This window comes from uncultured Clostridium sp. (assembly GCF_900547735.1).
Taxonomy (GTDB): domain Bacteria; phylum Bacillota; class Clostridia; order Lachnospirales; family Lachnospiraceae; genus Otoolea.
The window spans coordinates 1-57,671 of sequence record NZ_URHZ01000025.1; the positions used below are offsets into that span (position 1 = coordinate 1).

A 57,671-nucleotide genomic window follows, 5' to 3' on the forward strand; every position below is an offset into this window, starting at 1 on the left:
ATTCCACAAGCGGGAGCGAGTCCCCGTAGGAATTTTTTCTCCTGGATTCCCCCTCGCGACAACCTACAAACCGGGACTGAAGACTCATCACACAATCCCTCCCCCGTCCGCCGTCTTACAGAACCGTCCTCACATCCCAACTAAAATTAAACCCTTTGACAAATCCCCCTTCCATGCTATAATAAAAAGGAAAATTGAACAGTCCAAACGCTATGAAGGGACCTGCAGCACGCACAACAATCCAGAGAGAGACGCATCGGGTGGAAGCGCCTTATTGGGAAGCCGCTGTTACCAGCCCGGAGCGGCCTTAATACGGCCCGGTGATTCCGTTATCATCCGATATGATGAAAAGTGTATCCGCTGTTTTTCATCATACTAAATGAGAGGTTAACCAGCCGGATTTCCGGCACGGTGATGGAAAGCGCAGTAGCGTTTCTCACCGCCAACCATATAAAAAGGGTGGAACCGCGAGCAGATATGCCCGCCCCTTGCAGCAGTTGTGCTGCAGGAGGGCTTTTTTTGATCGGGAACGCAGTTCCCGGGTCTGTAAAGGCGTCCTGAACGGAAAACGCCGGGCGGGACATTACCTTCAGAATCGTTAAACACATTCATACCATAAAGGAGACAAATTATGATCATCACATTAAAAGACGGTTCCCGGAAAGAATATTCCGAACCGAAATCCATCATTGACATTGCTTTCGACATCAGCGAAGGCCTTGCGCGCGCTGCCTGTGCCGGAGAGATTGACGGTAAAACCGCGGATCTCAGAACCGTTGTGGACAGCGACTGTACCTTAAATATCCTGACCGCAAAGGATCCGGAAGGACTTTCCGCCATCCGTCACACCTGTTCCCATGTCCTGGCTGAAGCCGTTAAGCGGATGCGTCCCCAGGCCAAACTGACCATCGGCCCGTCCATTGAAAATGGTTTTTACTACGATTTTGACACGGAACCATTTACAAGAGAAGATCTTGACAATCTGGAAAAAGAGATGAAAAAAATCATCAAACAGGGACAGAAACTCGAGAAATTCACGCTTGAAAAAGCTGCCGCCATCCGCCTTATGGAGGAGAGGGAGGAACCATACAAGGTGGAACTCATCGAGGCGCTTCCCGAGGGAGAAGAAATCTCATTCTACCGACAGGGCGACGATTTTACCGACCTCTGTGCCGGACCTCACCTGATGAGCACGAAACCAATCAAGGCATTCAAGCTTATCTCCTCCTCCATGGCTTACTGGAGAGGCGATTCCAGCAAGGCCCAGCTCCAGAGAATCTACGGAACCGCTTTTGCCACAAAAGAAGAGTTAAACGCCTACCTGGAACATCTGGAGGATATTAAAAAACGCGACCACAACAAACTGGGCCGTGAGATGCGTCTTTTCACCACGGTCGACGTCATCGGTCAGGGCCTTCCCCTGCTGATGCCGAAGGGCGTCAAAATCGTCCAGTCCCTGCAGCGCTGGGTCGAAGACCTGGAGGACAATGAGTGGGGTTACATCCGTACCAAAACTCCTCTGATGGCCAAATCCGATTTATATAAGATTTCCGGCCATTGGGATCACTATAAGGACGGCATGTTTGTCCTGGGAGACGAGGAAAAAGACAAGGAAGTCTTCGCACTCCGTCCAATGACCTGTCCGTTCCAGTATTACGTATACAAGAACGACCAGCACTCCTACCGCGAGCTGCCGCTGCGCTACAGCGAAACCTCCACCCTGTTTCGGAATGAGGACTCCGGCGAGATGCACGGCCTGACACGCGTCCGTCAGTTTACCATCTCCGAGGGCCATCTGATTATCCGTCCCGACCAGGTGGAGGAAGAACTGGCCGGCTGCCTGGATCTGGCCGTCCACTGTCTGACTACTCTGGGACTTCAGGATGACGTGACTTACCGTCTGTCCAAATGGGATCCCAACAACCGCGAAAAATATCTCGGGGATGAGGAGTACTGGGAAAAGACACAGGGCAAGATCCGTGACCTGCTGGTAGAAAAACAGGTTCCGTTTACAGAGGCCGACGGCGAAGCCGCATTCTACGGCCCGAAGATCGACATCCAGGCAAAGAACGTGTACGGCAAAGAGGACACGATGATCACAATCCAGTTAGACTGTGCCATTGCCGAGAATTTTGATATGTATTTCATCGACCAGAACGGTGAAAAGATACGCCCCTATGTCATCCACAGGACATCTATGGGTTGCTATGAAAGAACTCTGGCATGGCTTATCGAAAAATATGCCGGCAAGTTCCCGACCTGGCTCTGCCCCGAGCAGGTGAGGGTCCTTCCAATCTCAGACAAATATGAGTCATACGCGGAAGAAGTAGAGAAGGAATTAAAGAAAAACGGTATCTCCTGCACTCTGGATAGCCGCTCCGAAAAGATTGGCTATAAAATCCGCGAGACGAGACTTGACAAGGTTCCTTATATGCTGGTAGTCGGACAGCAGGAAGAGGCTGATAAGACGGTCTCCGTCAGAAGCCGTTTTGCAGGCGACGAGGGCGTAAAACCGCTCGGCGAATTCATTGAGCAGATTTGTAAGGAAATCCGGACAAAAGAGATTCGTGAAGAAGTGAGCGAGGCATAAAAATTCCTGTAAAAGAAGGAAAAAGCACGCTTCGCGAACTTTTCATTGCCACTCAGTGAAAGAAGGAGCACCGTTCCTGATATGAAATCAATGTGATTTCTCATCAGGAGCGGTGCTCCTTCTTCATTTACCTACTATCTTAATCTTCTGTTTTACCTTCTATTTTACCTTCTGTTTATCTCTTTTCGTGCCCTGCAAACATGGGATCGTCCTGCCAGAGTACAACTCTGCCTTCCCTGAGTGAGGCGGGAAGGTCGATGAGCCTCTGGTTTTTCGAACCTCTGAAACGGAGGGTGATATCGTACTCCTCCTCCACAAACCTGCCGTCTACCAGAATATCCAGGTATCCGAGCAATTCGTCCGTGGCCTCGCAGTGCGCTCTCCCGCCTTCCGTCAAATCCTTGTCCAGCGTATACCCGGTGTAGCACCAGATATCCTTTCCTGGGCAGGAGGACTTTACTTTCCTGATGAAAGGAAGAAGCGCCCGCTGGTTGGCCGGTTCCATCGGTTCGCCTCCAAGGAGGCTCAGTCCCGCAACATAGGCCGGTTTCAGGCTGTCTATAATTTTCTGCTGCGTCTCTTCCGTAAATGGTCCGCCAAAACCGAAATCCCAGGCCTCGCTGTTAAAGCATCCGGGACAGCGGTGGGTGCAGCCCGATACGAAAAGGCTGGTCCTCACACCGGTTCCGTTGGCGATATCACAGTATTTGATATTGGCATAGTTCATCGTTATCTCCTACAGATGAAGAACCCTGTCACGGATTTCTTCGGTACGTCCCTGGTTCCAGTACTGTGTTCCGATATATCCGCAGGTACGTCTGGCTACGTTCATCTTGGACTGATCGCGGTTCTTACAGCTCGGGCATTCCCAGACAAGCTTTCCGTCATCCTCCACGATACGTATCTCCCCGTCGTAGCCGCATTCCTGGCAGTAATCGGATTTCGTGTTCAGCTCTGCATACATAATGTTGTCGTAAATAAACTGCAGTACGCTGATGACGGCCTCCAGGTTATCCTGCATATCCGGCACTTCCACATAGCTGATGGCTCCGCCCGGTGAAAGCTTCTGGAACTGGCTCTCAAACTGCAGTTTTGTAAAGGCGTCGATCTCTTCGGATACATGGACATGGTAGCTGTTTGTGATATATCCCTTATCGGTAATTCCCTCTACGAGGCCGAAACGCTTCTGCAGGCATTTAGAGAATTTGTATGTGGTGGACTCAAGCGGAGTTCCGTATAAGCTGAAATCGATATTGTGTTCTGCTTTCCACTTTGCACACATATCGTTCATATGCTGCATCACCTTCATGGCAAACGGAGTCACATCCGGAGCGGTGTGGGATTTGCCGGTCATATATTTACAGCACTCATAGAGACCTGCATATCCGAGACTGATGGTGGAATACCCTCCGTAAAGAAGTTTATCAATTACCTCCCCCTTCTCAAGCCGGGCCAGAGCGCCGTGCTGCCATAGAATAGGAGCCGCATCGGACAGGGTTCCCTTAAGGCGGTTGTGTCTGCACATCAGCGCCTCATGGCAGAGCTCCAGACGTTCGTCAAAAAGCTCCCAGAATTTATCGAAGTCCCCTTCGCTTGAAAGTGCCAGATCCACCAGGTTGATTGTCACAACGCCCTGATTAAATCTGCCGTAATATTTTGCTTTTCCCGTCTCAGGATCCACATATGGGGTCAGAAAGCTTCTGCAGCCCATACAGGTATAGCAATGGCCGTCGCCATTCTTATCGACCTTGTTCTGGAGCATAATCTTCTCACTGATATAGTCGGGAACCATTCTCTTGGCCGTACATTTGGCCGCCAGCTTCGTCAAATAGAAATAAGGCGTTCCCTCTTTCAGGTTATCCTCCTCCAGCACGTAAATCAGCTTTGGAAATGCCGGTGTTACCCAGACGCCTTCCTCATTCTTTACGCCCTGGTAACGCTGAAGCAGCGTCTCTTCAATAATCAGCGCCAGATCTTCCTTCTCCTGCTGATTGCGCGCTTCGTTGAGATACATGAATACGGTGACAAACGGAGCCTGGCCGTTGGTGGTCATCAGGGTTACAACCTGATACTGGATCGTCTGTACGCCGCGGCTGATCTCCTCTTTCAGGCGCTTGTTCACCATCTCTTTAATCTGGGCGTCGGTAGCGCTGATCCCTAAGCTTGCCATCTCTTCCTGCACGCTCTGGCGGATTTTCCTGCGGCTCACGTCTACAAAGGGAGCCAAATGGGTCAGGCTGATGCTCTGGCCGCCGTACTGGCTGCTGGCCACCTGGGCAATAATCTGGGTAGCGATATTACAGGCCGTGGAAAAACTGTGCGGTTTATCGATTCCCGTACCGCTGATAACGGTGCCGTTCTGCAGCATGTCCTCTAAATTGACAAGATCGCAGTTGTGCATGTGCTGTGCAAAGTAGTCGGAATCGTGGAAATGGATGATTCCCTGCTCGTGGGCTTCCACCACTTCCTGCGGAAGCAGAAGGCGTGTGGTCAAATCCTTGCTGACCTCGCCTGCCATATAATCACGCTGCACGCTGTTCACGGTCGGGTTCTTGTTGGAATTCTCCTGCTTTACGTCCTCATTATTACATTCGATCAGGCTCAGAATCTTATCGTCCGTCGTGTTGCTGGTACGTTTCAAAGTTCTGATGTAACGGTATGTGATATACTTTCTCGCCACCTCAAAGGCCTGCTGCTCCATGATCTGGTTCTCGACGAGATCCTGGATCTCCTCCACACTCATCGTGTGCGGCCTTGTGCTGCATACCTGTTCTACCTGGTCGGCAATGGCGTCAATCTGCTCTTTGCTAAGCTGCTGGTTCGCCTGAACGACCTCATTGGCTTTGCTGACCGCCATCATAATCTTTGATATGTCAAAGACTGCTTCAGATCCGTTTCGTTTGATAATCTTCATACCCCAAACTTCCTCCTGTAACTCATTCTATATATGGTAGTATTGTGAGCCGGACCGCCGGTCCGGCATCCATTGGTTGTTTGACAATAAAAAGCCGGAAAACCGTGCTTTTCGTTGTTGCGGCGGTAGCCTTCACGCGGTGCGTTCCGGTATCGCTTGTGCTTTATTAGTATAAGCCAGGATGTAAATACTGTCAACATCAAAATACCATATATTAGTTCGTTTTTCTTTTCACACTACCATATGTTGTGTTTTATTACTGATTCTTTCAATGCCGTACCTTTGGTCCCGATGCTGGAAAATGCCTGAATTCAAAGGAATGTGAGGCATTTATGGTAAAAAATGCCCCGGATTTCTGCACCCCGCCATTATAAATTTTTGCCATAAATTACCATATATGGGGTATGGATATTTCTGCGCCCGAAAGCCGGACGCAGAACGGTTCTGCATCCGCGGATTTGGATGCAGAACCGCCTGGCCATAAACTATGTTCTTTTCGGTGGTCCGCCCGGTTATCAGTAACTCGGCTCAAACACGGCTTTATCCTCCAGTCCGGTATCAGAGGAGCCGTCCTTGTCATACACCAGGTCTTCCCCCTGGATGTCAAACACGTAGACTGCGTCGGTTCCCTGCCGTTTCATTACCACCCTGCCGTTCTCCAGCTCATAGTCTCCCATCGGAATAGAACTCATCAGGATTGAATATTCAAATACAAAACGGCCGTCCTCACCAAGCTCCACGAATGGTTTGAGAACCTCCTCCGAAGCCACGAATTTGTATTTGCCCGTCATGTTTCCCGGATTGGGCCGGAAAAAGCGGAGATATTCGCTGTAGATGTTATGGCCGCTCTCGGCCGGTGCTCCATCGACGGTGATCTTTACCGCATATGCGTCAAACGCCTTCAGAAACGTGTTGACAACGCCTCCCATATAGAAATACTCTCCCGAGGTTCCCATGCTGTTAAGCCTTTTGAGGAATGCTTCATTGAAATCGAGCTCCAGATAGATCATCCCCTCTTTTTCCGACACTTCCAATGAATTTACTTTCACGCCCTCCTCCAGGACGCCTGCTCCAATCAGCGCGTCCGCCAGGTTTTCGGCAGTTAATTCAGGAATCAGCGCCTCTTCCGTCACCATCATCTCCACCGTATCGTTGCCGCGGTATATCGTCACTTTCGTTCCGGCTTCATCCTGCGTTTCACTCATCTGTTTCTCTTCATCCGTCTCAATGGCTGCCCGGCTCTGTTCCACGGCGGCATCTCTGTCGGCCGGAACGCTGCTGCCAGGAATCTCTCCTTCTTCAATCTCAGAGCTCTTTCCCGGCAAATTCGTTTCTCCGCTCTTTCGTCCCGCCGAACACGCCGTCAAAGACAGGGCCAGCGCAGCCATGAGCATAATACCTGTAATACGTTTTGCCGAACTTGTTCTTTTTTTCATAATATCTCCTCCTGTGCTGCGGTAAAACGGGGTCTTTTGTTTTATTGTAGCACAGGAGAAGCCTGTTTTTGATAGAGATTCTATTACGTATTCTTACAATATTTTGTATTTCCCATCATACCGTCCGCCCATCTGCAGTCATCCCTGCCGGTCCGTCGGACATCCAATCAGGAAGCCGACGCAGCCGGATACAAAGTCCCGAAACTGGGCGACCGTGGCCGTCACGGAGGGTGTTGTCTCTATGGCCGCGCCCAATGCCCCGGCATTCCTAAGCAGAATCAGCGTTATAAGGCAGAACAGTCCGACGGCCGCCGCCATCAGAATCTGCAGGCGGCTTGCCTCGATATACGTTCCTTCTTTATCTTTAACAGCCGGTTCCTGACTTTCCCCGCTCCGGCTGTCCACACTCTGTTCCTCCATCCTCTCATCCTGCGGTTCCGCCGCAGAGGAACTGTGGTGTATAAAATTGGCGCTCAAAAAATATCCAAAAATAGCAGCAGCAGAGGTTCTGACGATCACGTCGATTTCGCTTCCCTGCGCCCAGCCGCCCGGATGCACCAGAAGGCTGTATGCGGACTGCAGAAGCAGAACCGCCATAAACACAATCAGGCATTTATCCACCAGGTGTATTCTGGCAAGCTCCGGCCGGATCCATTTACATTTGAAAATCCGTTTCATCTCTCATTCCCACGCCTTTCTGATTAACTGAGCCTTATAATCATCAGGGAAGCTCCCGCTCCCGTGGTGAGAAGCACAGCCACTCCGGCAACCAGGGCCGGATACATCTGAAGTGACACGGTGGAACCTGCCCCGAGATCGATTTCAATCTCATTGGAGAAGTTGGACAGAGTCACAATCGGTGAAATGGTGGAGGCGGCGTTATTGACGCTGTTGATCCGGAGTCTGGCGCCCATCAGGATTGCAAGCGAAGTATTAATGTGATAGGAAATCCTGTATCTTCCCGCCGTATTGACCGTAAAGACCGTGTTTCCGCTCCCCGCCGTAATATCTGAGGACATCAGCTGTGCATCGGGCAGCGCAATGTTTGTGCCGCCCAGTGCGATGGCAATTGAACCGCCGGTGGTATTGGCCGCAAACGCCGCCGTTGCCGTCGGGTTGGGACCGGGATCTCCGGCTGCCCCCGCGGCTCCGACACTGCCCGCGGGTCCTTCCGCTCCGGTTGCTCCACCCGGGCCGTTGGCTCCCGTAGGACCTGCCGGGCCATCCGCTCCGGTGGCCCCCGTGGCTCCCGCCGCTCCCGTATCACCGGTGGGACCGGTCACTCCCGTGGCTCCTATGGCTCCGGTTGCTCCCACTGCCCCGGTTGCTCCCGTAGATCCGGTCGGACCGATGGCTCCGGTCGGGCCGGTGGCCCCCGTAGCTCCCGTGATTCCCCGGATCCCCGTAGCCCCTGTCGGGCCGGTGGCGCCAATGGCTCCCTCCGCACCGGTGACTCCGCTCTGTCCTGCCGCACCGGTCGCCGAACCGGTTGGCCCGGTCGGCCCCGTAGGTCCCGTTGCGCCCGCATAAGCCGGAGCATCCATGGCGGCTTTCATTTTTTCATTTGTCATAATCTGGTTATACAGAATGTGATCCAGTGTCGCCTCAACGCTCTCATTGACATCCATCACCTGTTCAAGGTTTGCATTTCCTCCCGTCAGCCCCGGTATCGTACCGAGGACAAACTGCATTTTTTCACCCTCCGCGTTGATGATATGGCTCATTCCCAGTTCCTCATAAGCAATGGAGGAAATAACCTGGTTCAGAACCTCATTTCTTTTAAGAGGAGGATTCACTTCTGAAAATTCCGGTTTCGACATCTCTCTCCCTCCTTTAACTCAGGCGCGTAATCATAAGCGACGCTCCCGCAGCCCCCGAAAGCAGTACGGCGGTGGAGACAATGCCATACACCTGCAGAGTTACCGTGGTTCCCTGTGTTACATCTAACATAATCTCATTAGAAAAGTTTGAAAGTGATACGACCGGCGTCACGGTGGAAGCCACATTGGCGGCTCCGTTAATAATCAGTCTTGTACCGGCAATCAAAGCTGCTGTTGTATTTAAATGGTAGGCCAGGCGGTAGCGTCCGGCTGCATTTATCGTAAAGATTGTGTTTCCGCTGTCAACCGAGATGTTGGCGGGCAGAACCTGAGCGTTTGGAAGGGGAACGGCCACTCCCGCCGTCACGACCGAAAGGGATGTTCCCGATGTGTTGGCGGCAAAAGCCGACGTCGCCGTCACATTGGTTCCCGTGGCTCCCGTAGGTCCTGTGGCTCCGTTTGCACCTGTCGGCCCCGTAACTCCCGTAGTCCCCGTGGCTCCGGTCGGACCTGTCGGGCCTGTTACTCCGGTTGGGCCTGTCGGGCCTATGCTTCCTGTGGCGCCTATGGCTCCGGTGGCTCCCGCGTTTCCCATGGGGCCCGGTACTCCCGTCGCTCCTGTTGTTCCGGTCGCTCCCGTGGGGCCGGTGGCTCCGGTTGCTCCGGTGGAACCGGTCGGACCGGTGGCTCCGGTCGCTCCCGCCACTCCCGTCGCTCCTGTTACTCCCGTGGCTCCGGTCGGGCCGGTGGCTCCCGTCGCTCCCGTCGGGCCGGTCGGGCCTCCTGCCGGTCCTGCCGCTCCGGTGGGGCCGGTTGCTCCGGTCGCTCCCTGCATTTCAGAGGAAGCCAGCGCCGCCTGCATCTTGGCCTTGAAAAAAAGCTGGTTCTGGGCTGCCGTCTCAAGCAGGGAACGGACGCTCTTATTGGCGTCCAGCACATCCTGCACTGTTGCGGGAGGCCCGCTCAGGCCGGGCAGCGTGCCCAGAATATATTGTAATTTCTCACCTTCCGTGTTAATCACATGGCTCAATCCGAGTTCCTCATACGCAATCGATGCAAGTATCTGGTTCACTGCATCCTCACGGCTGATTGGCGGATTATTTGTTGGAAAACTGGGCTGTGACATTTCTATTTTCTCCCTTCAGAGTAATTCGGTGAATTTTCGGTATGTCCACCTCCTGTATGATATGTCTTTTTAAGCCCGTTTGCCACTTGCCGCCGGACGAACCTTTTTCCGGAAATCGAATACCATATCTCATAGAGACATTTTTACAGCGCCTGAAAACGGCTGTTGTATTCCGGAGCAGTCCAACAGGAGGTACGCCATGTCCATGCCCGCTTTTCCCGACAAGGGGATTGATATTACACGCGATCAGGCATTTAATATGATACTGGGCTCAATCGCTCTGGAAGAGATTGCGCTCAGCCACATTATGAATGCGGAAAGCGAGAAACTGAAACACTTTTTTCCGGCCGCGGACGGAAAGCCCTGCGCCTGCCAATGCAGGGAACTGACAGAACTGAACAGAAGCATTTCCGACGTTATGGAAAACGTTACCTTCAACCAGATGCTGCTGAAACGCAAGATGTGCTGTGTCCTGGACGCGATTGAACAGGGCGGGACAGGCTGCGCTTCCTGCGGGGAGCAGGGGGAGGAATCCACCTGTGACACCTTTTATGTGCTTCCGGGCACCGTGATACGGCAGGGCTGCCCGGTTCCCATGATAAGTTCCGAACTGTATGATAACTGCGGTACCGGAAAAGAGCCGGACAAAGAAGACTGCCGCTCCGCCCTGTACTGCCTGAAGGAAAAGAGGCCGTATCTGCTCGATATGGAATTCCGGCTGCGCTGCCCCGGCTCCTGTTCAGCCGCACACGGTTCCGGCTCCCATTTGCCCGGACACGATCCCGGCTCGCATCAGGCCGCCATCTGCGCTGAAACCGTGTGCGGACGGCAGTATCTGCCCCTGTTATCGCTGAGCGCGCCTGCCGGACGCGGCGGAGAAGGATTTCATCTGGCCGGGAGCGCCATCCTGTCCCCCGATACATTCTGCTCCCTGACGCAGGCCCCGCTCCTGATTGTACTGAAAGAACCGGAAACAGCCGTTGTGGAGATGGGAATGCTGCGGGTCACGGGTATCTAATGCCGTTTACCGCAATCGAAAAACCCGGTCCGCAGAAGGAAGTTCTGCGGACCGGGTTTTCGTCATGCTGCTGTCACTGCTGGGCCAGAACGCCGTCTTCGCCGACATATTTGCCGTCCGGCGTCGCCGAATTCGTCATCATCTCCCCATTCTCATTCAGGAAATACCATTTTTCCTTCCAGTTGACCCATCCGGTCACCCTGTATCCCTGTTCATTGAAGAAGTACCATTTTCCGTCGATCTGCTGCCAGTTATTCGTTACATACGTTCCATCCGAATTGCTGTACCACCAGCCCACCGCATCGCTCTTCCAGGTTCCCGCCGCAGGACCGCTGCCGCTCGGTTTGTAGGCGGCCGCCGCCGTGAGTTCCGCCGCTTTCTCCGCGGATACCTCGAATGTGTCGGATTCCTGCCACTCGCCTTTTCGTGATGAATTATAGTAAGCGCGCACTTCAAAGCGGTATGTGCCCGCGCTGGTAATGTATTTCGAGAAATTATAAAAGGTTTCTTTCACCGGACGGACGGATGTTACAAACTTGTCGTCACGGTAAAGACGCAGCTCATAATAGGTGGCGTCCTCACTGTCGCTCCACTCTCCCACTCCGCTGTATTCATTCCACTCCACTTCGTCCGTGTCCAGCTCATAGTCATTGTCGTCCGCCTTCAGGGCGTTCAAGGTCACCGTCACGATCAGTTCTTCCGCGCTCTTTCTTCTCACGGAACTTACGGTTCCCTTCGAACCGGTCAGGCTGACTTTTTTCTTGCCGAATCCCGATTTAAAATAGTAATCGGACTCCGCCTCCAGCGTCACCTCCACCTTGGGCTTGTCTTTGTGTTTCCACTCTCCGTTCGGCTCGTTGGTCACGTCCACATTCGCTATATAACATCCTTCTGAGTCGGTCGTCACCTCCACATCGGATCCGCTGTCCTTCACCTCAATCGAGGACGTCACATCGAGCGCCACATCCTCCACAGGCGTGCGATCCTCCTCCGCCATGGCCGTGATTGTACCGGCAAGCGTCATTCCGGCGGCGGCCAGAAGAAGGAGCCATGTCCTGACCGGCTTTATTCTGTTTTTCTTCTCATTTACTCTTTTGTCTCTCATAACTGCTTCCTCCTGAAATTACTTTTAACGTGCTCTCAGTGTGCCGGCTCTGTCTCCGCCGCACCTGGCCATACCGCATCCGGCGGCGCTTCATCCATCTCTGCCGCCCCATTCTGCATAAAACCGGCCCGGCCGGTCTGTTCACTATGATTTTACCACATTTTTCCCGTTCTGTCTCCCCATTCCACATTATGAATCATTGCCGTAATTCTTCTTTTGTTACTGTTCACTCCGTGCCCAGTAACACGCTGCGCGATGCACAGAAACGGCAAAAAACTCCGTTGATTGTAATGAAAAGCCTGCGTTATTCTTGATTTCTCCGGCAGTTTGTGCTAAATAACTGTATAGCACCAATAATATTTCATTATGAAAAGGAGACGATACCATGAGTTTTAGAGAAATAAAAGCGGAAGAACTTACGTTTAACCCATTTACCAGAATCGGTTCCGACTGGATGTTAATCACGGCCGGAGATGAAAAGAAATTCAACACAATGACCGCCAGTTGGGGCGGAGCAGGTGTATTCTGGGGGAAGAATGTGGTAACCTGCTACATCCGTCCTCAGCGCTATACAAAAGAATTTGTCGATGCAAACGATACCTTTACCCTCTCTTTCTACGGTCCCGAATATAAAAAAGCCCTGAGTATCTGCGGCTCTGTTTCCGGCAGGGATCATGATAAGGCTGCTGAAACCGGCCTCACACCGTATTTTACCGACGGCACCGCCGCTTTTGAAGAGGCGGACCTCATCTTTGTCTGCAAAAAGATTTACCAGGATGAGATGCCGTATGAGAACTTCATCGCCAAAGAAAACGATGCAAAGTGGTATCCCAATAAGGACTACCACACCATGTATATGGCAGAAATAATGAAAATTCTTGTAAAAGACTGATTTCCTATAGACTCGGATTAACCGCGGCCGTCCATCTGTTTGTCCTTCCCGCATATTTCCGCTTTATTTTGTGAAATCTGCTGATTGTAAAATAACCGGTTTTCCTGTAGAATCTAAAAAAGTTTTTGAATTTACCGCTTATTTGGAGGATACAGACAATCTATGGACACAAAAACAAAGACTTCCCGCTCTCTCATCAAAGACATGACTTCCGGCAGCCCGGCAAAACTGATTCTGGGCTTTGCCGTTCCCATGCTGCTCGGCATGCTGTTCCAGCAGTTTTACAGTATGGTGGACACCGTGATTGTCGGCAAATTTCTCGGTGTGGATGCCCTGGCCGCCGTCGGTTCCACGGGCGCTGTTAATTTTATGATTAACGGTTTTGTCATCGGCCTCTGCTCGGGTTTTGCCATCCCCGTATCACAGCGGTTCGGGGCGCGCGATTATAAGGATATGAGGCGGTTTACCGCCAACGCCGGCTGGCTTTCCCTGATATTTGCCGCGGTCATGACCGTCTCCGTCACACTGATGACTAAGACAATCCTCGTATGGATGCGGACGCCGGAGAATATTATCCAGGGAGCCTACGACTATATCTTTTTCATTTTCGTCGGCATCCCGGCCACCTTTCTCTACAACATCCTGGCCGGAATCATCCGCGCACTGGGAGACTCGAAAACGCCCGTGTACTTTTTGATCCTCTCAAGCATTTTAAATATCATCCTGGATCTCGTTTTCATTGTAAACCTGCACACCGGCGTGGCGGGGGCCGCTTACGCAACCGTCATCTCACAGGCCGTATCCGGAATCCTCTGCCTGCTCTACATGAAAAAGAAATTCGATATTCTGAAAATGAACAGGGATGAAGCCCGGTTCAGCGGCCGCCATATTTACATTCTCTGCAAAATGGGAGTTCCCATGGGGCTTCAGTACTCCATCACGGCCATTGGTTCCGTCGTGATACAGACTGCCATCAATACCCTCGGTTCCGTTGCCGTCGCTTCGGTTACCGCAGGCCAGAAAGTCAGCATGTTCTTCTGCTGTCCCTTCGACGCCCTCGGCGGCACGATGGCCACCTATGCGGGCCAGAACGTGGGTGCGGGTAAAGCCGCCCGGATCGAACAGGGTGTAAAGTCGGCGACCGTCATAGGAGCCGTTTACTCTGTCGCCGCCTTTGCCGTCCTTTTCTTTTTCGGCAATGTGATTCCGCTTCTCTTTGTAAACGCGGACGAGGTGCAGGTAATTGCCCAGGCCCATCAATTCCTGATTTATAACTCCATGTTTTATATCCCTCTCGTATTCGTAAACGTCTGGCGCTTCACGATCCAGGGTATGGGGTTCAGCCTCTTTGCCGTTCTGGCCGGTGTCTGCGAAATGGCGGCGAGAGCCCTGGTCGGTTTTGTCTTTGTACCGGTGTTCGGCTATATTGCGGTCTGCTTCGCCTCACCGCTCGCATGGATTTTTGCCGACGCCTTCCTGATTCCCGCTTTCCGGCACTGTGTCAGATATTTAAAACGTACCCTGCCGCCCGCCTGAACGCAGAGTGAGATGAAATCATACAAAACAGCGAAAAGCACGCTTTGCGAACTTTTCATTGCCGCTCAATCATGAAATCATGACGGCGCAGGCCTCCGCTTGCCACAACTTTCCATTGTGACAAACCGGAGGCCTGCGCCGTTTGTTTGAATCGTATCTTTTTTCATGTTTTTTTACGCAGTTCTATTCGTATCTCTATTCCGTTCTATTCTGATACCTTGATTTTTTTACCGCTTATCAGGATGTGACGCAAATATCCGGTCTTCTATATCCGATATTGTAATCTCTTTTAACCGTTCGCGGCATCTCTGGTCAAGTCCGTCGTAAATCTCCGTCAGGATACCCGCCATCCCCGATGAGACAAGGCAGTCTTTCTCGGGATCTCCGCTTTTCCATGCTGTGGTTACAAAAGAAGTCTGAAGCGCATCCGCAATCATTAAAAGATTCACCTCCGAGGCGTCCCTGTGAAAAAGGTATCCGCCCTCGGCTCCTTCCTTCGTCTTAATCAGATTCGCTTTTTTAAGTTTTGCCATAACCTTCCTGATTCTGGCGGCATTTGTGCACACATTCTCCGCGAGCCCTTCGCTGGAGTAAACCGTCCCTTTGTGTGATAAAAATACAAGGGCGTGCACTGCAATTGTAAATTCGCTGGTCATATTCTCATCCCCTTTGCGGCAGTCCGCTTAATTTCTCTTTCCTGCCATCGTCTGATCGATGATGCTCTTCATCATATCTTCGCTGAGCTGGCCGCTGGCATATCCAAATACATTGCCGTCACGGTCAATCATAAAGGTAGTCGGGAAAGAATAAATTCCGTATGCTGTAAACATCTCCCCCGTCGTATCCATCACTACAGGATAGGTATATCCATTTTCGCTCAGGAATTCTTTGATTCCTTCTTCCGACTTCTCACTTCCCATATTCGGCGCGGCAATTCCAAGTACAATCAGGGCATCGTCGCCTTCCGTGTCATAAGTGTCGTAAAGCTTCTGGATATCCGGCATCTCGGCGCGGCACGGCGGACACCATGTTGCCCAGAAGTTCAGGAAAACGGTCTTTCCTTTATAGTCCGACAGCGTATGGGTATTGCCAAACTGATCCGTCAGGGTAAAGTCGATTGCCGGCATCAGTACAGGCTCCTCCGCCGCTGTCTCACCCGAAGCGGTTTCTCCGGCTGCGGAACCGTTATTTCCCGCCGTCTCTCCGGCCGCTGTCTCTCCGCTTTCCGGCTGGGACGCATTTTCTGACGTATCTTCGGCCGTTTTTTCCTCTTTAGAAGCTTCCTCTGTGGATTCCTCCGTACTGCCGGCGCCGGTATTATACTCTGTTCCCGAAGGCGGTGAAAGCTTGGAAAGATAGCCGGTCACAGCATTCATCTTTCCGGTAAACATCAGAATTCCCATGAATACCATCAGGATTCCGCCGACTCTTACCGTATACTTTACAACATTCATATGGCTCTTAAAGAATTCCAGCAGGGAGGTGGTAAACAGGCCGACCGCCAGGAACGGAAGCACAAAACCTGCCGTGTAAACGCCTATCAGCATAAAGGCCATCGCTTTTGTGCTGGCCGAGGCCGCCATCAGAAGAACACTGGCCAGAGCCGGTCCTACGCAGGGCGTCCATGCAAAGCTGAACGTAAAGCCCATAATCAGGGCAGTAATTGGTGACATGGCAACGGTATCAAGTTTAAAAGGAAGTCTTCTCTCTTTGCCGAGCATGGTGCTGGTCCCGAAAACGCCGAGCTGATACAAACCGAATAGTACGACGATGATGCCGCCGACCCTCGCAAACATAAGCTGATTTTTATTAAAGAAGTTGCCCATGGCTGAAAATCCCAGCCCCAGAAGGAAGAATGCAAAGCTGACTCCGATTACGAAGAAAAGCGTATGCGTCATTACCTTGCTTCTCTTATAATAGATTCTGCCGTCCTCTCCCCGGCTTCCTGTGCCTCCGGACAGATACCCGATGTATAACGGTATCAGCGGCAGTACACAGGGTGAAAAAAAGCTGATCAGGCCCTGAAAAAACACTGTCAGAACCGGTACACTGATATCTAATGAAAATCCCATATAGTACACTCCTTTATGTCTTGTAAAATTCTAGTTTCGTCTTGTTACGGCCGGTTTATACGGCAAATAAGTCGTTAAACGCTTCCGCCATCGTGGGATGGGTAAAAATCATGTCTCTGAGCATGGTGTACGGCGCATTTGTATCCATGGCCATTTTGATGATATTAATCAGTTCATAAGATTCCTCGCAGAAGAGGTGGGCTCCCAGTATCAGTCCTGTCTTCTCATCGATGACAGCTTTTAAAAGGCCGTCGGTCTGCTCCAGCACCTTTGATTTGACAATATCCGCCGCGGCAAGCCTGGCAGTCTTTACCTGGTATCCCGCCGCAATGGCATCCTTCTCACTGAGCCCCACTCTGGAAAACGCCGGAGCCAGGAAAACGCTGTATGGTACGGCTCCTCTCTTCTTCAGGGTATAGCTCCCGTCACCGAGAATCCTGGATTTAATGATTCTGCTGTCGTCCAGTGAAATGTAGGTAAACTGAAGACCGCCCGTCACATCTCCCATTGCATAAACTTCAGGGGCCGTTGTCATCATAGAGTCATCGGTGATGATTCCGCCTCTTGAATTCACCTCAATACCGGCTGCTTTCAGGTTAAGGCTGCCCGTCTCCGGCCTGCGTCCCGTTGCAACAAGGACCGCGTCGGCATTCAGGGTCTTTTCCCCTTTGCTGTCTTCAAATGTGACCGCCGCATTCTCCTGCGCCTGCCGCACCGACCTTACTTTTACGCCGGTCAGTACCTCAACGCCTCTTAATGCCAGTGATTTCCTCACCGCATCTGCAATATCGGCATCCTCCCTGGGAAGAAATACATCTTCATCCTGGAGAATCGTCACCTCTGAGCCAAAGTTTGCATAGATGGAAGAAAATTCAACTCCAATGTAGCCTCCTCCTATAATCACCAGTTTTTTCGGAAGTTCTTTCAGATCCAGAAGAGTCTCGCTTGTATATACAAAAGGATTGCCTTTTATCCCCTCAATCGGAGGGATAAAAGCGGAAGCGCCAGTGTTTATAAAAATCCGGCTTCCCGCAAGCCTTGTGACCGTACCTTCATGCTCCACCTCAACCTCGTGAGATGAAACGAACCGGGCCGTACCGTCCATTACCGTAATATTCGGATGGCTCGACAGTTTCAGGTGATTCTTTGCACGCAGCCTGCCCGTCAGTTCATCTTTATGTTCCACGGCCTCCCTGTATGCTGCCGCTCTCTCTTCAAAGCTGCCGCCCGCGGCTGCCGCGAGTCCCGCCCTGTAGACATACGACTTGGTCGGTATACATCCGACATTCGGGCAGGTTCCCCCATACATTTTAGAGGATTTCTCAATCATCACCGTCTTCTGTCCCGCATCTCCCAGTTCTTTCGCCAGTGTCTTTCCGCCTTTTCCAAAGCCGATTATGATTGCGTCATAATTTTCTGATATCTCTATCACTTTCTGTTCCATTATCTTATCTCCCTGCCGTTCGATACACAATGTGTATCTTTTTTTATTACAGTTGTTATCTGTAACTTTAGCAGATACAGTTTTGTTTGTCAAGGATTTTTTGAAAAGATTTGCGGCGTTCTTGTTTCACAACCACGCTCCCCCCGCTTCCGGACCACAGATGATGGCCCAAACAACGAAAAGCACGCTTCGCGAACTTTTCATTGCCACTCAAAAAAAGCAGAGGAGCTCCGCCTTGTCACGGCGGCCGTCCTCTGCTTTTCACGAATTGTCATCTTTTCACGAATTATCATTCATTCACAAATTATCTATCTTTCCTTAGTTATTATAATTTTGCATCCTGAACCGATTCCCGGTCAATGAGCGGCAGAACGTCTATGAGAGTGCGGATTGTCACCGCCTCCCCGCACTGCTTCTTTCCTTCCCGGTCCAGAAGTACCGGCCGGATTCCGGCAGATATTGCCCCTTTCACGTCGGATTCCACGGAATCACCGATATGTATTACCTCATCCGCTCTGCATCCGCTTACCTCAAGCGCCCGCTCAAATAGTTCCCGGTGCGGTTTATATGCCCGGACGCTCTCGCCGCAGATAATCCCGGCCGGGGCAAGTCCTTTATCCCTCATTGCCTCTTCGACATAGGGAAGTCCATTATTCGTTATGATATATATGGGGAGCCTGCACCTCTCAAAGAATTCCGCCGCGTCAGGAAAGGCCGGCGCATACATCCAGAATCTCCGGCACAGTTCATGGAGTTCGTCGAAGTTCTCCTTCAGATGGATCTCTGCCCCGCAGCGCTCCAGTGTCCGCTCCACTATCTCATCCTGGGTCAGGAAATTATCGCCGAAGCTTTCTGCCTCAAACTTTTTAATCTGTTTCCACCAATAGTCCAGCATGGCTCCGATGCTTCCGATATCACTGTTCTTATAACAGCGCATCAGCATCTGCGAGGCATCCTCCCCGCCCTCCTCAATGATCGTTCCGGTATAGTCGATAAAGACCGCCTTCAGCATATGATCCGTCTCCTTTAGATAAATAATTCGTTCTCTTTCCTGCCTGAACATACCTTTTTCATCTTCTGTGAGACGCCAAAAAGCAGAACTTTGTTTAAATCCCGCGCATGCTGCGGACAGACTGAGACGCAGCGCATACAGGAAATGCATTTATCCTTGTCAACCGAGGAAGGATTGTCGGCCGGGATTGCGCCGACGGGACATTTCTTCGCGCACAGGCCGCACTTTGTACATGATTTGTCTCCTTCCGGTTTGAATGGAACGCCGTTATACTCCCGGTAAGGGCGGTTGCCGGGAAGACCGGCAATTCCGGCATGCTCCATGCCGCCTGCCGTCCTGTCTCCTTCTTCCGATAACATATCCTCAATCCTTACCGCAAGATCGGTCAGCTCTCTCTCATCCTCCGCGTCCGGCCTTCCTCCGGCAAACTGATGCATAATGGAGTGTTCCGCGACCGCTGCAATGGCTGCCGCCGGAGCAAATCCGGCCGCAAGGAGCGTATCTTCAAGCTCCAGAAGCGTATCCTCAAACGCTCTGTTCCCGTATACTGCCACCAGCACGGCTCTGGAGCCTCCTCCTTCCATTATCTTAAGGCGTTCCAGCGCTGCGGCAGGCACACGGCCGCCGAATGACGGCACCGCAATAATACAGACATCCTCCTCGCCAAAACAGTACTGTGTATAATCCTCCTCAGGAAGTGATAAATCAATCTCTCTATGTACCGCTTTCGTACCGTCTTCTTTGCTTTCCAGTCCGCGGCTGATAATCTCAGCCACCTTTTTTGTCCCGCCCGTCGGGCTGAAATACATTGTATTAAGTTTCATTCTTTCTTCTCCTCTCTCACACGAGGGCATCGCCCCATCATTTCCACCGCCTCGTTCCAGAACTCTGCAATACGCCTCATACTGCTGCTTTCGGGGTCCAGATAATAAAAGTTCTTTGTGCCGCACTGGCGTACCGTGATGATTCCTGCCTCTTTCAGTATTTTCAGGTGATGGGAAACTGCGGTTCTGGAAATGTTCGTGCTTTTCTGTATCTCTCCGACGCGGATTCCCCCAATCCCGCAATTCTCGATCAGCGTTCTGATGATGAGCTGCCTCGTCTCATCTCCCACTGCTGAAAGCGCGGGCTGGCACTGTTCAAATTTCTCCGCAAAACTCTGTCTGCGCGCCTCAAAGGAATCTTTTTCCATGCAATCTCCCTCCTGAATCGTCCGTCATTTACTGATTCGTAATGAATGGTCAATATTTATTGACCATTATACACAGTTCTCTCCGGAAATACAAGATTGGTAAAGAAAATCGGGTTCATAGAAAACCGCAGGATAAAAAATCTGTAAACATCCTGAACAAAATGCCGTTGTACCAGATGTTTACAGGTGATATGATGTGAATATAAAGTTTCTGTTTACCGTTTATGTTTACTGTTTCCATGCACCCTTTTTCAGTTAGAAGGAGGTATTCGATGAACACGATTGACGTTCAGCCCGTAACCACACTATACGGTTACAGTGAATCTTACTGGCTTATCGACGGCAAACCCATTGTCCGATATCTGGACGAATACGTCCGTGACGGGAAATGTCCTGCGCTGGAGCGGTTTGGTTCCCTCCTGGGGCTCCTGCCCGCATGGTCCGGAGAACTTGAATGGGCTGCCGAGAACCGCTTTATCTGGGAAATGATTGACAGTCCGGAGACGCTGAACGTCCCTATTCTGGTTTGTGAGGACGACTGTGATTTAAGTTGTATTGTCATACTTGCCAGCATAAGAAAAACAGAGGATTTCATCTTCTGGGACAAAATCGGACTGCTTCTCCACGAAAATGAAGATTTTGATCTCGAACAGAGAGCAGGCATTGCCAATTTAGATTCCTATTCGGAAGAAGACTGGGAAATGTACGGCGGCAATATCGCATGGGAAGAATTCGGCAGCCGGGAATTCTTCAACTGGATCGGTGAGCACTGGCAGGAAGAATTACTTCGGAGAAGGCGGAATTACACGCTTCCTTATATGCAGAAAGATGGTAACATCTTCTGGATCGAGGATGTCAACTGGGTATTTGCAGCCGGGCAATACAATCACATGGTGGAAAAGTTTCGGGAAATTTACCGGCAGAATCAATGATTCTTTTCAAGATATCCCGCAGGCACCTCTTTCGTCAGCCAGACTCCATTGACAGAGCGGTAAAATATGTATCCGTCCCCTGCCATCCTTCCGGTGTCCACCCGGTAAACTACCGGGGTTCCATGGCGGCTTCCAACCTTTACGGCCGTTTCCCTGTCCGCGGAAAGATGAACGTACAGCCTGCTTTTTGGAATCAGTCCCATCTTGTCTATGGATACTTCAAACTTCTGTCCCGTTCCGTGCCATAGATACTCCGGCGGCTCTTCCACCGGCAGCTCCACATCCACGGGAATAGAATGCCCCTGGTTCGCCCGGATCAGCGTTTTATCGTCATTAAAAGAGTAGCGCTTCTTATTGTCCGTCCGCACAATTTCCTCCAGCGTTTCCCGGTCAAAGGGATGTGTCTTTCCAATCCCTTCAATTAGAAGCTTCACATCCGCCCAGCCGTGCTCATCAAGCGTAATCCCGATAGCCTCCGGTTTATGGCGCAGAATCAGGCTGAGATACTTACTTGTATTTGTTAAATCCTTCATTTTGGGGTTCTCCTCTCCTGTTGTACTTTAATGCAGTTGTATTTTAATGCAGTCATATTTTGTACTGTTGTATTATTTATACGTTCTTACCATTTATACGTTCTTACCATTTATACGGTCGTATTATTTATATGGTCATTCTATTTCAGGGTTCTCCAGCGCATTCCCAGCGCCTTTACCCAGGTCCCGCTGTAAGTTTCGGGGATTTCTGCCAGACTGCTGTCATAAAAATATACTTCATGATGTTTCACAAAAACAGAGGCGTCAAACAAATCCGCCAGATAATTTTCTGCCGGCGGGACGAGCTGCATCAGCCGGACCGCTTCAAATATCACCTCCATGCTGCCCGACCAGTCGCTGTCAAACAGGAACTGTATCTTTTTATCACAGGAGAAGGTCAGGTGCATCCCTTCCCCGTCCACATAGTCGCCGCTCACGTAATGGATCTCTTTGATGACGGAATCGTGAAAACCGGCAAATGCCTCCATCAGCATGTCGATGTCGGACTTACTCTCGATATAATTCCACCCCGTAAGTTTTGTCTGTATTCCGGCCGCTATGCCGGCGTCATCGCGGGCTGTCTTATTAAGAAGGAGTTGAATCAGAGTTTCCCTGTCTTCCCATATGAAGCGATATCCGCTGTAGCGCAATATCCGAGGCAGAGAGAACTGCTGCTCCAGGATCTGATTGAATTCTTCCAGATCCTCTTTTGTCTTGCAGAGCCACTCCGCCTGGCAGTTCAAATTGTTGCAGTCAATGCACTCGACCTGAACCGGATGAGGGACCTGGGACGATGAAAAATCCAGATAGTCAACCAGATGGAATTGCCATTTATCCGCTTCCTGTTTTCCGACAATATAATGATCCCCTCCGGAATTGATGATGCCGTAAACTTCTGAGACATAGAATGTGCTGTCACTTTTATCGAATACCCTGGCTCTCATATATCCCTTCCCTTCTATGACAAAACAGGCCGAAGCAGTACGTCTCCGGCCTGAAAATGTTCTGATTTTCTCATTTTACGCTGCAATTATTCGAATACATAACTGATCTCATCTGCTCCTATTGTATAGGTACTGCCGTCCATATACTCAATTCTTATGTTGGTCAGCTTGACATATGTGATGGTAGAATTATACCATGCATTTTCCCAATACCAGTTTGTAGATAAATTGCCTTCGCCTTTTTTGTATGGGCCGTTATCACGCGCGGTAAATTCTGAGCGCCGCCTGATCTCACATCTTACCGGATCGTCCACCGAATTATAGGGTACACATGAAAAATCAGCGTATTTAATTACTTTTGTGTCCGACATATTGACATATGTTATGTATAAACTTACTCCGCCTGCCGAATTCGGCCTGCCTGAATAACACTTTTTAACCCGGATCGTATTGCGAAGCTCTTCGATATGCTGCTGTATTTCCTGTTCGCGAAGCGCCTTCTGCTCTGCGAATTTCTGGGCATTGATTTCCCCCCTCAGCTCTCCTAATTCCGAATTGCCGGTAAACAGTTCAAGGCCTCTGCCAACGGATTCCAGCGCTTTATCATACGCTTTTTCCGAAAGATATCCGTTTACCTCCTGCCTGAGAAGTGAAACTGCTTCACTCTCTAGTTTACTGAGTTCTGTTTTTGAATTCTCATAATTCACATCATTTTTTAGAACTTTTTTAAAAATGGATGCCGCTTCGAACACCTCTCCATTCTCTGCTTTCTCAAGTGCCTCTAAATAACTCAAATTCGAATTCTGCAGTGCCTCAAGCTGCCTGATTCCTTCCGAAATTTTCAAAGACATTCCGGGCCGCTTCAGGTTTTTATAGAAATTAAGAGTCTGAATTGCAGTTTCATAGTTCTCCTGCTTTTCTTTCGTTTCGTTGATTACCGTATCTATTTCAGACTCTATTTTCTGATAGACTCCCTCGGAAAATGCCTTGTCCGTCACTAAATCGCTGTTTAAAACATCTACTGCAACGGCCGGATCCTGAACCAGCTTTTCGTTCACATATTCTTTCAGCCATTTTCCCGTCTTTTCCATAAAGCCGGCATTTTCTTTATTTGCATTATAAAGCTCCTGCGCATCGCCGTATCCGGCGGCCTCAATCAGACTTTGATACGTATTAATTTTATTCTTTTGCTGGATATTGTTAAACATCAGAACTCCGCAGACTATGAGTACAATACCGGCCGCTGCCGCCGCCAGTAATTTTCCTTTACCAGGACTTTTTTTCTTCTGTACGGTTCCTCTGTCTGAATTCTCCGTGCCGCCTTCGGGCTCCTCTTCTGCACTTTCAGATGTTTTCTCAGCTACTTCCTGCTTCTCATTACCGCCAATCAGCTTCTCGCCGCATTTCAGACAAAATATGCTGTCTTCCGGTACTTCATTTCCACATTTTGGACATTTCATCACGTCTTCCCCCAATCAATTAAACTCTTTTCATACTGCCAATTCTATCTAGTAATTTCTGTATAATCAAAATCACCAGAAAGCTGCCACTGATTCATGGCTCTTTCCGGTTGTGTTTTCCTCCTTTTTCTGTACGATTTATTAAAATAATACCATATAGTCTGACAAAAGTCCATGAAAGATCATTTTTCATTGCAGTTCAAAATAATAGCCGATGCGTGAGGTGTACGCAGTTCCACGGAAAATGTGCTGCCGCTCCCCATCTGGCTATTTACTTTAAGAATCTATGGTATGACAAGGTGTGATATTTCAGCCGAATTAAATCATTTCTTGTCCTTTTATGAAACTGCTGGTATACTATTATCATATTACATATATAAGGGGAATAACATGAAAAAAATATGCCCATATTGCGGTCGAATCGATGAATTAGGCAGTGCCTGTAAAGGATGTGGATATGTTCTTCAGGTGGCCGATAAGGATGCTCCGGATGATGTCCAGCAGGATAAGGCTCAGAAAGGGGCGGAACAACAGGGAGGCGTTTATCAGAAATATGTTTACGAGGAGTTTGTTTTTCATGACACGGACGCCGCACCGCAGCCTGAGAATGTGGTAAAAGGCTCTGAACTGAAGATGCCGCGTAAGGCTGAAAAGGTTAAGAATAATACGGTGATGCCAAAAGTCACCAGGTTTTTATGGTTTATATTAGGTGTCGTTATCCTGTGTTACTCCATGTTTTTTTTCTATAATTTTTTCCGTCTCAGCAATACCAGAAGTGCATTCGAATTTCTGAATGGAATCTCACTTGGCATTGTATTTACCATTGGGGGGCTTGCCTGCTTTCAGGGGCTCAGAAAAAGACCATTCTGGAAATATGTTAAATATGTGCTTTACCCATGCCTATTTATTGGATTTGGAATTCCTTTTTTGCAATTCATAGGGGATTTAATACATATTTTATTGGAAAAATAATTGGATAAAATCAGATATTTACACTAATTATATTCTGCCCGGAAGACTTTATATATCCTTGAAGTATTCACCTGTAATGCAACAATAAGAGCTCCCAGTTATGGGAGCTCTTCTGTCGATTAGCAGTAAAAATTCACAAAAAACTTTTCGTTGGCAAGCCGCTTTTTAAGCCTCTCTTGATTGGATGAAATAGATATTTTATTTTGGTGCTTCCATCATGCTGAGATAGCTATCTAACTGCTGTTCTACCAGTTTCGCAACCATCTCAGCAAATGGCGCAAGCTTCCCTTCCACTACATAGGACTCCAAGGTATTAAAATACTCCAGACGATTTTCTTTTGCAATAGACACAGGAGGATACCCGTTTGCCATAAGCTGATAATTCATAATCAGGCGGGAGGTCCTCCCATTGCCATCTGGAAACGGATGGATTTTCACAAACTCCGCATGAGTCCATGCTGCTAGATCAATCGGGTTCATCCCTTTGCCCTTCCATGTCAAATCAGCATAGAACTCCTTAATCTTCCGATACATTTCGTGAGGAGACGGGGGCGTATGCTGTGCACCGGAGATGTACACATCCACGTTCCGATAAATCCCGCCGATAAAAATATTTTCCATCAGTAATGCATGGATATTCTTCACAATTTTCTCATCCAACGGCTGATTCTTTGCAATACACGTTTTCACATAGCGATATGCCTTCTGGTGATTGACAGCTTCGTAAATCTCCCGGAGCTGCTTGCCACCTATGGTAATTCTGTCCTCCAGCAATACCTTTGTTTCAATCAATGTCAGAGTATTGCCCTCAATGGCGGTGGAATTGTGAGTGTATTCTATTTCAAACGCCTGCTCATAGGATTGTAATGTCAATTCCGGAATGAACTCCCTGCCAGACTGGTATAATTCTTTTTTTCTCAATAATTCTGGATAATCCAAGAAACACACTCCTCCCTTCTCGTCATGACTTCTTTATACAGTATACCACAGTTTTGCTGAACCGTAATCATCAATTTATCGTCATTTTTGAAAAGAGTCAATACAAAATTTTGTATTACATTGTTTTCTAACAGAGTCAGATATCGAGAATTCCTCGACATCTAACTCTTTGGAAACTTACCGATATTCTCTAATATATTAATATCGTATTCGTCCTTAACAAAATTTTTAAAAATAACAAAGTATTTGTAATACTTCAAAATAAGCCTTTCTGCCCCTTCGTGATTTGAACCATAATGTGACCTGGATTCCTGAAGAAACAAGTGAAATCTGCGCAAGAACAAATATTTATTATCTGTTTTTATAAAATCTAATGACGCATTGATATCTGGATAATCTACTATCAAATCGTGCTCCATACTATAAGCCTTCATAGCAACATGCTCTACCAAATGTCTTGATTGTGATAAAACATTCTGAGAAACCAAACCTCTTGATGCAAAATCGATAATTTAAATATTTTCACATACCGTTTTGTTCAACTCGTAGATTCGTTCATCAATTTCTTTCATACTTCCCCTCCACAATATACAACCTCAATATTTTCTGACAAAATTATATCATTTACAAATGAATAGGCAAAGCGGAAATGCTCTACTTTAGAACATTTCCGCTTTATCATTTTTTCCACCCTATATGCAACTACCCAAATTCAGTATGTTGTAATATTGTTTTAGAAGTAGCTACTATTTGTCAGAGCGTCTTTTATATTTCTTGTTTATCGTTTCTCTGCTTCGGCATCATTCGACATCTAAACCTCATCAATTGCCTTACCAATATCATGTCTCATATACTTATTATCAAACTCAATCCATTCCGTCGCCTTATAAGCATTGGCTCTGGCATCCTTTAAGTCTTTTCCGGTTGCCGTTACGCCCAGCACACGGCCTCCGTTTGTCACGATATCGCCGTCGGCATCGAATTTGGAACCGGCATGGAATACATAGTAACCTTCTTTTTCCTTGAACGTATCAAGGCCTTTGATCTTGAATCCTTTTTCGTATTTTACCGGATATCCATCGGAAGCGAGCACAACACAAACCGCCGCATTATCCTCAAACTCCAGTTCAATCTGATCCAGTGTGCCGTCTACGCAGGCTTCAAATACATCCACGATATCATTCTTCATGCGGGGAAGCACAACCTGGGTTTCCGGATCTCCGAAACGGGCATTGTATTCCAGCACCTTCGGTCCCTTTTCGGTCAGCATCAGGCCGAAGAAAATAATTCCCTTAAAGGTTCTGCCCTCTGCCTTCATCGCATCCACGGTTGCCTGATACACATATTTACGGCAGAATTCATCTACTTCTTCCGTATAAAACGGGCTTGGGGAAAAGGTTCCCATTCCGCCGGTGTTCAGTCCCTGGTCGCCGTCCTGGGCACGTTTGTGATCCTGGGCGGATGTCATGATCCTGATTGTATTTCCGTCTACAAATGAGAGAACGGAAACTTCGCGGCCGGTCATAAATTCCTCAACCACCATCTGGTTTCCAGCGGTACCGAATTTCTTATCCATCATGATCTCTCTCACTCCGGCCTCTGCCTCCTCGTGGGTGTTGCAGATCAGCACGCCTTTTCCAAGAGCCAGGCCATCCGCCTTCAGTACGATAGGCATCTCGGCTGTCTTCAGGTAGGAAAGCGCTTTCTCCGGATCGTCAAAGGTCTCGTAACCGGCTGTCGGAATATTGTATTTCTTCATCAAATCCTTGGAAAATGCTTTGGAGCCCTCCAGGATAGCCGCATTTTTTCTCGGGCCGAATACTTTTAAGCCCTCTGCCTCAAATACATCCACGATACCGCCGACCAGAGGATCATCCATACCGATAATAGTCAGGTCGATGGCATTTTCCTTTGCAAATGCCGCCAGCTTGTCAAATTCCATAGCTCCGATCTCAACGCACTCCGCATATTCGGCAATTCCCGCATTGCCGGGTGCACAGTAAATCTTATCTGCTCTCTTGCTCTGGGCTGCCTTCCAGGCGATGGCATGCTCACGGCCGCCGCCTCCAACGATTAGAATCTTCATTTATCTCCTGTCTCCTTACCTTATATGGCCTGTATATTATTCGCTATCATATTGATTGCCTGAGGAAGAATTACCCATTCCGCCTCCTCCATAACGCGCCTCTGGAGTATCTCCGGCGTATCTCCCGCCCTGACCTCCACTGCCTTCTGAAGAAGGATGGGACCGGTATCGGTTCCCTCATCCACGTAATGAACCGTAGCGCCCGTCACCTTGACCCCGCGTTTAAGTGCCGCCTCATGAACTTTCAGTCCGTAGAAACCGACTCCGCAGAAAGACGGGATTAAAGACGGATGAATATTAATAATTCTATTTTTATATGCAGCAATCATCGCCTCCGGTATCTTTACAAGGAAACCGGCCAGGACAATCAGATCCACTTTGCAGACATTCATTGTCTCAAGCAGGGCATTGTTAAACTCTTCCCTGCTGCCGTATGCTTTCGGTGTCACGATAAAAGCCGGAATCTTGTGGTTCCTGGCCCTCTCTATGGCATAGGCATTCTCATTATTGCTGATTACTGCCACCACCTCGGCGCCCGCAATACTTCCGCCGTCGATGGCATCCAATATGGCCTGTAAGTTGGTTCCCCCGCCGGAAACCAGCACGCCTACTCTCAGCATAAGGTTACTCCCTTTTCGCCGGCTTCAATGGAACCTACAACATACGGGGTTTCTCCGGCTGCCTTTACCGCTTCCATCGTCTTATCCACATCAGCGGGAGCGACTGCCATAATCATTCCAAGCCCCATATTATAGGTATTGTACATCATCTCTTCTTCAATATTGCCCTTCTTAGCCAGAAGCCCGAAGATAGCCGGAACATCGTAACTGTCTTTCTTCACTACGGCACGTATTCCTTCCTTTAACATACGCGGAATATTCTCATAGAAACCGCCGCCTGTGATATGGCTGCAAGCTTTTATTGTAACGCCGGCTTCTTTGACCGATTTAAGCGCTTTTACATAAATTTTGGTCGGAGCAATCAGAGCCTCGCCCAGTGTGGTGTTCAGCTCCTCATAATAAGTATTCAGCCCCTCTGTCGTCAGTTCGTTCTCAAATACCTTACGGACAAGGGAAAAACCGTTGCTGTGCACGCCGGAGGATGCCATTCCGATCAGGACGTCACCGGCCGCCAGGTTTTCGCCTGTAATCAGATCCTTTTTATCTACCGCGCCAACTGCAAAACCGGCCAGATCGTATTCATCCTCCGGATAAAATCCCGGCATCTCGGCCGTCTCACCGCCTACAAGGGCAGCGCCCGACTGCTTGCAGCCTTCCGCCACGCCGCTTACGATGGTTGCGATTTTCTCAGGCACATTCTTGCCGCAGGCAATGTAATCCAGGAAAAACAGAGGCTCGCCGCCTGCACATGCCACATCGTTGACGCACATGGCAACACAGTCGATGCCGACCGTATCATGTTTATCCATCAGGAAAGCAAGTTTTAACTTTGTTCCCACACCGTCGGTTCCCGACAGCAGCACCGGCTCATCCATCTCTTTAAAAGCAGCGGCGGAGAAAGCTCCTGAGAATCCTCCCAAGCCTCCCATTACTTCCGGTCTCATGGTTCCTTTTACATGTTCTTTCATCAGCTCAACTGATTTGTATCCAGCTTCAATATCAACTCCGGCGTTCTTGTAATCCATCTTTTTCCTCCAGTATCTTTGAATTCACTGTTCTAATTCAACTTCTTAGTCTATCGCTCTATATGGTCTTCCAAACAGGTACAATTATTTCTTCATCTGGGCTACATACTCCTTGTAGCCGATCTGATCTAATTTTTCAGCTTTCTCCACTACTTCATTCTTCATCTCTTCGGAGTAGTCTTTTAACTTCTGAAGCAGTTCCGGATCGGATGTAGCCAGGATCTTGGCAGCCAGGATTCCCGCATTCTTTCCGCCGTTAATGGCAACCGTTGCAACCGGGATACCGGACGGCATCTGTACGATAGAATAAAGAGAATCGACTCCGCCTAAGTCAGAGGTCTTCATGGGGATACCGATAACCGGCATCTGGAACAGGGCGGCACACATTCCCGGCAGATGGGCAGCTTTCCCTGCACCGGCAATAATCACTTTATAGCCTCTCTCCTCAGCGGACTTGGCATATTTAAAAAATACATCAGGCTCCCTGTGGGCTGAAATTACCGTCATCTCAAATTCAATTCCCATCTTCTCCAGGAAATCTGCTGCCTGAGCCATTACAGGCATATCAGAGTCACTTCCCATTACAATTCCTACTTTAGCCATTGTTTGTTCTCCTTTTCTGCTTGTTTATCTTCTGGATTTTCATTTGCAGTTACTCTGCGGAATGTGCAGAATAATTCATTACTGTTTGATAATAAATTTATTAGTTGTACTTATAAGTATATTTAATTAAAGCACTATTACTTATTAGTAATGATACTAGGTTTTTGGGGGCAAGTCAATAGAAATTTTATTTGCTCACTCCCTGCTCCATTCCTCTGTTACTGTTCACTCCGTGCCCAGCAACACGCTTCGCGATGCACAGAAACGGCAAAAAGCGCCGTTTCGCGCCGTAACCCTCGGGTTTTCTGTGACTTTCGCTTTGCTCCACTCACAAAAAACACCTCGCGGAATACTGCCCGTGAACAGTAACATTCCTCTCTTCCAACACCTGTATGAGTATTGTCATGGCAAACATCTCCTTTGTCATTTTCATTTCTGACTTTGTCAAAAATTTGAGTGCAAACGCATACCGTACAGCATATAGCTTCCTTCCAGAAGCTATATAAGAAGCTATCTCCATTATAATTTTTTTTGCGGCGACGGACAATAGTTTCCTGACTTTTTCCTATGCTTTTACAATACAGATTTGTGTTTGAAAATTTAGACGTTAAATTGTTTTTCATTATATTGAACTTTTGCCCGACAACGGGCTGAACCGTAGACGCAGAGTCGTTTTCTTATAAAACTTCCTCTGCCAGAATATTGTTTAAACAGACTTTTAATTCGATGTGGTGATGATTTCTTATATGACCGGAGCCATCCTCCGGCCATTTTAATACAACATATCTTTGTTTCGGACTCTAAGTCCTGAATCTTTTTGTTTTTCCTCCGCCTTACTGGTCTACAATCTGAGCGCCTGCCGGAACCGGCAGGCGCTTACTCTTATTATGACGTCCCCTCTTCAGGCACGACGGATTTTATCCGATCGTTTTCTACCGGTTCCGTTTCAACAGTTTCTTTCTCCTTCTGCACTTCCAGCGTGGCCTTCAGTTCCGGAATATCGGAGATGCTGATGTTCCGGTTGACCTTGGCATCATATGTCTCACCGCGGATTACTTCCGCCAAATCGACGCCGGTGGCTTCTTTGATTGTCTCAAATGTTTTGGCCATTCCTATCGGCACATAGTCGGAGATACTCTGCACACCATCGCTCCCGGAGCCTCCTCCGAAGATCGTAATCTTATCAATCTGCTCCACGGACTTGGACACCTGAGCTGCCATATCCGGCAGGATTTCAACCAGCATCTGGATGATGGCGGCATTGTTGTAGAGTTTGAAGGCCTCTGCCTTCTTCTGCATACCTTCCGCCTCCGCCTTGGCTTTAGCCTCAATGGCGGACGCCTCCGCCTCACCTTTGGCTCGGATACCTTCCGCCTCCTGTTCCGCCGTATACCTCGACGCATCGGCGAGGGCTTTCTTTGCTTCGGCTTCTTTCTCCTGCTCGTATTTCTTTGCCTCGGCTTCTCTCTGGCGCTTGGTCAGTTGGGCTGCCGCCTCCTGCTCCACGCGGTAGCGCTCGGCATCGGCTGTTTTGTTAATCTCCGCTTCCAGGGCCTGCTGCTGTACCTCTACTTCCTGACGGCGCAGCTCCGCTTCTCTCTCCGCTTTTGCAATCTGAGCATTTACAGTGGCAATCTGGATGGTCTTCTGCTGTTCCTGGCTCTGAATCTCGTATGCGGCGTCGGCCTCCGCTTTCTTTGTATCGGCATTGGTCTTCAATTCGGCCCTTTTAATGTCAAGCTCCGTATTTTTCTTTGCAATCTCGGTCTCGGCCAGAACCCTTGCGTCATTGGCCGCCTTGTCGGCCGCCGCCTGGGCGATAGCGATATCGCGCTCCGCCTCTGCCTTCGCAATGGAGGCTTCTTTTCTAATCTTACTGGTATTATCCATACCCATGTCCTGAATCAGCCCATGCTCGTCTTCCACGTTCTGAATGTTGCAGGAAAGAATTTCAATTCCCAGTTTTTCCATATCCTTTGACGCTTTTTCCATTACCTGATCGGAGAATGAATCGCGATCCGTATTGATGGCGCGCAGAGAAAGTGTTCCTATGATTTCACGCATATTACCCTGTAAGGAATCCGTCAAATCCGCTGCAATCTGATCCTGGTTCTTGTTTAAGAAGTTTCTGGCAGCCAGTTTCATCTTAACCGGATCTTCGGAGATGCGTATTTTGGCCACGGCATCAACCATAACGTTGATAAAGTCATTGGTCGGAATGTAGGTGTCCGTCTTAATATCCACCGTCATCTGCCCGAGATACAGCCTGTCCAGCCTCTCCAGGAACGGAATCCGGATACCTGCTTTTCCAATCAGGATTCTGGGTTCCTTTTTCAGGCCGGAAATCAGGAACGCCTTGTCCGGCGGAGCTTTCACGTAACCGCCCGCAAAGATTCCGATAATAAGGACCGCAACCACTACGATAATAATGAGTGTACTAAAATTCTCCATACATTTACCCCTCTCTATTTTGTCGTTTTTTGTAAATTACTGTTACTTATATGATAAGAAATATTGGCAATTTTGTCCAGTGTCAGAATCTTTCAATTTCCGTATTTTTCTTTACGTTTCTTTTCTTTTTTATTAAGTCTTTTTCAGAACATTTAATTATGTAAAGAGAACCCTGGATGAGCGTAATAAGGGCAGACGGCCGGTCCGCAAAACCTGCCGCGCACGGGACGCCGAAACAACGAAAAGCATGCTTCGCGAACTTTTCATTGCCGATCAAAAAAAGAAGCAGACCGCTGCCTGCTTCCATTCTCCCTAAAATAAAATCTTCTATTTTTCCGCCGACTCCGACCGGATCTTGTCGCCGCCCTGCTGCTTCAGGATGTCGGACACTTCGGCAAATGCCTTCAGAAGAGCCGGGTTAAACTGGCCGCACTCGCCTCCCTGAATCATCTCCAATGCCTTCTCATGGCTGTACGCAGGTTTATAGACGCGCTCGCTTACAAGGGCGTCATAACAGTCTGCCAGAGCCACTACCTGAGCCCAGATTGGGATCTCGTCGCCCTTGAGACCGTCCGGATATCCCCTGCCGTCCCATTTTTCATGGTGCCAGCGGCAGATATCGTAATAGTATACAAATGAATCGGAATTCCTGAGGATATCCACGCTTTGGAGAATCTCGCAGCCCTTTACCGTATGCTCCTTCATAATTTCAAATTCTTCCACGGTGAGTCTGCCGGGCTTATTCAGAATATGATCCGGAATGGCAATCTTGCCCACATCGTGCATGGCCGATGCAACCGATATCTCCTCTACCGTGGCCGCTGGAAACCGGTAAGCCGGATCCGCCTCGCCAAGAGCCTCCATCAGCACTTTGGATGTTGCCCTGATCCTCTTTACATGTTCGCCCGATTCACAGTCACGGAACTCGATTACCGTGCTGAGTGTATCGACCATAGCAAGGCTGGTCTCGCGGAGTTTCTCCGACTGTTCTTTAATCTTTCTGGTCTGCCCCTCTATGATGCTTTCCATCCGGAACCGTCTCTCATAAAGCTCTATCGTATTCTTCACACGGCGTCTAATAATACTGGGATTAAACGGCTTATTGATTACATCGTCCACGCCCATATCATAGCCCCTGTTGATAATCTCTTCCGAGTCCTCCGCCGTAATAAAGAAAACGGGGTATTTTTCGTTCTTGTAATGGCGCTTCAGTTCCTTCAGGACACCGAATCCGTCCAGTTCCGGCATTACAATGTCGAGCAGGATAATGGCGATCTGATCTCCGTATTTTTCAATTGCTTTCAAAGCCTCAATCCCGTTCCCGGCCTCTTCCACACGATAGCTCTTATAAAACAGTTCTTTTAAAATGGCTCTGTTCAGCTCAATGTCATCCACGATTAAAATGACTTTCCGCAGATCCTCCATCCGGTTTTCCCCCGCTTACTTCAAAATATGATTATCTCCTGGTGTCCAGTCCGGCTATACAGTCTATCACTTTCTTGTATTCTTCAGACATTGATTCGGAGAGCTTCGGAATTGTATCGATCTTCGATTCCCTGACTGCCCGCACGACTGCTGCCGCTGTCTCGCTGAGTCTATCAAACCCCAGATTCGCCGCCACCCCTTTCAGGGTATGAGCGCCTCTCTCGATTTCAGGATAATCCTGATCCTCCAGGCTCTTCATAAGATTCCCATAGGTCGGATCTTCCCCAAACTTTCTGACAAAACGTTCCAGCAAAGAGGTATTACCTCCAAATCTGGCCAGAACGCGTTCCGTATCTTCCCCGAGTCCGGTGTATACATCTTTTATATCCATTTATTATCTGCCTTTCTGACTAACATATTCAAACACTTTCTTTTTTCTCACTCTTAATTGTAGCAAAGATAAATATAATTTGCAATGAATTTTATCTTTTCTCCCCGCTTGTAAACAGCCCTCTTTTTTGCTACAATTACCTGCATGGAAAAGAAACTTTGTTATCAAATTACAGAACGGGACAGTGGAAAATCAATTGAAAGATTTTTAAAAGAACATGGATTTTCACGTAAAGTGATCGTACACCTCAGAAAGACGGAACTGGGTATTACGTTGAACGGTTCCCCGGCCTACACGACCAGAATCATAAGCGCGGGCGATGTGCTGTCCATCCTGCTTTCAGAAGACGTTTCATCGGAAAATATCGTGCCGGTTCCCATGGAAATTAATATTGTATATGAAGATGAAGATATGATGGTGATTAATAAGGCGGCCGGGGTTCCGGTCCATCCTTCCCAGGGCCATTATGACAATACCCTGGCCAACGGCCTGGCCTGGTACTTCAGGGAGAAAAATGAGGCCTTTGTTTTCCGCGCCGTCAACCGCCTGGACCGCGACACGACGGGCCTGCTTCTGATCGCAAAGAATATGCTGAGCGGAGCCGTCCTCTCCTCTATGGTTTCCCAGAAAACAATCCACCGTGAATATATGGCGGTTGTATCCGGTCTGACCGAAGAAGAAGGAACGGTCTGCCGGCCCATCGCCAGGGTGGACGGCTCCACGATTGAGCGCTGCGTGGATCCGGAGAGGGGAGAATATGCCCGCACCCACTACCGCCGCCTTGCCTATGATGAGGAAAAGGACTGTTCCCTGCTTCTCCTCACCCTGGACACGGGACGGACGCATCAGATCCGGGTCCATATGAAATATATCGGCCATCCGCTTCTGGGCGATTTTCTCTACAACCCCGATTACCGTTTTATAAAGCGGCAGTCGCTTCACTCCTGCCGCCTCTCGTTCACTCATCCCGTCACGGGTGCATCTATGGAATTCACTGCTCCCCTGCCCGAGGATTTTCACTTTCTGAGTCCTTTGGGGTAATGGTTTTTAAGTACTCCCCCGGCCAGTTTGGACCAGCCAATTGAATATCCCTCCACATTCATCAAAGTCCAGCCCTTACCGCCCGGCTGACCGCTCTCATCGGCAATCGCCTCCCCTTTTAAGTAGGCGGCCACTTCCGGTGAATCGGCAGAGTAATCCCGGCGCAGGCTCACTTCTTCTTTCTTGAGGGCCAGAGCCAGCGCATGGGACGGCTCAAACCTGTTTTTCTTAAAACTTCCCAGATGAAGTCCCGGTCTCACTACCTTCAGCTTGTCAAAATCAGGCATCTCCTCCGGTATCAGGTAAAGCTGATCTCCAAAAAGAATCAAATTCTTTTTGTCCGTCCATTTCCCCGGCTCCGTTAAACTGCTGCTGCAAAAATCAAAATAATCTTTGAGCGCCTTCCTGTCCTTAATATAGGCGGGCCATTTCCTCTTTATCTCCCGCTCTGTCCCGTCTTTCCTGAGAACGGCGATATAATGGCCTTCTCCTTTCGTTCTTTGCGGCCAGATCCGGACCGTATTCTCAATCCCTTCGACGGTTTTATTTCCCCACTCCTTCACTCCTTTGGAAAGGCCTTCATAATCTTCCGTTTTCTCCACCGAGAATTCAGGATGGTTTTCTATAAACGCTTCGATCGTCATCTCATTTTCCATGGGCGCAAAGGTGCAGGTAGAGTAGACAAGCCGTCCTCCGGGTTTCAGCATTTGGGCCGCATTGCACAGAATTTCCTGCTGGCGCATGGCGCAGCGTTCCACGTTCCCGGGACTCCACTCCCTGACCGCCTCCTCGTCCTTGCGGAACATCCCTTCCCCGGAACAGGGCGCGTCTACCACTATCCGGTCAAAAAACTCCGGGAAATATCCGGCCAGACGGCCCGATTCCTCATTTGTCACAACGGCATTCCCGACACCCATCCGCTCCACATTCTGCGAGAGGATCTTTGCCCTGGCCGGATGAATCTCATTCGTCAGCAGGAATCCCCGCCCCTGCAGCGCGGATGCTATCTGGGTCGTCTTACCGCCCGGCGCTGCGCAGAGATCCAGCACCCTGTCCCCGGGCCTGGGATCTAAAAATGTGACCACCGCCATCGCGCTGGGCTCCTGGATATAATATACCCCTGCCTCATGGAACGGATGGCGTCCGGGACGGTCGGCGCTTCCATAATAGAAGCCATCCTGTGCCCAGGGAACCGGCTCCAGAGTAAACGGCGATTTTTCCATAAATTCCTCACGTCCCGTTTTAAGCAGATTCAGCCTGAGCCCCTGGGAACGCTCCCTGTCGTAGCTCTCTATAAAATCATTGTACTCTTCTTTCAGCATATCTTTCATCCGGTCTTTAAATGCTGACGGCAGCTCCATAGTATGTCTCTCCTTTATTCCCCGCCTGCGGCGGCACCATTTTTTATCAATATCCGGTCCGGCCGTCTGTGTCCGTAACCGGGCGTTTCGCAGGCGCGGTCCGCCTGATTTCATTTCTGTACCGATTTTTTTCAATTGAATTATTCTACCATACTCTTTAAATTCTTACAACTTTTGTTGAAGTATGTTGAAGAAGGAGAACGCCGCCGGGACGGTCGGGGTTCGGGATGGTGAGAGGGAGGGGATGAGTCTTCAGTCCCGGATTAAGTTTGGTCGCGGGTGGGGAAGGTTATGGCCGGGACTGAAGACGCGAAGGTTTTCGCCATCCCGACCCCCGACTTGCGGTGGCTGAACTGTTCTCTTCTTTCAGGGAAGGGAGGGTATTGTCGCGGTCACTACACACTGCAGATGCTGGGAAAGTGACCGCGGAATGTGGCGGACGCGGCGTGCTTCTCCGGTGAAGGTGAGTCCCCGCAGGAATTTTTTCTCTGGATTTTCCTATACATATGCCGCACGGCAATGGAGATACTATCTCAAGCGTAATCTGCAGTCGGAGGTGGCATCATGGTTTCAGCCGTTTTTTCTTATATTCTTATTCCTTTTTTAACTTTTTTCCTGGCCCGCGGGACCGGCTATTTTACAACTAATTTTTCTTCCATCCGCACCGCGCTGTCAAGGCAGGGGGAATTTCTTTTGTGGAGTATTATAACCGGAACTTACTTCTTTTTTTCGCTGCGTCTGATTCTTTTGAAGGCGGGACAGTATTTTTCAACAAAAAAAGAAACCCTGCTGCTCTTTCTCTCCGCCGGCATGATGCTTCTCTTTGTCATCACGCCGTACCTGCCCGCACGGTTTCCTTTTTTATCCTTTATCCATGTAATTACGGCGATTATTTCCACAGTGGTGCTCTTTTTCTGCCTTCTGATTCTGGCGCTGAAGCTGTACTTCCGGGAGCCGGAAAAAGGGCGACCCTGCCTTTTCCTTCTGATTTCCACCGCCGTCTTCTGTATCTCCTCCCTGATTTTATCGGGAATTATCAACACGGCAATGGAAATCTGGTTTGTGCTGGCCTGCTGCCTTCTGATCCGCTCCTATCTCCGCCTGTTTTCCAAATAGGGTCCGATATGCCGCGGCAGAGCCGGGAACCGATATTTCCTCCCGGGCGTCTGCCAAAGCTTCCGCCGGGCTATTTGCCCAGCTCATTTACAATCTCCCGGCTAATGGTACCTGCCGCGCTTTTGGCCGCTTTTGACGTAATTTGGGTGTTACGCTTCATTCCGTACCGGAATACATAGAAAGCCATGGCGGCGGCAAGCAGCCCCGTCGCGGCCAGGAAGCCGAATATCAGCGGATATCCTTCCCCCTGGTAACGATCCAGCCAGGCCCCGAACAGTACCGAATATACGGCGTCGGGCAGATATCCGATAATCGATATAATCCCAATCACCGTGCCGGTCATCGACTTCGGGATCCCCACCTCCGCAACGACCGAGGAGATGACGCCGTAGGTCATCATGACGACCGCTCCCGGTATCAGCGTATAAAAGCTGGCAAGCCCCGCATTCATTCCCTTCGGAAGAACCAGTACGATTCCAAACAAAACCGCCGTAAGCGTAAATGAAGTACAGAGCCATTTACTCGTAGACTTAAAACATTTATCCGCAATCAGGCCGCCGACCGGGGCAAGAAGCAGAAGAAGGTAAGTTCTCACCGCTGAGAGGAGACCGGAATCCACCATGGAAATCCCCACCACCTCCGTCAGATACGGATTGAAATACGACGTGCTCATATAGAAGCCGTAGCCGCAGAACATGATCGCAGAGATGACCCAGACCACCGGGTTTTTAAGCAGTTTTCCCACATCCGCCATCCGGAATTTTGGTTCTCCGCCGTCAGCCCCTGCTTTTCCGTCCTCCTCCCTGAGGAGAACCATCAGAAGCACCGCCACGATAATGGGAACAATGCCGCCGAATACGCAGGCACGGAAGAAGCCGCTCTCCATGTCGGCCCCCGTATTGTAAACGAGAACGGCCGCGGCATTGACGGCGGCAGCGGCGATGCCGTTGCACGCATAGTAAAGACCGTACAAAAATCCCTGTTCTTCCTCGGTGCCGATGATTCTTACCGTCTTCAGAAGCGCCGCCCATACGACAAATCCCGTGCTGAACGCAAGTCCCATCCAGATAATCATGGAGATGACAAAATTTTTCATTGTAAACAGGTACAGAAATACAAAGGCCGAAGTCCCAAGACAGGACCAGGACAATGCTTTTCTCGGTGAAATCCGATCGGCCAGTATCCCGCCGGGCAGATACAGAATCACATTTCCGATTGTGTACATGGTCATAAGATACCCCGACTGTGTGTTGGTGATATTCATACAGGCAATATGGGCATCATAAAAAACGTATTTGATATAGGGCAGGAAATAGATAGAACCTCCCGCCAGTCCCAGTGTAATAATAAGCAGATATTTTCTGAATTTACCGTTCATCTCCGTCTTCCCCCCTGTCTGGTTCCATTTGCTTTATCTTTGTCAGGACCGCATCCAGAAGTCTGAATACCTTTCCCACAGAAGCCGTCTCTACCGCCTCTTTAACCGTGTGCGCCCCCACAATCGACGGACCGATGGAAATTGCTTCTTTCACGGAAGGACAGTTTTTCATGATAATACCGCACTCCACGCCCGCATGGACATTTTCCAGAACCGGCTCACAGCCAAAGCTTTCCCTGTAGGCCTCACAGAGAATTCCCGTGAGCTTTGACTCCTTTTTATAAGTCCAGGCGGGATATTCGTCTTTGATTACGCTCCCTGCGCCAAATCGGTTTCCCAGACGGCAGATTCGTTCTGCCTCGTCCCTGTACCAGGATTCATAGGAGGATCTGAGGCTGAGCTCTATCGTCAGCATCCTCTTTTGTCCGCCGCCCTCCCTGACGGATGCCAGGTTTACAGAGGAACAGATAAATTCCTCCGTCCTGCTTTTCACCCCATGGGGCAGATTCTCCATCAGTAAAAGGAGCCTCTCCCTGCATGATGGCGCATATCTCTTCCGTTCTTTCATATCCTGATTTTTCTCTATGTTCAGAGTGAGTTCCTCTTCTTCACCGCTCCATTCCTTCAAGCGCTGCTCCATAAAGAGGGCGGCCTGTTTTTCTATTAAAACAGTATCTTCGACCAGAATCCCGGCCGAAGCTTCCGAAGGTATCGCATTGGAACGGCTCCCGCCTTCCAGAGCTGAAAGTTCCCACGAAGCTTCATCAAGCGACCGCAGGAACCGGATAAGAAGGCCGATGGCATTTTCCCTTTTCTTCCCAATCTCCAGGCCGGAATGGCCGCCCTTACCGCCCCGGACGGCGACCGTTACAAATTCTTTTTTCCCTGCCTTTTCTTCCGTCACGGGAAATTCAAGCAGGACGGAGATTCCTCCCGCCGCTCCGATTGTAAAAACCCCTTCCTTCTCACTGTCCAGGTTAATCAGCCATTCTCCGCTCAGAACCTCACCGTTCAGCGCCTCGGCGCCTTCCATCGTCTCCTCCTCGTTGGATGTAAAAACGGCTTCCAGGGGCGGATAATCCCCGCCCTCATTTAACAGTGCAAGTATTAATGCCATTCCGATTCCGTTATCGGCTCCCAGCGTTGTTCCCGATGCCCTCATATAGCCGTCTTCCTCGTGAATCCCCTGCGGAACCTTTTCCACTTCCGCCTGCGGGTTTTCCGTCTCCCAGACCATATCCGTATGAGCCTGCAAAATAACGGAAGGACAGCCGGTTTCTCTTTTCCCCTGTCTCAGTATCACATTATTGTGTCCGTCCCGGAATACGTCAAGCCCCAGTCTCTTCCCCTTTGCTTCCAGGTAATCGGCAATCCTCTCTTCTTCATAGGACGGCCTTGGAATTTCCGCTATCTCCCTGAAACAGTCAAGGACGCGTTCCACTTCATCTTCCCGATTCTTTCTTCCTCCCATTATATCACTCTTCTCCTTCTTTTTTTCATTCTGCCTCACCGCATTTTATTTTTGATCCGTACCTCTGGGCCGCAGTGTAAATAAACATGGCTACGGCAATGCACACAATGGGCGCCGGAACCACATCCCCGAAACCGGAAAAAAAGCCAAATCCCACCGGCCGTTCCGTCATTGCAAGCCCCACGGCCGAAGCGGCGGCCCAGGCGGCCAGGGCATCCCATTTGACGGCATATTTTACAGAGCCTATCTCTTCATCATAGCTTTTCCTGTTGCAGATATAGAAATCGGCAATCAGAATCCCCGTGATGGGGGTAATGAATACGCCGAGTACTGATAAGAAATCCACAAAATACCGGTATACGCCCAGCGCCGCAATGGCCGTGCTGACCGCTCCCAGAATCAGGGTCAGCCTCATCCTCGGAATACGCGACACCCCATCCAGCGTGTTCATCAGTCCGAGGACGCTCCCATAGAGATTGTTGTCATTGGTCGTCCACTGGCCCAGTACCAGAACCACGGCCCCAAACACTCCCATGCCGAGGGACACGATCATGACCTCCACCACATTCCAGTTCCGGAATGCGTAGGTAAAAAAGGCTCCGCACATCATGACCGGAATATATCCCCAGAAATAGCCGAGGCTGATCCCAACGGCACAGTCTTTCCCCGATTTGCAAAAACGGCTGAAATCCCCCATCATGGCAATGCCGACGGCAAAAGAGCCGACCACAATCGAGATCCCCGCGGAAATGCTGATCCGGTTTCCAACCGGCCCGGCGCTCACAATCTCTTCAAACGGTATCAGACGCCCCGTCTTAAGGACGGCCGCAATACAGAGGATGAACAGGAGAGGAAGGCCGATTTCACTCAGTCGTTTGATGGCCTTAAAACCGAAGATGGCGGTCGTCGACATGGCCAGGCCTCCGAACACGGTAAACAGTACCGGGGCAATCTCCGGGCCTCCGAGCTGTTCCACCACCGAGGATATCGTGTTTCCAAATAAATCCGCCTGAAATGCATACCAGCCGAAATTGCAGAAACAGAAGATTACGCCAATTAATTTGGCGCCTCCGACTCCAAAAGCCCTCCGGCAGTTAAATGAAGTAGCCAGATGAGTGTGGGCGCTCACCAGTGCGCAGGTGGTGGCAAGAAGAAACACAATAAACGCACCTGCAACACAAACGATGCACATTTCCCGGAAAGGCAGGCCGTCGGCCAGCACGCCTCCCACGGCCAGGCCGCTCAGGCCAAATCCTTCCCCCAGCCACACCATTCCCTGTTCCAGCCATGTTTTTCTGGCTTCAGCGGGAACCGGCGTCTTCTCATAATCATTATATTTTTCCTCCAGGGAATTCCCTGTTTCCGGCCCTTTCTCCATCTCATCCCCTCCTTTTACCGCTCCAGGAATACACAGTCCTCGTCAAATCCAAAGAACCTCGGATTCAGGATTTCCAGCGCTCTCTCCGTTTTCCAGAGCTCATGGCAGGGGAATCCCAGGACGCATAGCTCCATTCCCTCCTTGCAGTTGGGGTTTGTGACGGGCATCCCCGTCTTCTGCTCCAGCACGCAGATGAGATCCGGGCAGGTCAGGCGCAGTTTCCCGTCCACCCACATCATCATGTTTTCGTTCTTGTACCAGACCCTGGCGCTGCTCCCCGCATCATTCCCGGTTCCGTCCAGCCGGATATTGCCGTAGGTAAAACCGTCCCGGTTCTCCCAGTCCGTCTGAGCGGAAGCGCGTCCGGTAAACAAAAGTTTGCCGCCGGCTGCTTTCAGGACGGCTTCGATCGGATCTTCCCCTCTCTCCTCCGCTAATCTCCGCGCCTGACCAACTTGACAGGCTTTTGACAAGGCTCCCGGGATTACCGATTTTCGAAGCTCCCTTCCCTTCATCGGATGATCCGTCATACCGACCGCCCCGTTTGTCGCCACCGCCATAAAACGGGTGAGGGCTTCAGCCCTGGCATCCTCCCGCACAACGGGAATGATGGCTACATCCCCGTAAATTGTCCCCACCGCCAGGGGTGTGATGGGCTGCCCCGTCACATAGTAGGTCGAAAACTGCAGCTCCGGCACCGCTCTGCCCGCCGCATCGGCATCCACGATGAACTTGCCCGTCTTCGCGGCCATCGCCATAACCTCACCCGTATTCCCCGCCCCGTATTCGATGGATACAAGGCCGTGGAAACTCGTTTCCATATAGTTTTCAAGCGCTTCTACGGAAAGGGCGATATCGCTTCCGTCAAACAGGTCTTCCTCCGCCTCCTGTTCCTCCGGTACCATGCAGCCGCAGTAATACGGACTTGCATAATAGGATTCGTCCTCAATCTCATCGAAATCCAGCAGTTTGAACTCATGGCCCCTGTTCCATTCACGCTTCACCGCGCCCATGCCTTCCGCCAGGGAACCGCCTCCGCCCGTCCCCATAATTGCGCATCCCGTCATAATATCCTTCAATTCCTGTAACCCCAGTTTTCTCATTTTCTTTCTCCTCTCCTGTCTCTCTGCAGATACTCTAATGTGCCGCCGCACTGTTTTCATAGTTCTATTGTACTGTCTGCGCTCTGCCGGTTCATCATGATAAAGTACAAAAAACAAGAGCTTATTTTGTAATAATTACAACCGTCTTCTTGACATGGATTTCCCCCTGTCCCATAATAACTACAGGACATCTGATTTTTTCTGTTTACAGGAATCCGAAAACCGATATAACAATCGAAAGGACACTTTTATGGGAATTACGGTAAATGATATCTTGAAGCTTGAGATTTTAAAGAATGCAGAACTGGCATGCGGCGCGTCGGGGCTGAACCGGGAGGTCATGCGCGTCAATTTCACCGACTCCCCGCTGGATCCGGAGGACCCCGGTTATGCCCTCGTATCCCAGGGGGATTTGTATATCCACAGCTTTTATACGGACGGAAATTATGAAGAACAGATTTATAATATCATCCGATTTTATATCCAGACCGGAAGTTCCTGCTGCATCGGCGTGCGTTACCGCGTCCGGGAGCTGCCGGAGCGGGTTATCCGCCTCGCTAACCAAAGCCGCTATCCCATCATCATGATTGACAACGATATTCCCTACGGCAGGCTGATTAAGGATATTTCCGAACTGATCCTGACCGAACAGCTGGACCTCCATTCCGAGAACAAGCTCAACCGCCTTCTTTACGACAACCTCTCTGCCGCGGAATGCAGCGAAATGATTCAGTATCTGGTCCCGGAACTGCCGCCCGGATACCGGTGTCTTTACGTCACCTTTCCGTCTCTGGCCCCCATGCGGTTCCGTCTGCTGAAAAATGACCTGGACACCCAATACGGTCTTCCTTTCCTGCGCTACCAGAAAGGCGGTTTTGTGATCATGAAAACAGAAGACGCGGCCGGCAGTCCACCTTCCGCGGACTCTCTCCTCCGGCTCTTTTCCCGATACGGCGATGGCTTCTTTGTCGGGATAAGCGGCCGTTTTGAGAACGCCGGCGGCTTTGTCCGCGCGCTGAAAGAGGCCTGTTCCGCCCATGAAATCAGCCGGTTCACGGAAAACCGGATTACATGGAACGACGACGTCTCGGTTTATAACCTGCTCCTGCCCATGAGAAACCACGACTCCCTCCGCATTTTCTGCCGGGAGACCCTGGGGCCTCTCAGGGACTATGAAGCAAGGCACGGCATTGAGCTTGTAAAGACTGTCTCCACATTTCTTGAGACAAACGGCAATATCAAAAAGACGGCCGAACGGTTAAACACCCACGAAAACACGGTGCGTTTCCGCATAACAAAAGCCCGGACCATTCTCGGGCTTCTGGAAGAACCTTATGTATTTATAGAACGCGTCTCACTGGCGCTGAAAGCGGAAAAACTTTTATAATCCCTGATATCCTCTGCACTGTCCGCCTACACGGACAGCGCCACGGATATCAGCATAAATATCACCTGCAGCGCCATCATAATGCAGAACAGAGGCGTCATAAATTTATACCATTTATTGAGCGGCACACCCATGAGACCGCATTCCAGCGCACAGGCCGTAGGCCAGAACATATCCGAGAATCCGTCCCCAAAGCAGTAGGCCAGCACGGCCGTCTGACGGCTCAGTCCCACAATATCGGCAACCGGAGCCATAATCGGCATCGTAATGGTAGCCTGGCTGGAGGAGCCCGTAATGAAGAAATTGATCACGTTCTGGATGATCAGCATGCCGACCGCGGAAATGTACTGGCTGCAGCCATTCAGCATCTGGGACAGGTAGTAGACCACCGTATCGGATATCATCGCGTCCTGCATGGTCAGAAGAATGCCGCGGGTAAAGCCTACGACCAGCATGGACGACACCATGCTCTGCGTGGATGTAATAAAAGTCTTACAGATCTTTGTCGCGCCGTACCCGCCCACAACACCGGTGATAATCATCATCATCAGAAACATCGCCGCTATCTCATCAATATACCATCCCAGCTTCATGGTACCATAGAGCAGAAATCCTATCGTAAACACAAAAAGCCCAAGGCAGAGTTTCTGCCTTAAGGTCATCTTTTCCTCCGTCACCTTATGGACCGGCAGAGTTTCCAGTTTTTCACCAAACAGCACCGATTTTTCCGGATTTGCCTTTACCCTCTTTGCATACCACATGACATAGATAATTGCCACCGTCTGAAAAACCAGAAAAATGACGGCATGGTAGGCCAGCCCGGAGAACATCGGCACACCGGCAATACTCTGGGCGATGCCGATGGAAAACGGATTCGTTGTCGCGGCCGCAAACCCGGTAGCCACGCCGACAAATACGATGGCTCCTCCCACGATCACATCGTATCCGAGAGCCACCGCTATTCCGACGAAAACGGGAACCATTCCGTACAGTTCCTCAAAGATTCCCATCGTGGAGCCGAGCACGCCGAAGGCAAACATACTCACCGGGATAATCAGATAGGTCCTTCTGCCCATGGAGGAAAGCATACAGTTAATCAGACTGTTGAGCGTCCCGTTGTCAATCAGCACATAGACATAACCGTAGGCAAAAATAATCAGAAAAAGAATATTCGCAGCGCTGACATATCCTCTCTGAAGAGCCAGGAATACATCGAAAAATCCCGGCCTGACCCCCTCGGTAAAATGAAAGGACTCCGGAATGACAATCATTTTATTGCTTACAGGATCGAGAATCCTGTCATACTCCCCCGCGGGGACCAGGTAGGTGAGAGCCACCACAGCCAGAAGAATAATCGTAAGAATTACATAGGTGTGCGGCATCTTGATATTCTGTACTTTATTTTTTATTTTTCCCATTTTTCATCTCCCATTACTTTATGCCAGAAATCCCGGGGAAAAATCCCCGGGTTATGTCATTCAATTATAACGGTTCATCACCTTCACAGTCACCGTTTTCCGGAATGCTGCACTCTGAATATCCGGACTATACCGTCATATCCCGGCCTTCCATGTAGACTTTCTCCACCTTTGTATCATAATCAAATGGATGTTTCGACCAGATCACAATATCGGCGTCACGCCCCGCGGCCAGTTCTCCCTTTCTGTCGTCGATTCCCAGAACCTCCGCAGGATTTTTTGTAACGGCCTTTAATCCTTCCAGCTCGTCGAGTCCGGCGCGCACCGACTGTGCGGCATACACGGAAAGGTAATAAATCGGCGTCACGTCATGATCCGCCGTGATGCAGATCTTAATTCCCGCCTTGTTTAACACTCCCGCCGTCTCGAAGCTGCGGCTCATGCTCTCAAGTTTGGAACGCGGATACATCGTCGGTCCGAGAATAACCGGATAATCATGCTTTGCAAGGTAATCCACAATGGAAATTCCGTCCGTACAGTGGACGATAACCAGTTTTAAATCATATTCCTTTGCAATCCTGATTGCCGTGCATACATCGTCGGCCCTGTGTACATGGGCATGGAGGGGGATCTTTTTATCCAGAAGCAAAAGCATATTTTCCATTCCGATATCGGTCCTGAAATAACTTCCCGCCTTTTCCGCTTCTTCCTTCCTGTGCTTGTAGTCAATGGCATCCTCAATGCATTTTCTCAATAGATAGGCATTGCCCATCCTGGTCTTAAATCCGTATCCGGCCCTCTTCGGATTTTCGCCGAAGCTGCACTTAACGGCCGCTTTTCTCTGCAGCACCATGTCTTCCGCCACATTTCCCTTAAGCTGGATGGCGCTGCATATGCCGCCCACCACGCTGTCGCTTCCCGGGCAGACACAGGCGCAGGTCACACCGGCCCTCACAGCCGTATCCACCGCCAGATCAAAGGGGTTAATGCCATCAATCGTTTCCAGATACGGCATTACGGCTTCGCTGTAATCATTACAGTCATCGGCGATGGCTCCCATTCCCTCCTCACTGATGCAGATATGGCTGTGGGCGTCAATCATTCCGGGAGTGATGAATTTGCCTCCGGCGTCAATTACTTCCCCGCCGTCTTCCCCGGCCTCCGCTTCCGCGATCGATTCCGCTATTTTAACAATCTTTCCTTTTTTCACAAGGATATCTCTTTTTACAAATCCGCCCTCTTCAAAAAGCAGAACCTGTCCGTTTTTAATAATCATATCGTACCCCGCACTTTCCGATTCATGTATTCGTCACTATAAGACCTTCCGGCATACTTTGACCGGCATTAACAATAACCAATGGCAACTGCAATCGTCATAAAAATAACTTCCAGTATCAGCACAATTCCAAAGAACGGCGTGATGAACTTATACCATTTATTGAGCGGAACACCCATAAGGCCGCAGTAAAGGGCACAGGATGTCGGCCAGAACATATCGGCAAAACCGTTGCCAAACTGGTAAGCCAGAACCGCAATCTGTTTGCTCAGGCCAATCAGCTCGGCCGTAGGAGCCATAATCGGCATCGTGATGGTAGCCTGGCTGGATGAACCCGTGATAAAGAACTTGATGATATTCTGAAGGAAAAGCATACCATAAGCGGATACATATTTGCTCGCACCGGAGAGTAATGAAACCAGATAATAAACGATTGTATCGGAAATCATACCGTCCTTCATAACAAGCAGGATACCTCTGGTAAATCCGACGATCAGCATGGAAGAAACCATGGCCTTCGTGGACTCGATAAATGTCTTGCAGATATCGGTTGCCGAATATCCGCTCGCAATTCCCGCAAAAATCATCATCATCAGGAACATGGCCGCAATCTCATCGATATACCAGCCGAGCTGTGTCGTACCGTAAAGAAGGCTGCCCAGTGTCGCAAAGAAAATGAGCAGACAGATTTTCTGTCTCGTATTCATCTTTGCCCCCGTCAGTTCATCCAGGCTCTTTCGCTGGACAAATTCACTCTCCACGCCGTACATGATGGACTTGGTCGGATCCGCTTTCACCTTGCGTGCATAATTCATAATGTACAGAATCGCCGCCAGCTCAAACACAACCAGGATTACGACGCGCAGCCCCAGTCCCGAGAACATCTCCACACCGGCAACGTCCTGGGCAATACCAATCGTATATGGGTTAAACGTACCGGATGCATATCCGATGATAACGCCCAGACACACGATCGCGCCGCCGACGACAATATCATATCCCAGTGCCACCGAAATTCCCACAAACACCGGGAACAGTCCGTATACCTCCTCAAAAATACCAAGTGTCGAGCTTAATGCTCCGAGCACAATCATCGTAATCGGAATCATAAGCTGGACCTTCTTGCCCACCAGGCGCACCAGCGTGCCCAGGGCCGCATCCATGGTTCCGTTCTTAACCAGCATATACACAAAGCCATACGCAAAGATAATTAAGAACATAATGTTGGCAGCGTCCACATAACCGCGCTGCAATGACAGGAAAATATCAAAGAATCCCGGGGCCTTGATATCCACAAACTCAAAACTGTCCGGCACTACAATCATCTTCCCGCTGACCGGATCCTCCACCCTCTGATACTGCCCGGCCGGAATGATGTGGGTGAGAATTGTCATAATCACAAGTATCGTTATCAGTATAACATACGTGTGGGGCATCTTCACCCGTTCAAACCACTTCTTCTTTTCTGTTGTTTCACTCATACTGAATCCCTCCTAAAATTACAAAAATCGACATTTCTGTATTTGTAATTATAAAGCTTCAAGTTACTTGAATGTCAATAGGGGAGGGTGTATAATTGAAAAATCAGGACGAATCTGGGGGAGGGGTTGGGGTGGGGAGTGGAAGGTTGGTGAGTCTTCAGTCCCGGGCGGAGATTATTGGTAAGGTGGGGGCTCCGGGAGAAAAAATTCCTACGGGGACCCGCTCCCGCTCGTGAAGCACACAGCGGATGCTAAGCTCGTAAGGAACCTCGCTAAGCACCGGTGGGCTTCAATGTCCCCTTCGGAAAGTTTTCTCCCTCCTCCCCCACTGGCAGACTATGTCCGGGACTGAAGACGCGTAATTTACTGCCCACCCCAACCCGGTTCGCAGACTCTATACTTTCCTGATTCCTTTCAGGGACACCGGTAGGGTCGCTGCCACTACTTGGTGGCTGAGACAATACCCCTTTCTCAAAAAAATCAGAACAGTCAGCCGCCGGGACGGCCGGCGTTTGGGATGGGCGGTAAACTGCGCGTCTTCGGTCACGGTCATAGTGTGCTGTGGGGGAGGAGGAAGAAAAAATCTCCGCAGGGGACGTGGGAGTCCATCGGTACTTGGGCGGCGTCTCTCAGGCGCCCTAGAACCGCTATGCACTCCATAAGCGCAAGCGGTCCCCGTAGGAGATTTCTTTCTTCCGGATCCCCCACGGCACACTATGACCGTGACCGAAGACTCATCCACCTCCCCCACCATCCCGAACCCCGGCCGTCCCGGCGGCGTCCTCATTTTTCACCCCCCACACAGAAAGGACACCTTTATGGAAAAACTTCTCTCCATCGGCGAAGTCTCACGTCTCCTGGACATCCCTGAATCCACATTGCGCTTCTGGCAGGATAAGGGGATTTTCAGCGTTGAGAAAGCCGACAACAATTACAGGCAGTACACGGTTAAGGATTTGACGAATATCGCTGAGATCGCATTTTACAGGAATCTTGGAATGCCGGTACGGCAGATGGGGCGGTTTAATCAGTTTGGCCTCGAAGATTATGATAAGGTCCTCTCCTCCGTCAGGGAAACCCTGGAGGAAAAGATTCGTGTCTATACGGCAATGTATGAATCCGCCTGCCTGAAAAGTGAACATATTAAAAGCATCCACGATTTAAAAACAGTGGATTATACGTACGAGAGCGTTCCCTTTGACACGGTTGTCCGCTTTGAGTACAGTGACCGCAATAAATTAATACGGTATACACGCAATCCCTCGCTCTATGTCCGCTGCATGGATTCCCATGACCCGGATCACGATAAGAATGATATCAGAGGCATTATTGTACCCGACGCGGAGGAGGGTGACGAGCTGGTCTGGCAAAAGGAAAAAGACGGCCGCTTTGCCGTCTTCCTGATAGAGGAAATTGCCTCAGAAAACTATAGAAACAACATTTCCGAAAAGCTTGAAATTCTTCAGCAGAAACACAACACAGGAATTCTTCTGGCCAATTTTCTCCTGAGTGAGACGATAGGGAAAAAACGTATTGACTATCTGAAGGCCTATGTGGAACTGCTGGACTGAGAATCGGACCGCTGCGGGCACAGAACGCTCCCCCCGGAGCAGAGGCCTTTAAAAGTCCGTCCCGGTACCGGCCTCCGCCCTCAATCGAAAAATAATAAGCGCCGTCTGCATCATGCAAAACGGCGCTTATCAATTATTCAAGTCCATCTATGTCGGTATTATATCGGTATCATATTAGTAAACAATTTTGTATTCGTCGGAGCCTTCGCCGTTGATTACATAGTAAGCTGCATTCTCTTCCGGTTTCACATAAATTTCAACCGTTTTGATATCTGCCTCTTTATGTCCTGCGGCTACGTATGCTTTCTTAGCTGCTGCGACAAGCTTCTCCACCTCTGCCTCTTTTCCGGCGTACTGTATGTATACAGCGGTTTTTGCTTCCTTCTTTACCGGGGCTTTCTTGGCCGGAGCCTTTTTAGCCGGAGCTTCTTTCTTCGGTGCAGCCTCTTTCTTCGGAGCGGCTTCCTTTTTCGGTGCAGCTACCTTCTTCGGTGCAGTCTCTTTCTCTGGTGCCGCCGCCTTCGTTTCCGGAGCTTTCTCAACTTCTTTCTTAGCTTCTTCCTTCATCTCAGGTACTGCCGGCGCTGCTGCCGTCACTTCAGCCACAGGTTTTGCAGTTTCTTTTACAACTGCTGCCTTTGTCTCAGTTTTCTTTGTTGCTGCCATCTGCTTTTCCTCCTCAAATCAACTCTGTTAAAACCCAACTGCTCTGATGCTTTAATCTGTTGTTGTCGATTGAGGGAATTATAAGCCCATTTTCGCATTTTGTCAACCTTGGAGCAGTCTGCATTCGACAGGCTTGTCCCGGAAAAGCCTTGCGGTTCCTGGGTTTTTTTGTCATTTTCCGCGTTTTCGGTCCTGGTTTTTATTTAAATATGACTAAATAAATCTGCCAGAAACCTGTTAAAGTAACAATACCAACCAAAATTGGAGTAATGAAACGAATTGCGATAATCCAGAGCTTTTTCAGCTTGAATGGAACGCCGTCCCTCTCAATTTCACTAATCAGATACTCGGGATGCCACTTCCATCCCACATAGTAACACATCGTAAGTCCGCCCAGCGGAAGCAGAATATTATCCGTAATCACACCGATAAAATCAAAGACGCTGTATTTCAGGATTGTGATGTCCCCAAGCATTCCAAAGGAAAGCGCGCTGGGAATTCCCAGAAGGAAAATGGCGCTTCCTATCACAAGGGTCGCCTTGCGCCGTGACCACTTCAGTGTGTCGATTGCAAAGGATACCGGCACCTCCAGCAGCGCAATGGCGCTCGTCACCGCCGCAAAAAATACAAGGGCAAAAAACAGGAAAGCAAACAGCGGACCGCCCTTTATCTCGGCAAATACCATCGGCAGCGTGCCGAAGATCAGTCCGGGTCCCTGCGTCGGTTCCAGATGGAAGGAAAATACGGCCGGGAAGATGGCGACTCCTGCCAGGATGGCAATCGCCGTATCAAGGCCGGCAACGGAAAGACAGCTTCTCGGAATATTCTCTTTCTCACTCAGATAACTGCCGTATGTGATGGTAATACCCATACAGAGGCTGAGAGAATAGAAAACCTGTCCCAGAGCGGCGCTGACCGAACTTAAACTGAATCCGGAACCCTCCGGGGAAAAGATAAATTTAAGGCCTTCCGATGCTCCCGGAAGCGTCACGCTTCTCACGATAATAATGAGCAGAAGCACAAACAGCAAAGGCATCATAAACTTGCTGGCCTTCTCAATGCCGCTGATGCCGAAGAAACAGATCGCCGTCGTGATCGCCATAAAGACAAAATGCCAGATAACCGGCTCCTCGGTGCTGATAAACGCGGTAAAATCGGCCGGAGCCGCAAGCGTTGTGCCGTAGCTGATAATATACTTGATAATCCAGCCTCCGATAACGCTGTAATAGCTTAAAATGATAAACGCCGCCAGGGTGCCGAAAATTCCTACAATTCTGGCATGGGGATCGATATCGGCGTAGGCCTGCACCGGATCATGGCGCGTCTTTCTGCCCAGGGACATCTCCGTCATCATGACCGGCAGTCCCAGGATTACAATAAAGGCCAGGTAGGCGACAAGGAATGGAAATCCGCCGTTTCTTCCCATCAGATAAGGGAATTTCCACAGATTCCCAAGGCCGATGGCGGCACCTGCCGTCGCCATGATAAAGCCAAGCTTGCTGGCCCATTGATTTCTCGTATTCATAAATTATGTCCTCTTACTTTCTCATTAATCGCATTCTATCCCTGCTGTCTCTTCTTTATAAAAATGAAAATCAGTCCGCTGACTCCCATTAATATCGGATAAAAACAGTATGGTATAATGTCAAACGGAGTGAGCCCCGTCAGGCTGGCCGCCGCCAGAAGCTGCGCGCCGTAAGGAATCAGTCCCTGTCCCATGGAGCTGAACATATCCAGGAGGGATGCCGAACGCCTCGGCGTCACACCGAAGTCATTGCTGATTTCCTTTGCAATCGGACCTGCCATTACAATGGCAACCGTATTGTTGGCCGTACACATATCGACGAGAAGCGACAGAGCTGCAATCCCCAGCTCTCCCCCCTTCTCACTGTTGATTCTCTTCCGTATGAAGGAAAGCACAAAATCGATGCCGCCGTATTCCTTCACCAGGGCCACGATACAGGCCACGATCATGGAAATAACGGTAATATCATACATCCCCATGATTCCGTCACCGACATGGACAAACATTTCCGCCGCTCCGAAAGCTCCGGTAGCCAGTCCCACAATAAGAGACAGCACGGTTCCCGATATCAGCACAATAAAAACATTAATTCCGGCCAGGGCGCCTATGAGCACCACCAGATATGGAAGAACCTTAAATATGTTGTAAGAAAGAGCGCCCACGTCATACTCCGATTTCCCCGCCAATACAAGGAAAATAATCACGGTCACCACCGCTGCCGGAAGCACGATCATGAAGTTCTCGCGGAACTTGTCCTTCATCTCGCAGCCCTGTGTTTTAACAGCCGCAATCGTCGTGTCCGAAATCATGGAAAGGTTGTCACCGAACATCGCTCCGCCGACTACCGCTCCCGCGCAGAGCGCCAGTGAAAAACCGGTCTTATCGCTGATTCCCACGGCAATCGGTCCAAGCGCCGTGATCGTTCCCACAGACGTACCCATGGAAATGGAAATAAAACAGGCGATGACAAAAAGGCCCGCCACTGCCATTCCGGACGGCATGACGGAAAGTCCCAGCGCCACGGTGCTCTCCACACCGCCCGCCGCCTTGACCGAACCGGAGAAGGCGCCGGCCGCAAGGAAAATCAGGCACATTGTAATAATGTTCTCATCCCCGACTCCCGCTGCCGCCAGCTTGATTTTTTCGGAAAATTTGAGGCTGCGGTTCTGCGCAAAGGCTACCACCAGCGCTATCAGAAATGCTACGATTGCAGGCATGCTGTAAAAATCACCTGTTATAAATCCTGATCCAAGAAAAATTAAAAGAAACACGACAATAGGAAGAAGCGCCGACGCTCTTCCCTTATTTTCACTCTGACTCATGGAAATCCCCCTGTTTATTTAGTAAGTAAAAGCTATATCTGATATAACCAGACATTATAGTACATAATTATATATGATCTGAGCTTTTGTTTCAATAGAAATCTCTCTCTCTTTTTTCCTGCTTCCTGTGAACTTATCTCTCTTCCTTCCATATAATAATATATAAAAAACAAGCGAGGTATCAGATATATGGAAACCTACAACTATGACGATACGACTGCAACCCCCGGCTTCGGCCCTGAAGGTCCCGTTACTCCTTCTGTTCCCGACAACGGAAATGCAAATGACGTTCCGGCCACTCCCGGTTTCGGTCCGGAAGGCACGCCTACCCCTTCTCTTCCCAGCAATGGCAGCGACGTTCCGGCTACTCCCGGTTTCGGCCCCATCGGCCCTGTAACTCCTTCTCTCCCCTCCAACAACAATCAGGGATGCATCAACTGTACCGGCACGGTGGTATGGCCAAACTCCCCGACAGGAATTCTCTGGACCTGGGGAACTCTCTCTCCATTCTTCTCCACGACCTCCGATATTGCCCATGTACGTTTCTACAATGCGGCAGCCATTCGTGAACCCCTTGACATTTACTTAAACGGACGCCTTGTCGTGTCTAATCTGGACTACATGAATTATACCAGGTATCTTCACATCATTCCGGGCGTATACCGGCTGACCATCTACAGAAGAACAAATCCCGGCGTTCCGATTATCGACACAGGAGTTCAGTTCCGCGGCGGAAACAGCTATACACTGGCTATCCTCGGAACGGTAAACAACTTCTCCGTACAGATCATAACCGCCTAAAATGGCAGCCGCATAGCGGCAGATTACCTCTTCGCGTGAGTGCGCATCCTGCGCAGGGGGCTTTTTATATCACAGGAGCACTTTCCTATGATATAAAAAACGGACAGAACCGCTTATATAATCAGGGTTCTGTCCGTTTTTTTATGAAAGGCGGCAAAAAGCCCGCAATCCATGCCGCTCACTTTTGCTTATTTCCCTTCGGCGGGATTTGTCTTCTCCGTCACATGCTTCTTGATTGCCGCGAAGCTCTCCGAGCTTACAACGTGTTCAATCCTGCAGGCGTCCTCAACCGCTGTCTCCCTGCTCACCCCGAGCGCCACGAGCAGATCGGTGAGCATCGTATGACGCTCATAAATCGTCTCGGCGATCTCCCGGCCGGAGGGCTCCAGCGTGATATATCCCTCATGATCCATGGAGATGTAACCGTTCTCCCTCAGGTTTTTCATTGCAATGCTGACGCTGGGCTTGGAATATCCCAGTTCATTCACAATATCGATGGAACGTATCATCGGTTTGCGCCTGCTCAATACAAGTATTGTCTCCAGGTAATCTTCTGCTGACTGCTGTATTTTCAAAATAACCTCTCCTCTTTATTCTACAATCTCCATCGCAGGTCCCTGCGGTATATCCTGTCTCCCCTTGTTGCCGGTATCGCTTCCCGGACCGGAAGGAACCGTCTCCGGCGGTGCTTCCTCCTGTGTCGGTATCTCGACCGGCGGCAGGACAGGCGGTGGCGCAGCCACTGCTCCCGAGCTGCTTCCCGATGAATTCAGAATTCCCTTCATCCTGTTTCTCAGCGTGGTTCCCGAGATTTGGTTAATGAGTGCATCGGCCTCGCCCTTAAGCTGTTTTCTCGTGCTGGAGCCAGATTTTCTCATCTGATCAATCAGTTCCTGGGCTGCATCGGCCAGAGCGTGATCCTTACGGAAATCGCCTACCGTATACCCCTCGGAGAGCATCTCGTCATCGTCACGGCCCGGCAGGTATTCGCTGCCGTCCCCGATTCCGGTCTCCGGTCCCGGCTTTGTAAATGCCGCCGGTTCCAGGCCGTCCACCAGCTGCACCATCGCTTTCTTCCATATAGATGCGGGATAGGTGGCTCCGTAAAGGTTCGACAGCATCTTCGGCTGGTCGTAGCCGACCCATACGGAAACCGTATAATACGGCGTCATGCCGCAGAACCAGCCGTCCTTACTGCTGTTGGTCGTACCGGTCTTACCGGCAGCCTCAATATCGCCTCTCCAGCCCATCGAAGCGGCCGTACCCCTTGTGATAACGCCCTTCATAATATCTGCCATCACGTTGGCCGTATTCTCCTGATAAACCTGGATAACCGGATATTCTTCAAAAACATCTTTTCCCGTATTGTCGATCAGCTTCATGATACAGGTCGGTTCCTTATACCGTCCGCTGTCCGCCAGGGCCGCGTAGGCTCCGGCCATCTCCTCCGTCGTGGCTCCGTATGTAAATCCGCCGAGAGCCGATGCGGGATAATAGTCGTCGGGAACGATATTGTCAAATCTCATCTGAGTGAGGTAGGACATCCCAAGCTCCGGTGTAATGTCATCGTAGATATACCATGCAACACCGTTCCGGCTCTTCTCAAGCGCCGTCCTCAGAGGCATCATGTCGCCCGGAAGATCTTTTACTACGGCATCCTTCTTCTTGGCGTCCTCCACCTTGATGTTCTTCACCATGGTCGTGGATTTGTATCCGTTCTCCAGAGCCGGTGCATAGACGATCAGCGGTTTGATGGTACTTCCCGGCTGACGGAAGCTCTGAAACGCACGGTTCAGCGTATAAGTGTCCGTCTCCTGGCTGCGTCCGCCTACAATGGCAACCACCTTGTTATTGCTGTTGTCTACTACGGTCGCCGCTCCCTGAAGGGAATAAATGCCGTTGGCCGCCACCGCATCGTCGAATGTCAGAACGCTGTCCACCGATTCCTGCAGCATCTGCTGCTTGGCGGGATCCAGGGAGGTGTAAATGGTATAACCGCCGGTATAGAGGTTATCCCTCTCCTGACTGTAGACTTCTTCATACTGCTTCTTGTATTCCAGGTACTTTTCCTTATCCTGGAAACCGTACTTGAATTCAAATCCGTCCATCCGCATCAGATAGCGGATTGCACAGTCAATGGCATACGTCGTCTCATAATTTCTCATCGGCGTCTTCTGCCTCTGCACATTGATGGTCTCATTAAGCGCTTCCGTGTACTCCTTCTCCGAGATAAAGCCCATATCCTTCATATCGCCCAGGATCTTGTCTCTCCTCTTAATCGCGTTCTCCGGATGCTTGTACGGGTTATAGTAGGACGGCGAGTTCGGTATTGCGCACAGATATGCAATCTGGCTGAGGCTCAGGTCACCGGCATCCATGCCGAAATATCCCCTGGCCGCCGCCTGAAGGCCGTAATACGTATTGGCAAAGCTGATATCGTTAATATAAAATTCCATGATCTGCTTCTTCGTGTACTTCTTCGTCAGATCGATGGCGACAAGCATCTCCTTGGCCTTACGCTCGATGGAGACTTCCCTTGTCAGGAACCTGTTTCGTGCAAGCTGCTGGGTGATCGTGCTGGCTCCGTGCACTTCCTCCCCTTCCGTCTTAAAATAGTTAACGGCAACACGGAAAATTCCCTTCATGTCAATTCCCGAGTTGTCCCAGAATGTCCTGTCCTCAATGGCGATAAATGCGTTCACCGCATATTCCGGTATCTCCTCATAGGGAAGATAACTGGAATCCTCATCCCCGGTCAGCTTCGCCAGTACATCGCCGTTGGCGTCATAGATGAAGCTGGCCTCCTGAAGGCGGAACGTGTCAAGCGTGCTGGCCTCC

General features: G+C 49.9%; 49 protein-coding genes (1 of these 49 running past the window's edge). 11 read left to right on the forward strand and 38 right to left on the reverse strand.

The window, feature by feature from the left end:
• Positions 1–628 precede the first annotated feature (628 nt).
• Entirely contained in the window at positions 629–2,590 is a 1,962-nt protein-coding gene (thrS, locus tag QZT18_RS09900; protein ID WP_366925848.1) for a threonine--tRNA ligase, read from the forward strand.
• 175 nt (positions 2,591–2,765) lie between these two features.
• Here thrS and nrdG read toward each other — a convergent pair whose 3' ends face one another.
• From nrdG to QZT18_RS09930, 6 genes are all read right to left on the reverse strand, one after another.
• Positions 2,766–3,317: an anaerobic ribonucleoside-triphosphate reductase activating protein gene (gene nrdG / locus QZT18_RS09905; protein WP_294147281.1), complete on the reverse strand. Its 552-nt coding sequence runs from the start codon at positions 3,315–3,317 to the stop codon at positions 2,766–2,768.
• A gap of 9 nt (positions 3,318–3,326) precedes the next feature.
• Positions 3,327–5,504, reverse strand: coding sequence for an anaerobic ribonucleoside-triphosphate reductase (nrdD, locus tag QZT18_RS09910; RefSeq protein ID WP_294147283.1), 2,178 nt, complete (start codon positions 5,502–5,504; stop codon positions 3,327–3,329).
• Positions 5,505–6,019: 515 nt separating this feature from the next.
• On the reverse strand, positions 6,020–6,940 hold the full coding sequence (locus tag QZT18_RS09915; RefSeq protein ID WP_294147284.1) for a GerMN domain-containing protein: 921 nt from the start codon (positions 6,938–6,940) through the stop codon (positions 6,020–6,022).
• A gap of 138 nt (positions 6,941–7,078) precedes the next feature.
• The gene (locus tag QZT18_RS09920) at positions 7,079–7,618 is read right to left on the reverse strand and encodes a hypothetical protein (RefSeq protein ID WP_294147286.1); all 540 of its coding nucleotides are present in this window, start codon (positions 7,616–7,618) and stop codon (positions 7,079–7,081) included.
• 23 nt (positions 7,619–7,641) lie between these two features.
• Complete coding sequence (locus tag QZT18_RS09925; protein WP_294147288.1) at positions 7,642–8,760, reverse strand: collagen-like protein; 1,119 nt, start codon at positions 8,758–8,760, stop codon at positions 7,642–7,644.
• Positions 8,761–8,773: 13 nt separating this feature from the next.
• On the reverse strand, positions 8,774–9,886 hold the full coding sequence (locus QZT18_RS09930; protein WP_294147290.1) for a collagen-like protein: 1,113 nt from the start codon (positions 9,884–9,886) through the stop codon (positions 8,774–8,776).
• Between the two features lie 199 nt (positions 9,887–10,085).
• Between QZT18_RS09930 and QZT18_RS09935 the strand changes: the two genes are divergently transcribed.
• Positions 10,086–10,904 (forward strand): hypothetical protein, encoded by an 819-nt coding sequence (locus tag QZT18_RS09935; protein ID WP_294147292.1) that lies wholly within the window; start codon positions 10,086–10,088, stop codon positions 10,902–10,904.
• A 73-nt stretch (positions 10,905–10,977) separates the two neighbouring features.
• Here the strand turns inward: QZT18_RS09935 and QZT18_RS09940 are convergent, their stop codons facing one another.
• Positions 10,978–12,009 carry a hypothetical protein gene (locus QZT18_RS09940; RefSeq protein WP_294147294.1) on the reverse strand — a complete coding sequence of 344 codons (1,032 nt, stop codon included), beginning with the start codon at positions 12,007–12,009 and terminating at the stop codon, positions 10,978–10,980.
• Positions 12,010–12,394: 385 nt separating this feature from the next.
• Between QZT18_RS09940 and QZT18_RS09945 the strand changes: the two genes are divergently transcribed.
• Positions 12,395–12,901: a flavin reductase gene (locus QZT18_RS09945; protein ID WP_294147296.1), complete on the forward strand. Its 507-nt coding sequence runs from the start codon at positions 12,395–12,397 to the stop codon at positions 12,899–12,901.
• A 162-nt stretch (positions 12,902–13,063) separates the two neighbouring features.
• A complete protein-coding gene (locus QZT18_RS09950) occupies positions 13,064–14,437 on the forward strand; it encodes an MATE family efflux transporter (protein ID WP_294147298.1) in 1,374 nt (457 codons plus the stop codon).
• A 227-nt stretch (positions 14,438–14,664) separates the two neighbouring features.
• On the opposite strand, the gene QZT18_RS09955 is transcribed toward QZT18_RS09950, so the two are convergent.
• The 6 genes from QZT18_RS09955 to QZT18_RS09980 all read right to left on the reverse strand — a co-directional run bounded on the left by QZT18_RS09955 (position 14,665) and on the right by QZT18_RS09980 (position 20,157).
• On the reverse strand, positions 14,665–15,093 hold the full coding sequence (locus QZT18_RS09955; RefSeq protein WP_294147300.1) for an Rrf2 family transcriptional regulator: 429 nt from the start codon (positions 15,091–15,093) through the stop codon (positions 14,665–14,667).
• Between the two features lie 27 nt (positions 15,094–15,120).
• The gene (locus tag QZT18_RS09960; protein WP_294147302.1) at positions 15,121–16,509 is read right to left on the reverse strand and encodes a cytochrome c biogenesis protein CcdA; all 1,389 of its coding nucleotides are present in this window, start codon (positions 16,507–16,509) and stop codon (positions 15,121–15,123) included.
• 55 nt (positions 16,510–16,564) lie between these two features.
• The gene (locus QZT18_RS09965) at positions 16,565–17,953 is read right to left on the reverse strand and encodes an FAD-dependent oxidoreductase (protein ID WP_294147305.1); all 1,389 of its coding nucleotides are present in this window, start codon (positions 17,951–17,953) and stop codon (positions 16,565–16,567) included.
• A gap of 325 nt (positions 17,954–18,278) precedes the next feature.
• Positions 18,279–19,016 (reverse strand): HAD family hydrolase, encoded by a 738-nt coding sequence (locus tag QZT18_RS09970; protein ID WP_294147307.1) that lies wholly within the window; start codon positions 19,014–19,016, stop codon positions 18,279–18,281.
• On the reverse strand, positions 18,980–19,789 hold the full coding sequence (locus QZT18_RS09975) for a 4Fe-4S binding protein (protein WP_294147309.1): 810 nt from the start codon (positions 19,787–19,789) through the stop codon (positions 18,980–18,982). The genes QZT18_RS09970 and QZT18_RS09975 overlap by 37 nt, the downstream gene beginning before the upstream one ends.
• Positions 19,786–20,157 carry a helix-turn-helix transcriptional regulator gene (locus tag QZT18_RS09980; protein WP_294147310.1) on the reverse strand — a complete coding sequence of 124 codons (372 nt, stop codon included), beginning with the start codon at positions 20,155–20,157 and terminating at the stop codon, positions 19,786–19,788. Before QZT18_RS09980 ends, QZT18_RS09975 begins: the two co-directional genes overlap by 4 nt.
• A 272-nt stretch (positions 20,158–20,429) precedes the next feature.
• On the opposite strand from QZT18_RS09980, the gene QZT18_RS09985 reads away from it, so the two are divergent.
• On the forward strand, positions 20,430–21,089 hold the full coding sequence (locus QZT18_RS09985; protein ID WP_294147312.1) for an XRE family transcriptional regulator: 660 nt from the start codon (positions 20,430–20,432) through the stop codon (positions 21,087–21,089).
• Here QZT18_RS09985 and QZT18_RS09990 read toward each other — a convergent pair.
• The 3 genes from QZT18_RS09990 to QZT18_RS10000 form a co-directional block, all read right to left on the reverse strand.
• On the reverse strand, positions 21,083–21,622 hold the full coding sequence (locus tag QZT18_RS09990; RefSeq protein WP_294147314.1) for an RNA 2'-phosphotransferase: 540 nt from the start codon (positions 21,620–21,622) through the stop codon (positions 21,083–21,085). The genes QZT18_RS09985 and QZT18_RS09990 overlap by 7 nt on opposite strands.
• 140 nt (positions 21,623–21,762) lie before the next feature.
• A complete protein-coding gene (locus QZT18_RS09995; protein ID WP_294147316.1) occupies positions 21,763–22,566 on the reverse strand; it encodes a hypothetical protein in 804 nt (267 codons plus the stop codon).
• Positions 22,567–22,652: 86 nt separating this feature from the next.
• Positions 22,653–24,026, reverse strand: coding sequence for a zinc ribbon domain-containing protein (locus QZT18_RS10000; RefSeq protein WP_294147318.1), 1,374 nt, complete (start codon positions 24,024–24,026; stop codon positions 22,653–22,655).
• A 291-nt stretch (positions 24,027–24,317) separates the two neighbouring features.
• Here QZT18_RS10000 and QZT18_RS10005 point away from each other — a divergent pair, with 291 nt between their 5' ends.
• Complete coding sequence (locus QZT18_RS10005) at positions 24,318–24,998, forward strand: hypothetical protein (protein WP_294147320.1); 681 nt, start codon at positions 24,318–24,320, stop codon at positions 24,996–24,998.
• A gap of 198 nt (positions 24,999–25,196) precedes the next feature.
• On the opposite strand, the gene QZT18_RS10010 is transcribed toward QZT18_RS10005, so the two are convergent.
• The 9 genes from QZT18_RS10010 to QZT18_RS10050 all read right to left on the reverse strand — a co-directional run bounded on the left by QZT18_RS10010 (position 25,197) and on the right by QZT18_RS10050 (position 34,538).
• Positions 25,197–25,946 (reverse strand): Fic family protein, encoded by a 750-nt coding sequence (locus tag QZT18_RS10010; RefSeq protein WP_366925846.1) that lies wholly within the window; start codon positions 25,944–25,946, stop codon positions 25,197–25,199.
• A gap of 152 nt (positions 25,947–26,098) precedes the next feature.
• A complete protein-coding gene (locus QZT18_RS10015; protein ID WP_294147326.1) occupies positions 26,099–26,356 on the reverse strand; it encodes a hypothetical protein in 258 nt (85 codons plus the stop codon).
• Between the two features lie 392 nt (positions 26,357–26,748).
• A complete protein-coding gene (gene purD, locus QZT18_RS10020) occupies positions 26,749–28,023 on the reverse strand; it encodes a phosphoribosylamine--glycine ligase (RefSeq protein ID WP_294147327.1) in 1,275 nt (424 codons plus the stop codon).
• Positions 28,024–28,043: 20 nt separating this feature from the next.
• Entirely contained in the window at positions 28,044–28,643 is a 600-nt protein-coding gene (gene purN, locus QZT18_RS10025) for a phosphoribosylglycinamide formyltransferase (protein WP_294147329.1), read from the reverse strand.
• Positions 28,637–29,668 (reverse strand): phosphoribosylformylglycinamidine cyclo-ligase, encoded by a 1,032-nt coding sequence (purM, locus tag QZT18_RS10030; RefSeq protein ID WP_294147331.1) that lies wholly within the window; start codon positions 29,666–29,668, stop codon positions 28,637–28,639. Before purM ends, purN begins: the two co-directional genes overlap by 7 nt.
• A gap of 84 nt (positions 29,669–29,752) precedes the next feature.
• Positions 29,753–30,271: a 5-(carboxyamino)imidazole ribonucleotide mutase gene (gene purE, locus QZT18_RS10035; RefSeq protein ID WP_294147332.1), complete on the reverse strand. Its 519-nt coding sequence runs from the start codon at positions 30,269–30,271 to the stop codon at positions 29,753–29,755.
• Positions 30,272–31,156: 885 nt separating this feature from the next.
• Positions 31,157–32,722 carry a flotillin family protein gene (locus QZT18_RS10040; protein WP_294147334.1) on the reverse strand — a complete coding sequence of 522 codons (1,566 nt, stop codon included), beginning with the start codon at positions 32,720–32,722 and terminating at the stop codon, positions 31,157–31,159.
• A gap of 327 nt (positions 32,723–33,049) precedes the next feature.
• Positions 33,050–34,147, reverse strand: a complete 1,098-nt coding sequence (locus tag QZT18_RS10045) for an HD domain-containing phosphohydrolase (protein WP_294147338.1) — start codon at positions 34,145–34,147, stop codon at positions 33,050–33,052.
• 31 nt (positions 34,148–34,178) lie between these two features.
• Complete coding sequence (locus QZT18_RS10050) at positions 34,179–34,538, reverse strand: Hpt domain-containing protein (RefSeq protein ID WP_294147340.1); 360 nt, start codon at positions 34,536–34,538, stop codon at positions 34,179–34,181.
• Positions 34,539–34,772: 234 nt separating this feature from the next.
• On the opposite strand from QZT18_RS10050, the gene QZT18_RS10055 reads away from it, so the two are divergent.
• Positions 34,773–35,579 carry an RluA family pseudouridine synthase gene (locus tag QZT18_RS10055; RefSeq protein ID WP_366925847.1) on the forward strand — a complete coding sequence of 269 codons (807 nt, stop codon included), beginning with the start codon at positions 34,773–34,775 and terminating at the stop codon, positions 35,577–35,579.
• Here the strand turns inward: QZT18_RS10055 and QZT18_RS10060 are convergent.
• Positions 35,555–36,940 (reverse strand): RsmF rRNA methyltransferase first C-terminal domain-containing protein, encoded by a 1,386-nt coding sequence (locus QZT18_RS10060; protein ID WP_294147344.1) that lies wholly within the window; start codon positions 36,938–36,940, stop codon positions 35,555–35,557. The genes QZT18_RS10055 and QZT18_RS10060 overlap by 25 nt on opposite strands.
• A gap of 693 nt (positions 36,941–37,633) precedes the next feature.
• On the opposite strand from QZT18_RS10060, the gene QZT18_RS10065 reads away from it, so the two are divergent.
• Entirely contained in the window at positions 37,634–38,056 is a 423-nt protein-coding gene (locus QZT18_RS10065; RefSeq protein WP_294147346.1) for a hypothetical protein, read from the forward strand.
• A 70-nt stretch (positions 38,057–38,126) separates the two neighbouring features.
• On the opposite strand, the gene QZT18_RS10070 is transcribed toward QZT18_RS10065, so the two are convergent.
• The 4 genes from QZT18_RS10070 to QZT18_RS10085 are packed head-to-tail and all read right to left on the reverse strand — an operon-like array spanning position 38,127 to position 43,386.
• Complete coding sequence (locus QZT18_RS10070) at positions 38,127–39,434, reverse strand: nitrate/nitrite transporter (RefSeq protein ID WP_294147348.1); 1,308 nt, start codon at positions 39,432–39,434, stop codon at positions 38,127–38,129.
• Positions 39,424–40,905, reverse strand: coding sequence for a beta-Ala-His dipeptidase (gene pepD / locus QZT18_RS10075; protein ID WP_294147350.1), 1,482 nt, complete (start codon positions 40,903–40,905; stop codon positions 39,424–39,426). The genes QZT18_RS10070 and pepD overlap by 11 nt, the downstream gene beginning before the upstream one ends.
• Positions 40,906–40,930: 25 nt before the next feature.
• Positions 40,931–42,283 carry a cytosine permease gene (locus tag QZT18_RS10080; RefSeq protein ID WP_294147351.1) on the reverse strand — a complete coding sequence of 451 codons (1,353 nt, stop codon included), beginning with the start codon at positions 42,281–42,283 and terminating at the stop codon, positions 40,931–40,933.
• Between the two features lie 14 nt (positions 42,284–42,297).
• Positions 42,298–43,386, reverse strand: a complete 1,089-nt coding sequence (locus QZT18_RS10085) for a DUF917 domain-containing protein (protein WP_294147353.1) — start codon at positions 43,384–43,386, stop codon at positions 42,298–42,300.
• Positions 43,387–43,636: 250 nt separating this feature from the next.
• Between QZT18_RS10085 and QZT18_RS10090 the strand changes: the two genes are divergently transcribed.
• Positions 43,637–44,773 (forward strand): PucR family transcriptional regulator, encoded by a 1,137-nt coding sequence (locus QZT18_RS10090; RefSeq protein WP_294147355.1) that lies wholly within the window; start codon positions 43,637–43,639, stop codon positions 44,771–44,773.
• A 26-nt stretch (positions 44,774–44,799) separates the two neighbouring features.
• Here QZT18_RS10090 and QZT18_RS10095 read toward each other — a convergent pair whose 3' ends face one another.
• From QZT18_RS10095 to QZT18_RS10105, 3 genes are all read right to left on the reverse strand, one after another.
• Positions 44,800–46,191, reverse strand: a complete 1,392-nt coding sequence (locus QZT18_RS10095) for a YfcC family protein (protein WP_294147357.1) — start codon at positions 46,189–46,191, stop codon at positions 44,800–44,802.
• A gap of 127 nt (positions 46,192–46,318) precedes the next feature.
• Entirely contained in the window at positions 46,319–47,467 is a 1,149-nt protein-coding gene (locus QZT18_RS10100) for an amidohydrolase family protein (protein WP_294147360.1), read from the reverse strand.
• Positions 47,468–47,535: 68 nt separating this feature from the next.
• Positions 47,536–48,948, reverse strand: coding sequence for a YfcC family protein (locus QZT18_RS10105; protein WP_125142543.1), 1,413 nt, complete (start codon positions 48,946–48,948; stop codon positions 47,536–47,538).
• Positions 48,949–49,766: 818 nt separating this feature from the next.
• On the opposite strand from QZT18_RS10105, the gene QZT18_RS10110 reads away from it, so the two are divergent.
• The gene (locus QZT18_RS10110; protein WP_294147362.1) at positions 49,767–50,519 is read left to right on the forward strand and encodes a MerR family transcriptional regulator; all 753 of its coding nucleotides are present in this window, start codon (positions 49,767–49,769) and stop codon (positions 50,517–50,519) included.
• 174 nt (positions 50,520–50,693) lie between these two features.
• On the opposite strand, the gene QZT18_RS10115 is transcribed toward QZT18_RS10110, so the two are convergent.
• The 3 genes from QZT18_RS10115 to QZT18_RS10125 all read right to left on the reverse strand — a co-directional run bounded on the left by QZT18_RS10115 (position 50,694) and on the right by QZT18_RS10125 (position 54,032).
• Complete coding sequence (locus QZT18_RS10115; RefSeq protein WP_294147364.1) at positions 50,694–51,185, reverse strand: DUF6465 family protein; 492 nt, start codon at positions 51,183–51,185, stop codon at positions 50,694–50,696.
• Positions 51,186–51,384: 199 nt separating this feature from the next.
• Positions 51,385–52,710 carry a sodium-dependent transporter gene (locus QZT18_RS10120; protein ID WP_294147366.1) on the reverse strand — a complete coding sequence of 442 codons (1,326 nt, stop codon included), beginning with the start codon at positions 52,708–52,710 and terminating at the stop codon, positions 51,385–51,387.
• A 35-nt stretch (positions 52,711–52,745) separates the two neighbouring features.
• The gene (locus tag QZT18_RS10125) at positions 52,746–54,032 is read right to left on the reverse strand and encodes a Na+/H+ antiporter NhaC family protein (protein WP_294147368.1); all 1,287 of its coding nucleotides are present in this window, start codon (positions 54,030–54,032) and stop codon (positions 52,746–52,748) included.
• Between the two features lie 189 nt (positions 54,033–54,221).
• On the opposite strand from QZT18_RS10125, the gene QZT18_RS10130 reads away from it, so the two are divergent.
• Entirely contained in the window at positions 54,222–54,833 is a 612-nt protein-coding gene (locus tag QZT18_RS10130; RefSeq protein WP_294147371.1) for a DUF4397 domain-containing protein, read from the forward strand.
• A gap of 188 nt (positions 54,834–55,021) precedes the next feature.
• Here the strand turns inward: QZT18_RS10130 and QZT18_RS10135 are convergent, their stop codons facing one another.
• Positions 55,022–55,408 (reverse strand): metal-dependent transcriptional regulator, encoded by a 387-nt coding sequence (locus tag QZT18_RS10135; protein WP_294147373.1) that lies wholly within the window; start codon positions 55,406–55,408, stop codon positions 55,022–55,024.
• Between the two features lie 15 nt (positions 55,409–55,423).
• Positions 55,424–57,671 carry the 3' portion of a transglycosylase domain-containing protein gene (locus tag QZT18_RS10140; RefSeq protein ID WP_294147374.1) on the reverse strand. 494 nt of this gene lie beyond the right edge of the window, so the window shows 2,248 of its 2,742 coding nt (coding positions 495–2,742); its start codon lies beyond the right edge, outside the window — the gene reads right to left on this strand; it ends in the stop codon at positions 55,424–55,426.

Bases quoted from the DNA above. Each gene is read 5' to 3' on its own strand.
- QZT18_RS10000 (WP_294147318.1), bottom strand. From the start codon at position 24,026: ATGAAATGTCCAAAATGTGGAAATGAAGTACCGGAAGACAGCATATTT.
- QZT18_RS09940 (WP_294147294.1), bottom strand. From the start codon at position 12,009: ATGAGAGACAAAAGAGTAAATGAGAAGAAAAACAGAATAAAGCCGGTC.
- QZT18_RS10120 (WP_294147366.1), bottom strand. From the start codon at position 52,710: ATGAATACGAGAAATCAATGGGCCAGCAAGCTTGGCTTTATCATGGCG.
- purE (WP_294147332.1), bottom strand. From the start codon at position 30,271: ATGGCTAAAGTAGGAATTGTAATGGGAAGTGACTCTGATATGCCTGTA.
- QZT18_RS09960 (WP_294147302.1), bottom strand. From the start codon at position 16,509: ATGGGATTTTCATTAGATATCAGTGTACCGGTTCTGACAGTGTTTTTT.
- QZT18_RS10060 (WP_294147344.1), bottom strand. From the start codon at position 36,940: ATGGAGCTGCCGTCAGCATTTAAAGACCGGATGAAAGATATGCTGAAA.
- QZT18_RS09970 (WP_294147307.1), bottom strand. From the start codon at position 19,016: ATGTTCAGGCAGGAAAGAGAACGAATTATTTATCTAAAGGAGACGGAT.
- QZT18_RS10085 (WP_294147353.1), bottom strand. From the start codon at position 43,386: ATGAGAAAACTGGGGTTACAGGAATTGAAGGATATTATGACGGGATGC.
- QZT18_RS09920 (WP_294147286.1), bottom strand. From the start codon at position 7,618: ATGAAACGGATTTTCAAATGTAAATGGATCCGGCCGGAGCTTGCCAGA.
- purD (WP_294147327.1), bottom strand. From the start codon at position 28,023: ATGAAGATTCTAATCGTTGGAGGCGGCGGCCGTGAGCATGCCATCGCC.
- QZT18_RS09975 (WP_294147309.1), bottom strand. From the start codon at position 19,789: ATGAAACTTAATACAATGTATTTCAGCCCGACGGGCGGGACAAAAAAG.
- QZT18_RS10115 (WP_294147364.1), bottom strand. From the start codon at position 51,185: ATGGCAGCAACAAAGAAAACTGAGACAAAGGCAGCAGTTGTAAAAGAA.
- QZT18_RS09980 (WP_294147310.1), bottom strand. From the start codon at position 20,157: ATGGAAAAAGATTCCTTTGAGGCGCGCAGACAGAGTTTTGCGGAGAAA.
- QZT18_RS09925 (WP_294147288.1), bottom strand. From the start codon at position 8,760: ATGTCGAAACCGGAATTTTCAGAAGTGAATCCTCCTCTTAAAAGAAAT.
- QZT18_RS10125 (WP_294147368.1), bottom strand. From the start codon at position 54,032: ATGAGTCAGAGTGAAAATAAGGGAAGAGCGTCGGCGCTTCTTCCTATT.
- QZT18_RS09965 (WP_294147305.1), bottom strand. From the start codon at position 17,953: ATGGAACAGAAAGTGATAGAGATATCAGAAAATTATGACGCAATCATA.
- QZT18_RS10040 (WP_294147334.1), bottom strand. From the start codon at position 32,722: ATGGAGAATTTTAGTACACTCATTATTATCGTAGTGGTTGCGGTCCTT.
- QZT18_RS09945 (WP_294147296.1), top strand. From the start codon at position 12,395: ATGAGTTTTAGAGAAATAAAAGCGGAAGAACTTACGTTTAACCCATTT.
- purM (WP_294147331.1), bottom strand. From the start codon at position 29,668: ATGGATTACAAGAACGCCGGAGTTGATATTGAAGCTGGATACAAATCA.
- QZT18_RS10045 (WP_294147338.1), bottom strand. From the start codon at position 34,147: ATGGAGGATCTGCGGAAAGTCATTTTAATCGTGGATGACATTGAGCTG.
- QZT18_RS09915 (WP_294147284.1), bottom strand. From the start codon at position 6,940: ATGAAAAAAAGAACAAGTTCGGCAAAACGTATTACAGGTATTATGCTC.
- QZT18_RS10005 (WP_294147320.1), top strand. From the start codon at position 24,318: ATGACAAGGTGTGATATTTCAGCCGAATTAAATCATTTCTTGTCCTTT.
- QZT18_RS10110 (WP_294147362.1), top strand. From the start codon at position 49,767: ATGGAAAAACTTCTCTCCATCGGCGAAGTCTCACGTCTCCTGGACATC.
- pepD (WP_294147350.1), bottom strand. From the start codon at position 40,905: ATGGGAGGAAGAAAGAATCGGGAAGATGAAGTGGAACGCGTCCTTGAC.
- QZT18_RS10015 (WP_294147326.1), bottom strand. From the start codon at position 26,356: ATGGAGCACGATTTGATAGTAGATTATCCAGATATCAATGCGTCATTA.
- QZT18_RS09930 (WP_294147290.1), bottom strand. From the start codon at position 9,886: ATGTCACAGCCCAGTTTTCCAACAAATAATCCGCCAATCAGCCGTGAG.
- QZT18_RS09955 (WP_294147300.1), bottom strand. From the start codon at position 15,093: ATGACCAGCGAATTTACAATTGCAGTGCACGCCCTTGTATTTTTATCA.
- QZT18_RS10050 (WP_294147340.1), bottom strand. From the start codon at position 34,538: ATGGATATAAAAGATGTATACACCGGACTCGGGGAAGATACGGAACGC.
- nrdG (WP_294147281.1), bottom strand. From the start codon at position 3,317: ATGAACTATGCCAATATCAAATACTGTGATATCGCCAACGGAACCGGT.
- QZT18_RS10105 (WP_125142543.1), bottom strand. From the start codon at position 48,948: ATGAGTGAAACAACAGAAAAGAAGAAGTGGTTTGAACGGGTGAAGATG.
- QZT18_RS10100 (WP_294147360.1), bottom strand. From the start codon at position 47,467: ATGATTATTAAAAACGGACAGGTTCTGCTTTTTGAAGAGGGCGGATTT.
- QZT18_RS09985 (WP_294147312.1), top strand. From the start codon at position 20,430: ATGAACACGATTGACGTTCAGCCCGTAACCACACTATACGGTTACAGT.
- QZT18_RS09950 (WP_294147298.1), top strand. From the start codon at position 13,064: ATGGACACAAAAACAAAGACTTCCCGCTCTCTCATCAAAGACATGACT.
- QZT18_RS10095 (WP_294147357.1), bottom strand. From the start codon at position 46,191: ATGGGAAAAATAAAAAATAAAGTACAGAATATCAAGATGCCGCACACC.
- QZT18_RS10080 (WP_294147351.1), bottom strand. From the start codon at position 42,283: ATGGAGAAAGGGCCGGAAACAGGGAATTCCCTGGAGGAAAAATATAAT.
- purN (WP_294147329.1), bottom strand. From the start codon at position 28,643: ATGCTGAGAGTAGGCGTGCTGGTTTCCGGCGGGGGAACCAACTTACAG.
- QZT18_RS09935 (WP_294147292.1), top strand. From the start codon at position 10,086: ATGTCCATGCCCGCTTTTCCCGACAAGGGGATTGATATTACACGCGAT.
- QZT18_RS10070 (WP_294147348.1), bottom strand. From the start codon at position 39,434: ATGAACGGTAAATTCAGAAAATATCTGCTTATTATTACACTGGGACTG.
- QZT18_RS09995 (WP_294147316.1), bottom strand. From the start codon at position 22,566: ATGAGAGCCAGGGTATTCGATAAAAGTGACAGCACATTCTATGTCTCA.
- QZT18_RS10090 (WP_294147355.1), top strand. From the start codon at position 43,637: ATGGGAATTACGGTAAATGATATCTTGAAGCTTGAGATTTTAAAGAAT.
- QZT18_RS09990 (WP_294147314.1), bottom strand. From the start codon at position 21,622: ATGAAGGATTTAACAAATACAAGTAAGTATCTCAGCCTGATTCTGCGC.
- QZT18_RS10130 (WP_294147371.1), top strand. From the start codon at position 54,222: ATGGAAACCTACAACTATGACGATACGACTGCAACCCCCGGCTTCGGC.
- nrdD (WP_294147283.1), bottom strand. From the start codon at position 5,504: ATGAAGATTATCAAACGAAACGGATCTGAAGCAGTCTTTGACATATCA.